The following is a 57,671-nucleotide window of genomic DNA, read 5'->3' on the forward strand; positions in this document are numbered from 1 at the left end:
TTACATGGTCGCCGACGCCTCCGGCGGCACCTCGGTCGAAGCGCACAAATGCGCCATGGACCGCATGGTCCAGGCCGGCATCGTCCCGATGACCTGGCAGCAGGTGTTGCTGGAGTGGCAGCGCGACTGGGCGCGCAAGGAAACCTACGACGCCGTCATCAAGATCGTCCAGGAGCACTCCGGCGCCTACGGTATGGGCGTGGATTACGCCTACACGATGGTCCACAAGGCGCCGGAACGCGTGCAGCACGGCGGGCGCATCGGCCCTAACCCGGCCAGCTAAGCCCATCGTGATGGGAGCCGTCGTCCGTACGCCGGGCGGTGGCTCCACTCGGTCAGCGAGGTGAAGCATGAAACTCTATGCCTGGTCCCTAGGCGCCGGCCTGCTGGTCGGCGTCGTCTACAGCCTGCTCAACGTGCGTTCCCCGGCGCCGCCTTTGGTGGCCCTGGTCGGGCTGCTCGGCATCCTGGTCGGCGAGCAAATCATCCCGGTCGGCAAGCAATTGCTCGCCGGCACGGCATTCAGCACCGCCTGCGACAAGACCCACGCCGTCAGCCACCTGTTCGGTCAGTTGCCCGGTCGGCATGTCCGACAGCAGGCGGAGGACAGCGATCGAACCTGAGCATGGCCTGGCGCTCGCCCGCCAACCAACTAAAGGCGGACACCCGACGAATCCCGGCTATGAGGGCAACAACCCATGACCTCGCGCCGCAGGTTCCTTGGCGCCGCCACGACGCTTGCGCTGGGTAGCGTACTGGGACGCAACGCCGTCGCCGAAAGCCTCAGAACAGGAGAATTCACCGTGACCGATTCCGTCCCCGAGATCATTTTCCACAACGGTCAGATCACCACGCTCGATCGCGCCAATCCGGTGGCCGACGCCGTCGCGATCAAGGACGGCAAATTCCTGGCCGTAGGCTCGGACCAAGAGATCATGGCCCTGGCGGGCTCTGCCACGCGCATCGTCGACCTGAAGCGGCGCGGCGTGCTGCCCGGCTTGTTCGACAACCACACCCATGTTGTCCGCGGCGGCCTCAACTACAACCTGGAGCTGCGCTGGGACGGCGTGCGTTCGCTGGCCGACGCCATGGACATGCTCAGGCGTCAGGTCGCCATCACGCCCGCACCGCAGTGGGTCCGCGTGGTCGGCGGCTTCACCGAGCACCAGTTCGCCGAGAAGCGCCTGCCGACCCTCGCCGAGATCAACGCCGTCGCGCCCGATACGCCGGTGTTCCTGCTGCACCTCTATGATCGCGCGCTGCTCAACGGCGCCGCCCTGCGCGCGGTCGGTTATACCAAGGACACGCCCGAGCCCCCGGGCGGCGAGATCATCCGCGACGCCAACGGCAACCCCACCGGCCTGCTGCTGGCCAAGCCCAACGCGATGATTCTCTACGCCACGCTGGCCAAGGGGCCGAAGCTGCCGCTGGAATACCAGATCAACTCCACCCGCCACTTCATGCGCGAACTCAACCGCCTGGGCGTGACCGGCGTTATCGACGCCGGCGGCGGCTATCAGAACTACCCCGAGGACTACGAGGTGATCCAGAAGCTGGCCGACGAAGGCCAGATCACCGTGCGCCTGGCCTACAACCTGTTCACTCAGAAGCCCAAGGAGGAAAAGGAAGACTTCCTCAAATGGACCTCCAGCGTGACGTACAAACAGGGCGACGACTATTTCCGTCACAACGGCGCAGGCGAAATGTTGGTCTACTCGGCCGCCGACTTCGAGGACTTCCGCGTCGAGCGCCCGGAGATGCCGCCGCAGATGGAAGGCGAGCTCGAGGAAGTGGTACGCATCCTCGCGCAGAACCGCTGGCCCTGGCGGCTGCACGCCACCTACGACGAAACCATCACGCGCGCCCTGGACGTGTTCGAGAAGGTTAATGAGGACATCCCGCTCCACGGCCTCAACTGGTTCTTCGACCACGCCGAAACCATCTCGGAAAAATCCATCGACCGTATCGCCGCGCTCGGCGGCGGCATCGCCGTGCAGCACCGCATGGCCTATCAGGGCGAATACTTCGTCGAGCGCTACGGCGCCCGCGCCGCCGAGGCCACCCCGCCGGTGGCGCGCATGCTGGAGAAAGGCGTGAAGGTTTCGGCCGGCACCGATGCCACGCGGGTAGCGTCCTACAACCCCTGGGTATCGCTGGCCTGGATGGTCACCGGCAAGACGTTGGGCGGGCTCGCCCTGTATCCGCGGCGCAACCTGCTCGACCGCGAGACGGCTCTGCGCATGTGGACCGAGAACGTCGCCTGGTTCTCCAACGAGGAAGGCAAGCGCGGCCGCATCCAGGCCGGCCAGTTCGCCGACCTGATCGTGCCGAGCAAGGACTACTTCACGGTCGCCGAGGATGAACTCTCCTTCCTCACCTCCGACCTGACCGTGGTCGGCGGGCGCGTGGTCTACGGCGCGGGGGACTTCGCACCGCTCGACGACAATCCGCTGCCACCGGCCATGCCCGACTGGTCGCCGACGCGCACCTTCAAGGGCTATGGCGCCTGGGGCGAGCCCGACGGCGCCGGGCGAAACTCGCTGGCACCGTTGCAGGCCCGCGCTGCGGCTACCTGCGGCTGCGCCAGTGCCTGTGGCCTGCATGGTCACGACCACGCGCGCGCCTGGGCTTCCAGCGCGCCGGTGTCGGACTACCGGAGTTTTTTCGGTGCGCTCGGCTGTTCCTGCTGGGCCGTGTAGCGGAGGTAGCCCATGCCGACAGTTAATCGTTCGTTAGCACGGTCGCTACCTAGCCGGTTTCGAGTCGGTTGGCGGACCATGAATACGCGAGGACGCCATGAGCACTGAGCCCCCCCAAACGCTTTCCGCGTCGGAGGGCAGTTTCGCGCCACTGCGACAGAGGCTTTTCACGGTCCTGTGGGTGGCGACGATCATCGGCAACACCGGCAGCTTCATTCGCGACGTCGCCAGTGCCTGGATCATGACCGACCTGTCGCCATCGCCGGCGGCCGTCGCGCTGGTGCAGGCGGCCGCCACGCTGCCGATCTTCCTGTTGGCGATTCCCGCCGGCGTGCTCTCCGACATTCTCGACCGACGCAAATTTCTCATCGCCATCCAGCTCCTGCTGGCCAGCGTCAGCATCTGCCTGATGCTGCTGTCGGCCACCGGGCTGCAATCGGTCATCACCCTGGTGGGCCTGACCTTTCTCGGCGGGGTCGGCGCGGCGCTGATGGGGCCGACCTGGCAGGCCATCGTCCCCGAACTGGTGGAGCGCAAGGACCTCAAGAGCGCGGTGGCGCTCAACTCGCTGGGCATCAACATCGCCCGCGCCATCGGGCCGGCGGTGGGCGGGCTGATCCTCGCCAGCCTGGGGGCTGCGTTCACCTATGGCGTCGATGTCATCACCTACGTCTTCGTGATCTCCGCGCTGCTGTGGTGGCGCCGGCCGGCCGCCGCGCAGGACGTGCTCTCGGAGCGCTTCGTCGGCGCCTTCCGCGCGGGGTTGCGCTACGCCCGCGCGAGCCGCGAGCTGCATGTGGTGCTGGTGCGCGCCTTCGTATTCTTCGCCCTCGCCAGTTCGGTCTGGGCGTTGTTGCCGCTGGTCGCGCGCGGCCTGCTCGGTGGCGGAGCGGGCTTTTACGGCATCCTGCTCGGTGCGGTCGGGCTGGGCGCGATCGCAGGGGCCGTGGTCATGCCGAAACTGCGCGGACACCTGAGCGCCGACGGCTTGCTGTTGCTGGCGGCACTGGTAACGGCGGCGGTCATGGCCTTTCTCTCGTTCGCACCACCGCAATGGGCGGCGGTGGCGGCCCTGCTGTTGCTGGGCGCGGCCTGGATCACCGCGCTGACCACGCTCAACGGCGTGGCGCAGGCCATCCTGCCCAACTGGGTGCGCGGCCGCTCGCTGGCCGTGTATCTCACCGTATTCAATGGCGCCATGACCGTCGGCAGCCTGAGCTGGGGCGCGATCGCCCAGCTGACCGGCGTGCCGTTCACGCTGCTGGCCGGTGCGGTCGGGCTGGTCGTGGCGGGCGTTGCGGCCCATCGCCTGAAGCTGCCCAAGGGCGATGCCGACCTGATGCCCTCCCGACACTGGCCCGAGCCGCTGACGGCGGCGCCGGTCGAGCACGACCGGGGGCCGGTGCTGATCCAGATCGAGTACCGCATCGCGCCAGAGGACCGCACCGACTTTCTACAGGCGCTTGCCCGGCTATCGGCCGAGCGACGCCGCGATGGCGCCTACGCCTGGGGCATAACCGAGGATGCGGCCGATCCGACGCTGATGCTCGAATGGTTCCAGGTCGAATCCTGGGCCGAACATCTGCGCCAGCATCAGCGGGTGTCCAAGGCGGACGCCGATATCCAGGCAGAGGTACTGCGCTTCCATCGAGGTGAAGGTCGGCCGGTAGTGCGGCATTTCCTGGCGTTCAACCATCCGGGCGAAGGGCGGGCATAAACAGGTCTGTCGAGACTCCCCCGCACGCGGGCGCCTTCGCGACGAGGCAGTGCGGTGTAGGCGGTGCACGGGGCGCACCCGATGTTGGGGCCGGAGTATCGGAAGCCATTTCGCTTCACGGCTACGCCCCCGCTGGGCTTGGCGAAATCTCAGCAGCCTCGAGTATCCGTCGCCGCTTCATTCGCGGCCGCCGGTGCCTCGCGGCGGCTTCACCTAACGTTCAGGCAGCCTTTTCACCTGCTCCAGCAATGGCCCGCACTGGTCCGCCTGCCCGCCGCTGGGCGCGACCAGGGCCAGCAGGCCGGCGGCCGGGCCGACGGTGGCACCCAGTACGATCATGCCCGCACCGCGCAGCGCCAGCGGGCCGGCATGCACGCCCGGACGGGGATCCTTCAGAGTGCCCCGGACGTACAGCGGCGAGCGCAGCGAGATGATGCGGATGCCCTTGGAACGCGGCACGATGTCCAGGTTGATGTTTTCGTTCTGGAAATTGACCTGACCGGTGACGTTGATCACCGCGTTCTCGGTGTCCAGCACGAACAGCCGGGGCTCGGCCAGGCCGTTCTTCATCCCCAGGTCGACCACCGCACAATTGATCTGCACGTCCTCGTCGCCGAACAGACGGCCGACCAGATAGTTGCCGACGTTCAGGCCGGCCAGTTCCATCAGGCTACGGCTGACGGTGCCGTCGTTCATCAGCAGGCGCAGCTCGCCGTTGGCGCTGCCGAGCAGCGCAGCCACCGAATTGCCGGTGCCCTGGATGTCGGCGTTGCCATTGAGCTCGCCCAGGCTCTTCTGCATGGTCTCGACCGAGGGAAACAGCCGCCGCAATTTGAGCGAACTGGCCTCCAGCCGCACCCGCCCGGCCAGGGGCGTGCGCTGGCCATCCAGGCGCAGGTTGGTTTCCAGACGCCCGCCGGCCAGGCCGAAGCTCAGTGGCTGCAGGGTCAATACGCCGTCGGCGAGCACCACGTGGGCGTTCAGGTCCTGAATAGGCAAGGCCTCATCGTGGACGATGTGCCGGCCGACGAAACGCACATCGGCGTCCATGTCGCGCCAGCGGTCGGTACGAAACTCCTCCATCGGCAGCGCCCTGCCCGCCGGTTGCTTGCCGGTCGCGCCGCGCGCCTGCCTGGACTGCTCCGAATCGGCGCCGATCAACGGTGCCAGGTCGGCGAAACGCAGCTGGTTGGAGGTCAGCTCACCGGTCAGCTTGGGGCGCGGTTCGAGGGCGACATAGGCGAGATCGCCACTGATATCGCTGCCGCCGATACGACCGTTGAAACCCTCGTAGAGAAACGAGGCGCCGCCCGGGTCCTGCAGGTCGGCACGCAGGCGGCCATCGGTGGAATAGGCACCGGTATCGGGCAGGGTCACGCCGATCAATGGGTAGAGGTTGCCCAGGCTGTCGCCGGACAGACGCAGACGCAGATCCAGCACGCCGAGGTTACGCGGATCGCTCAGCGTGCCCTCCACCGTTACCCGGGTCTTGCCGGCGCGCAGGTCGACCTGCAGCGGGAACGGCTGCGCCGCGTCCTGCAGCGCCAGCAGGCCGCCCACCCTACCCTCGCCGGACACCGGCTGGCCGCCGTAGCGGCCCTCGGCATTCCAGGCGAAGGCGTAGTCCTGGGTCGCCGCAGCTTGCGCCTGCCCCTCTTCCGTTCCCTCACCCTGGGCCGCCGCCAGAATCTGGCTGTAGGGCACCGGCTCGCCCAGCGGGGTGACGTTCAATTGCACCTGCGCGCGCAGAACCTGATCGTCGAGGCCGACACTGCCCTTGTCGAAGCCGATGGTGCCGATGTCCAGCACCCAAGCGGAGGGCTTCTCGTCTTCGGCCTCGTCGCTGGCGGCCAGTTTTTCGAAGGTCCAGTTGGCGCGGCCGTCGTCGAGCCGCTCGATGTGCGCGGAAGGTCCACCCAGAGTAATGGCCGGGATGCTGACGCGCTTGCCCAACAGCGCCAGCGGACGCAGTTCCGCCGCGACGCTGTCGAGGTGGACGAAATACGGCGCCTTGCCCCACTCGGCGTTGCCCAGGGTGATGTCTTCGGCGGTCAGGGTCGGATGGGGGAACCAGGCGCGCCAGCCGGGCGCTTCGCGGTCGCGCTGCCAGCGCACATCGAGGTGGCCCTGGATGGCGAACGGCCGGCCGAGGGTGTCGGACACCCGCTCGTTGAGGGTGGGCTTGAGCCGGTTCCAGTCGTAGGTGGCTAGGAAGGCGATCAGCGCCACGACCAGCACCGCAAGAATGCCCAAGAACCATAGAAGGACGCCACGGGTTCGGCTCATCGCTCTCTCGCTGCTTGCACTGTGTGGGTAGATGCTCGTTTTTCGACTGGCGCAGGGCCCGATCGCTCCCCGGCAGTGGGCTTTTCCGGGCGGCAAAGGTGACAGCCGGTTCGCGTCACAGCTTAAGCTGCCGGCCGGGGACGAGGTGATGCTCATCGGTCCGGCCCGTGATAGAGGCCCCACCGCCCCGGCCCCGGCCCCGGCAGAACGGTGGGTACAGGCGGCGCCGGAAAGCCGCTACTCGCGAGCCGGATTGTTATGATATAACGTATGACTCAGCAACGTGCCGGCCACCGCCGCCCTGAACATTGGAGGAGTCGCTTATGAAACCGAGCATTCATCCCAACTATCGCCCCGTGCTGTTCCATGACACCGCCGCGGACGCCTATTTCCTGATCGGCTCGACCGTCGAGACCGACCGTACGCACCAGCACACCGACGGCAATACCTACCCTTACGTCGTGCTCGACGTGTCCAGCGCCTCGCATCCGGTCTACACCGGCAAACAGCGCCAAACCACGGCAGAAGGCCGCATCGCCGGCTTCAACAAGCGCTTCGCCGGATTCGCCACGACGAAGTGACCTTCTTTTCAACGACACCGAACGGTCCGCTCCGATAGCCGAGCGGATCGTTTTTTTTGCGCCAATCGCGCCTATCCAAGCCACGGAAGACGTTTCGATGTCCCGCAGTACCCGCCTAAGCACCGTCCGCACACCCGCCCGATTGCTGCCCACCCTTGCCCTGCTGCCCCTGACGGCCCTCGGCTTCGAAAAGGCGCTGGATCTCGAACCCACGGTCATCACAGCCACCTCTACAGCACGACAACTGAGCGACGCGCCGGCGAGCGTCACCGTCATCAGCCGCGAGGAACTGAGCATGCGGCCCGTTCAGGATCTGGAAGATGCACTGCGCGGAACGCCCGGGCTGCAGTTCACCGGGATCGGCATGACACGCCGTGGAGTCAGCATCCGCGGGATGGATAGCGAGCACACCCTGGTGCTGGTGAACGGGCAGCGCATCAACACGGCAGCAGGTGCCGTCGCGCACGCCGACTTCGATCTGGGCTGGGTGCCAGTGGAGGCCATCGAGCGCATCGAGGTGATTCGCGGCCCGATGTCTTCGCTTTACGGCTCCGAGGCGCTCGGCGGCGTGGTCAACGTCATCACGCGACGTGCGACGGACGCCTGGCATGGCGCGGCGCAGATCAACGGCGGCGTGCGGGAGGATGGTCGAGGCGGCCAGACCCATCAGCTGGGCGTCTACGCCGGCGGCCCGCTCGTGCCCGGCGTGCTCGGGCTTTCCTTGAGCGGCGAGACACGGCGGCGCCAGGAAACGCCGTTGCACGGCAACGCCACGCAATCGGAGATCGAGGGCCGCGACGCCGACAGTGGGGAGATGACCCTGAGCTGGACCCCCGATACGGCGCAGCGGGTCGACTTCAGTTACGCGAACGGCCTGGAAGATCGCTGGCGCAATACCCGCAGCGCAGGCGCGGCAGGGAGAGACTACGAGTCCAGTGACCGTATCGAGCGCGAGCGATTTTCCGTGGCTCACAGTGGCGACTGGTCCTGGGGCCGCAGCAGCCTGCGCGCCTACCGCAACACGCTGGAGCGCACCAACCGCTACACCAATGGCGTGGTCCCGACCTCGCCGCGTCAGGAACTTACCGACGACATCGTCGATGGCAGCCTCAGCGTGCCGCTGGCCGACGCGCATCTATTTACCTTCGGTGGTGAATGGCGCAAGGAGCAGTTGGAAGACGGCGGATTCACGACCGGTGAGGCCCAGATCATCCACCGCGCCCTGTTCCTGCAGGACGAAATCGAATTCGACCCCGCCTGGTCGCTGGTACTGGGCAACCGCTTCGACCGTCATGAGCAATTCGGCTGGCACAACAGCCCGCGCGCCTACCTGGTCCACCACGTGAACGATGCGCTGACGATCAAGGGCGGCGGGGGCCGCGGGTTCAAGGCAGCGACGCTCAAGCAGCTCTCGCCGGGCTATTCGGCCATCGGCGGCGGAGGGATGTTCACCATCTACGGCAACCCCGAACTCGAGCCGGAGATCAACACCACCTATGAGCTCAACGCGGACTACCAGGCCGACGGCTGGTCGCTTACTGCCGGGCTGTTCCAGAACAACGTGCGCGGCCTGATCCAGACGGTGTGCGTATCGAGCTGCGGTATTCGCGGCCGCGAAGTGCGCAACTACGAAAACGTCGACAAGGCGCGCATTCGCGGGCTGGAACTGGGCGGCGGCCTCGACCTGCCGGCCGACCTGCGCTGGGACCTGAACTACACCTACCTCGACGCCATCGACCGTAGCGCCGACCGGCGGCTGGGCGATCGCGCCCGCCACCTGGCCAACACCCGGCTGCAGTGGACACCCACCGCCGCGTTCACCGCCCAGGTACGGGGCGAATACGTCGGCAGCCAACTGACCTATTCCAGCAACACCGCCAACTCGGTGCCGGCCTACAGCCTGTGGCATCTGGAACTGACCCAGCGCATCACCGACAGCCTCAGCATCCGCGGCGGTATCGAAAACCTCACCGACGAGGATTTCAGCGATACCTCGGACAACTTCACATTCGCCGAGCCGGGGCGGACCTACCACCTTGGCGTGAGCCTGAGTTTCTGACATGCGCAAAGTGATTCGAGCCGGCCTGGCGCTCCTGGCGCTGGCCGGCTGGGGGACGGGTGCGTCCGCCGACTCGCCAGTCCCGGACGCGCTGCATGTACAAGTGCTGACCACCGACTTCGTCCTGCAAGGCAAGCTCGACCGCCTTGCGACCTGGGCGGCAGCATCCGGCGTCACGCTTTCGGCCACCCGGGGCTACACGACCGAAGCACGTCCGGACACCACCGTCCCCGGCCTTTTCATCCTGGATACACCGCGCCCGGCCGACCTGGCTGCCGTGCAGCAAACCTTCGGTGAGCTGATCGCGGCAGGCAACACGCCGTGGATCCGGATCGGGGGCGGTCCGCCTGCTTTCGGCAATCTGCCCGGTCCAGTGGCCAGGCGCCTGATCGCCTATTACGCCAACGGTGGTGAACGCAACCTGCGCCATCTGTTCGCCTATCTGCGGGCCTGGCACGACGGCACCTCCGCCGACGCGGTCCCCTTGCCCACCGAACTTGGCAAGATCGGCTTCTACCACCCCGCGGCGCAGAAGCCCTTCGATGACGTCGATGAGTATCTGGCCTGGGCCGCCGAGCGCTGGGCGCCGGACGCGCCCCGGGTAGCGTTCGCCATCCACCGGGGCGCCCTCGTCGATGACCAGCTACGGCTGATCGACGCGCTGATCACGCGTAGCGAAGCACTGGGGCAGGCGCCCATGGCGTTCTGGATGGATGATCGGGAGCCTGACGCGCTGACCAGGATCCTGACACCTGCGCGCAGCGACGTACTGGTCAACCTTCAGCATATGCAGAACGGCCCGGCACGACAGGCGGAATTCCTTGCGCTGAACATTCCGGTGCTGTCGACGCTGACCTTTCGCGAAGGCGATCGGGCGCAATGGCAGGCCTCATCCAGCGGCGTTTCTCCTCGCACCACCGCGACACTGCTGGCGGTCCCGGAAAGCTGGGGCATGACCGATCCGCTGGTGATCGCAGCCGTGGAAAACGGCGAGCCCATGCCGATTCCGGAACAGGTGGACGCGCTGCTGCACAAGGTCGCCAGCCTCGTCCGGCTGCGTCGGTTGGCACCCGCCGACAAGCACCTGGCGCTGATGTTCTGGAATCATCCGGACGGCGACAAGAACCTGGCTGCCTCGAACCTCAACGTCCCCCGCAGCCTCGCCCATCTCACGACCGCACTGCAGCAGGCCGGCTATGACGTACCGAAGAGGAATGAGCCGGAACTGATCGAGATCGCGCAGCGCCTGCTTGGCGGTTACTACCGGCCCGAATCGCTCGATAGCCTGCTCGAAGACGGCCTGGCGGTGACCCTGTCCCTCGCGGACTACGAGCGATGGCTGGATCAGTTGCCCGAGCCGAGTCGCCAGGCCCTGCTCGAGCGCTGGGGCGAGCCGGGCGACCATTGGGCCTTGCGCCAGGTCGATGGGCTGGCCCGGTTCGTCATCCCGGCCGCGCGCCTGGGCAAGCTGTTGCTGCTACCGCAACCGCCCCGTGCTGGCCGGCCTGGCGAGGGCTATCACGACAGCAAGGTCCCGCCGGATCACCTTTACCTGGCCGCCTATCAAGCGGTGCGCGAAGGTTTCGAGGCCAACGCGCTCATCCATTTCGGCACCCACGGCACCCAGGAATGGCTGCCGGGCAAGGACCGTGGCCTGGCCGCGAGCGATTACCCCTTCCTGGCGCTGGGCGACCTGCCGGTGTTCTACCCCTATATCCAAGACAACATCGGCGAGGCCATCCAGGCGCGCCGCCGTGGCCGTGCCGTCATCATCAGCCACCAGACCCCCCCCTTCGCCCCTGCCGGGCTGTATGACGAGCTGCGCGACCTGCACGCGCTCATCCATGAGTACCAACAGCTCGATGAAGGTGCAGTGCGGGAGAAGACCACCGAAAGCATTCGCCAGGCGGCCTTGCAGAGCGGACTGACCGGCGATCTGGGCTGGGACGAGGCGCGGATGCGGGCCGAACCCGAAGCCTTCCTGCAGGCATTGCACGACCACCTTCACGCCGTGGCCGAGGCCAACCTGCCGCTCGGCCTGCACACCTTTGGCGAACCGGCTTCGCCCGAACATCGCCTGGCCACGGTGCTGCAGCAGCTGGGCGAGCCCTATCGCGAGGCGTTGGGAATCGGTGACGACGAACCCCTGGCCGAGGATTTCGCCGGGCTCGAGGCGAGCCTTCCCTACCGCACCCTGCAGCGCTATTTGCGCGACGGGGAAAACCTGGAGTCGATCACCGATATCCCGCTGCGCGAGCAGATCGGACGGGCCCGCATGCTCGATGCATGGCTCGCCGACCCGGGCGAAATGGAAGCCCTGCTGGCGGGGCTGGCCGGCGGTTTCGTCGCACCCGGCCCCGGCGGCGATCCGGTACGCAATCCGGAGGTGCCCAGCGGCCGTAATCTCTACGCCTTCGAGGCGGACAAGCTGCCGACCCGCGCGGCCTACGAGGCAGGCGGCAAGGCGCTGGAACAGCTGATCGCCCGCTACCGCGACGAGCACGACGGCGCACGGCCGGAAAAGCTCGCGTTCAGCCTGTGGTCCTCCGAAGCCATGCGTCACCTGGGCATCCTCGAAAGCCAGGTGCTGCATGCGCTGGGCGTGCGGCCGGTCTGGGACGAAGGAGGACGGGTGCGTTCCCTGGAGATCGTCCCGGCGGCCGAACTCGGCAGACCCCGGATCGACGTCGTGATCCAGGTCACCAGCGTCTACCGCGACCAGTTCGACGGCTTCATGCGCCTGTTGGCCGACGCGGTGGAACGCCTGGCGGTACTCGACGAGCCAGGCAATGCGCTGGCTTCGAACAGCCGCGCGGTGGCCCGGCGGCTGCGAGATCAGGGTATCGGCGACGCCCGTGCCGAGCGCCTGTCACAGCTGCGGATATTCGGCAACGAGCCCGGCGATTACGGTACCGGCGTCTCCCAACTGACCCTCGATTCGACACGCTGGGACAGCGAGTCGGATCTGGCCGAGCAGTTTCTGTCACGCCTGCAGTACGGCTACGGCAGCGACAACTGGGGCGAGAAGATAGAGGGGCAGAACCTGTTCGCCGAACAGCTCAAAGGCGTCCAGGCTGCCGTCATGGCCCGCTCCAGCGAACTCAACGGCGTGCTGTCGACCGACCATCCGTTCGAGTTTCTCGGAGGGCTGTCGCTCGCGGTTCGCCACCTCGATGGCGCGAACCCGTCGCTCTACATCTCCGACCTGCGCAAGGCCGAACCCCGAACGGAGGGCGCCGCCAACTATCTCGCCGGCGAGCTGCGCAGCCGCTACCTGAACCCGCAGTGGATCGCTGCGATGCAGCAGGAGGGCTACGCGGGAACGCTGGAGGTGCTCAACGTCGCGAACAACCTCTGGGGCTGGCAGGCCGCCGATCGCAGCATGGTCCGCGCCGATCAATGGCAGGCCCTGCACGACACCTTCGTGATGGACCAGCGCGAGCTCGGCCTCGATGAGTGGTTCGAGGCGCACAACCCCACAGCACAGGCGCAGCTGATCGAGCGCATGGCCGAGGCGATTCGCAAGGGCTACTGGGACGCGTCGGACCAGACCCGCCGGGAACTGGCCGAACGCTGGCAGACGCTCACCGGTGAACACGGCGCGGACGGCGGCGAGCCGGTCACCCGCGAATTCATCGAACAGATGGCCGCCGGCTACGGCCTCGCGCCGGACACGACCCCGAATGCCGACACGCCCCCCTCCCCCGACGACAGCACCGCCGCAGCCGAGACGGTACGCGGCCAGGTGATGCAGCAAGTGGTCGATGAGCCAGACGAGGCGCCGAATCCCTGGCGGCTTCTGCTCGGCATCGCGGTCCTGGTGGCCTGCCTGCTGGCCGGCGCCCTGCGGCAGCTCCGGGCCAACCGGCGCGCCTGCCCAGCCTCCTGAAAAAAATGAACTTGAACAAGCGAACCGAGCCCCATGAACGTACTTGAAACCAGCCTTTACGAACTCACCCGCATCTTCCTCGTGCCCGTCCTGCTGCTGATCCTGGCGGCGCTGGCCTATGCCTTCATCGCCCTGGGCAGCTTCGCCATGGAAGCCTGGCAGCGCCGCAGCGGCCGCTACCGCTCGGTGCTCGCCGCCCACCAGGCAGCCAGCGGCGGCACCAGCGATGACCTCGAGCTCTGGATCATGCAACGCCTGGAATGGCTGCGGGTGACCTCGCGCAGCACGCCGATGCTCGGGCTGGTGGCCACCATGATTCCCATGGGCCCGGCACTGCTGGCATTGACCCAGAGCGACGCGAAAGGCATCGGCGAGAATCTGGTGGTCGCCTTTTCCTCCGTGATCCTCGCCCTCATCGCCTCGAGCATCACCTTCTTCGTCCTCACCGTGCGACGCCGCTGGCTGTTGCAGGAACTGCGGGCGATCGAGCGCGCCGGAGCGGTGCTCTGATGCGCTTTCTCGACCATGACGACGACGATGATCCACTTCTTTCGGTGGTCAACCTGATCGACCTGTTCCTGGTGGTGATCGGCATTCTGCTGATCGTCATCGTGCAGAACCCGCTCAACCCCTTCACCCAGGAACGCGTGATGGTGATCAAGAACCCGGGAGAGGCGAACATGCGGATGCTGGTCAAGGAAGGCCAGGAGCTCACCCAGTATGAGTCGAGCGGCGAGATCGGCGAGGGCCAGGGCGCCAAGGCCGGCATCACCTACCGCCTGAATGACGGGCGGATGATCTACGTACCGGAAGGGGTGACATCCACCCCGTAAGGGCTCTACAGCCGCCTGCTCTGCTGGCGCAGCTCCATGAAAAACTCGTCGGAGGAAATGTTGTAGCGGCTCAGGCTGTTCAGCTCACCCATCCTCGATGATCGTCACCGGCTTGCCTTCCATCCAGCCGGAGAGCCGAGCGCTGTGGCTCATGGCGAGGACGGCGGGTCGGTAAATTCGAACAGCGACAGCTGGCGGATACCTCGGCGACCGCTCACTTGCAGGAAACGTTGATGAACGTCAGGGATGAGACGGGCCGTCCCCTTCATGGGAGTCCGTTTCGTCTGCTTCATCGTTGAGACCGTGGAGCGCCAAATGGATGGATTCAAGCTGACTAAAAATTCACGATATTAATTTTGCATCATAACGAGATCACATACCGCGCAGAACAGGCCAGCGGCGGTTTGCGGGAATATCTCGAAGACAACCTGTAACGAGTCGACCGCATTCCCGACAGGCGGCATTGAAGCGCATCACGTTTCAGTCGATACGCCGCGCGACGCAAGCGAGCAGCGAAGCACGCCTGCCCTCCCTCCCTGCACCCAAGAGTGACTAATCGTGCTCAGGCAATACAAAATCGCATCCCGATCAGCTTTCAGCTTTTCAATAGTTGCACTGCTCGTCCTGGCACTGGGCGCTTTTGCGCTACTGCAGATGAAGAGCATCCGGATGGCCACGCTGGACATGACAGACAACCGCCTGCCGAGCTACGAAGCGCTTGCCGACATGAACGAAAACGTGCTCCGCATGCGTATCGTTTCGCTCCGGATACTGGTCGATCGCGACCCTGGAGTCCTTGCGCAGAGCGTGAGGCGTTCGAACGACTTGGCCCAGCAGCTCAAGGACGTGGTACTCCGCTATGAGGGTTTGATCTCCGATGATAGCGAGCGGGCACAGTACCGCGTGTTCGACAAAGCGCTGAACGATTACTTCCAGGTGAACCAGCAGCTCCTGTCGCTCTCCGAACAGGACCGTATCGGCGAAATCCAGACGCTGTTGGGCTCGAAGTACGCGACGCTCTCCGACCAGCTTGGCACTGAGCTCGACAAGCTCGTCGATATCAACAAAGCCGGTGCAGCTGACTCTGGAAAGAAATCGGCGGAGGCTTACGAGTTTTCCATCACCGTGGTCGTGGGTGTGCTCCTGGCCGCTGCGATGCTGACCGTGATCCTCGCGTACCTGCTGACCCGCAGCATCGTGCAGCCGCTTCGCCTCGCGGTATCCGTCGCGGAGACGGTCGCCTCGGGCGATCTGAGCAAGGAGATCGACATCGAAGGCCGTGACGAACCGGCCCTGCTGCTGACCGCACTCAAGACGATGCAGGCCAAGCTTCGTGAGACGCTGGAGCGAATTGCGCAGTCTTCGGATCAACTGGCGTCGGCCGCCGAAGAGCTGAACGTGATCACCGAGGATTCGGCACGCGGGCTCGAACAGCAGAACAACGAGCTGGAACAGGCCGCCACCGCGGTCAACGAAATGACCGCCGCGGTGGACGAGGTCGCGCGTAACGCGGTCAGTACGTCCGAAGCGTCGAAAGCTTCGGACACCAATGCGAAGAAGGGCCAGGAGCAGGTCAACGGGACGGTCAACTCGATTTCCCAGCTCGCCGGCGAAATAGGCGGTACCTCGGTGCAGGTCAAAGATCTGGCCGACAAGGTGCATGACATCAGCAAGGTGCTCGATGTCATCCGCTCGATCGCCGAGCAGACCAACCTGCTCGCCTTGAACGCCGCGATCGAAGCCGCGCGTGCGGGGGATGCCGGTCGGGGCTTTGCGGTCGTGGCCGACGAAGTCCGCGCCCTGGCTCACCGTACGCAGCAATCGACGCTGGAAATCGAGCAGATGATCGGCAATATCCGCACGGGGGCCGACCAGGCCAAGGCGTCGATGGATGCGAGCACCGAACGCGCCACCGCCACGCTCCGTATCGCGGAAGCGGCAGGCCAGGCACTGCAGGAAATCACCGAAGCCATCAGCCAGATCAGCGAACGCAACCTGGTGATCGCCAGCGCCTCGGAAGAACAGGCCCAGGTGGCACGCGAGGTCGACCGCAACCTGGTCAACATCCGCGATCTGGCCGCCCACAGCTCCGCCGGCGCGAGCCAGACCAATGCCGCCAGCCAGGACCTGTCGCGGCTGGCCGTTGAGCTTAACGACCTGTTGAATCGGTTCAAGTTCTAACCGCGAGGTCTGCGAGTCAGGCGCGCACCAAACGCACTCCCTTCAGGAAGGATCGTGGCCAGCGGATGGCCTTCGCCTCTTCGCCCCCAACGTTGCCACGCCAACATCTGCACGCTCCCCTCGCTCCCTCCGGGAGAGAACCAGGATAAAGAGCGTTTTACGCACGCCAGACGGCACCATCCCCTTCGAATCCCCGCCCCTCAGAAAAACTCAATCCAGAGACTTCTCCTGCCCGGCATCCGCTGGCGTGAGCACCAGATACAGCGCCGGCACGACGAACAGCGCCAGGACCGACACGGAGATCAGGCCGAAGATGATCACCAGGGTCAGCGGGCGATAGAACGCGCTGCTGATGGCCAGCGGTACCAACCCGACGACGGTGGTGATGGCGGTGGTCAGCAACGGCCGCAGTCGACGCGCTGAACCGGCCGCAGCCGCTGCGTTGATGCTCATCCCCTCCTTGAGGTAGCCGTTCATGGTGTCGACCATGATGATGCCGTTGTTGATGGCGATGCCGATCAGCGACACCAGGCCGATCATCGCGAAGAACGAAAAGGTGATGTCGAAGGCCCAGAAGCCCAACGCCGCGCCGACGATGGCCAGGGGCATGGTGGCGAAGATGATGAAGGCCTGGCGGAAGCTGCTGAGCACGATGACCAGCACGCCCACGATCAGCACCACCGCGATGAGCATGGCGATCAGCGCCGAGGTGAAGGTCTCCGCGGTGTCGGCGGACTCGCCGCCGACAATGGCACGGTAGCCGGCCGGCCACTCCTGCTGCAGTTCGATCAGCTGTGGCATGACTTCAGCCATGACTTCACCCACGGTGCGCCCTTCGTTCTTGGCCATGACCGTGAGCGCGCGCTCACCATTGCTGTGGGAGATGGCGATGGCCGCTTCGGATTGAACTGGCGTCAGCAGCTGGTTCAGCGCAATGGAGGTGCCGCTGTCGGTGAAAGCCCGTACGCGGGACAGCTCTTCGGTATTGCGCGGGCCGCCCGCCTCGCCGGGACGGCTCGGCCATTCGGTCCCCAGGCGGATGTCGATGTTGTCCATGCCGCTGGCGGTGATGAAGGTACCGATGATGTCGGAGCTGAAGGCGATACGAACCTGCGAGGCGAGGTCTTCCTGGGAGATGCCGAAGAAGTCGGCGGCTTCGCGGTTGGGCCGCAGGGCCATCTGTGGCTTGAGCATGCCGATGTTGTCGCGCACGTCGACCACGCCGTCGATACCGGACAGCAGCGCCTGCACCTGGCGGGAAAACACCTGCAACTGGTCCATGTCAGCGCCCAGCAGCTGGATCTCGATCGGATCGCCCGAGGTCGGCCCGCTGCCCTCGGGCACCACCAGCAATTGTGCGGCGGCCACGTGTTCCTGAAGGTAGGCGGACAGCTCCCGACGCAGTTCGTCGGCCAGGACATGGGAGTCCGCGTCACGCTCGTCGCGCGGACGGAAGATGGCCGAGAAGCCGATGAAGTTCTCTGCCTCGCTCGGCTGCAGCGCGGACGCCGTCGAGCCACCGGCGAAGGGGCTCTTCAGGCCAACCAGCTTCACGACGCTCTGGAAGTAGGGCTTGTCTTGCAGCAGTTCACCCACCTCGTCCGCCACCTGCTGCGAGGTGGCGAGCTGCGCGGTGGGTGGCAGTTCGATGTTGATGCCCAGGCGCTCGCCATCGCTGGGCGGAAACAGCTCTATCCGTGCCTGGGTGAAGGCCACCATCGCCAGCACGAACAGCCCGACGCCGCCCAATACCCACAGCCACGCCAGCTTGCGCGAGCGGACCACCCAACGGCCGTTCCAGCTTTCCAGCCCGTTCACGGCCCATTGCGTCACGCGGTCGGAGGCGCCCTGGTGCTTCGGATTGTCCGAGCGCCGCTGTTTGCCCAGCAGCGCCCGGGACAGCGGCAGCGAACACAGCATGGCCACGATGAACGATAGGACCAGGCAAATGACGATCGTGGTAGGCAGTACCCGGATGAACGCGCCGATCGTGCCGCCGATCGACATGAGCGGCGCCAGCGCCAGGATGGTGGTCAGCTGCGCGGCGAAGGCCGGCATCGCGTAACGCTTGACCGTGGCCAGCACGCCCTGGCCGAAAGTCTTGCCCTGGACGTAGATCTCGTCATGCAGGCCTTCCATGAGCAGGATGAACACGTCGATGATCATCACCAGCGCGATCACCATGCCGATGACCACCAGCTCGTTGAGCGAATAGCCCATCACCATGATGCACAGCAGCACCCCGGCGAAGGTGACCGGAACCGACAGGCCCGCCACGATCGCCTCGCGCCAGGCGATGGTCAGCAACAGGATGGCGAACACGATGCCCATGGTCTGCAGGGCGCTGACGAACACTTCCGACAGCGCCTCCCAGATCTGCGTCGCCTCGTCCTGCGTGACGGTGTATTCCAGGCCCGCCGGCCAGTCGCCCGCGCCCTCCATCTGCGCCAGGGTCGCGCGAAGCGCCTCCACCAGCGTGACCGTATCGGCCCCCGGCGACTTGCGCACGGACATTTCCAGCGATGGCTCGAAGTCGCCGCCCTGCTCGGCAAAGAAAGCGCGCGTCTTTTCCGTTTCCTGCATGCGATGCACCGACGCGATCTCGTCGAGCCGTATGGCGCGCCCCGGGCCGCTGCGGGTCACAGGCAGCGCGCGCAAATCGTCCACGTCACGAAAGCGTCCTTCCAGACGCACCACGGCGCCAATGCTGTCGCTGCGAATCTCGCCGAAGGGTTGCTCGATGTTGGCCTGCTGCACGGCGTTGCGTACGGCGGCCGGCGACAAGCCCAGCGCCAGCAGCCGCTCGGGGCGCAGCAGTATCTGCACGATCTCCTCGCGCTCGCCGCCGATGTTCACTTCGTTCACACCGGACACGCGTTCGAGCGTGTCGCGAATCCGCCGCGCCTGCTCGTTCATGACCGCCGACCCGGCGTCGCCATGCAGCGTGAAGGTGAAGATCGGCCGGTCGTCCACGGACGCCTGGGCGATGGCCGGACGCTCGACGTCGGCCGGCAGGTCGGCCTCGGCATCGGCGACCGCCGCGCGCAGCCGCGTCATGGCGTCCAGCGGGTCCGCGGAGGCGTCGAACTCGACGGAGATGATCGAAAAGGAATCGAACGAGGCACTCTCGACCCGTCGCACACCCTGCAGCGTCGTGACCTCGTCCTCGATGACGTCGGTGACCTGTTCCTCCATGGTCTGCGGGTCGGCGCCCGGCCAGGTGGTGGTGATGGTCGCCTGGGGGATGTTCAGGTCCGGCAGGGATTCCTTGACCAGCTGCGTGTAGGCCATCACGCCGCCCAAGGCCAGCGTGACCATCAGCAGGATGCCGAAAATGGGCTGCAGGAAGAAGAAGCGCGCCAGGGGATGGGCGTTGCGCACTTCATGGGAGCCGAGTCGCGCGGATTCGCTCACCGCGTCGGGCAAGGGCCGGCGCTGCTCGTCATCGTCTCTGCCCAGGCTCATGGCATGTTCTCGCCACGTTGCAGGATGCGCACCGGCTGCCCGTCGTGCAGGGCCGCGCGGCCATCGGTGACTACCAGCTCGCCCCCTTCCACGCCGGCGGTCACCGCACGGTAATCGCCCGACTGCCGGCCCAGCTCGACACGCCGTTCGGTGACCTTGTTGGTCTGCTCGTCGACGACGAACACGAAGGATTGATCGTTGCGAAAACGCAGCGCTTCCAGCGGCACGACCAGCGCATCCTCAACGGCCTGATCGGCGATCCATACCGCGACGAACTCCCCATCCTGCAGGCCGGGATCCTCGTCCTGGGTATGGATGATGACCTGGAATGTACGGGTCTCGGGGTCCAGCGAAGGGCTGATCGCATAGACCTGGCCTTCCACCACGCCGTCACGGCGCTCGGGATCGATGCTCTGCGCCGACACCGAGGCGTTTTCACCGATCAGCGCGCGGGCCTCGGTCTTGAGCTGGCGGTAGTCGTAGGACGGTATGTCCACTCTCACCTCGAAACGGCGCGGATCAATGACCATCGCCGGCACCGTGCGCAAGGCGTTCTGCTCGGTATCAGTCTGTACCGTACTGGGCATGAAATACCGGCCCTTCTCGATGTTGAGCCGGGCCAGAACGCCGTCCATGGGCGAGACCAGCCGCGACTCGTCCACGCTCAGCTGCGCTTGCGCAAGCTCGGCACGCGCGCTGTCGCGGGCAGCCTTGGCCTGTTCTACCTGCACGATCGCCTCGTCCAGTTCCTGCCGCGAGGCCGAGCGCTGTTCGAGCAGCCGCTCGTATCGCTGCTGGGTCACGTTGGCCAGGGTGAGGTTGGCCTGTGCTTCGGCCAGCGAAGCCCTGGCCGCCTGCAGGTCCGCCGTGACGCGCTCCGGTGCCTGATGCGCGATCAGCTGCCCGGCCTTCACGGGCATGCCGACGCGCAGGTGCTCATCGACGTGGGACACCACGCCTTGCTGCGTGAAGGTGAGGAATTCGCGCTGCCTCGAACGCGCCGTGCCCTGGCCATAGACCCAGCCCTGTATCCGCCGCCGCTCCACGGCTTCGACATTGACGCTGACCGGTGGCGTGCCACCTGCGGCGTTTTTCGATTGATCGGAGGGAGACGAACCGCCATTCCCCTCGGTAGGTTCGGACCTGTCGCCGCAACCCATCAGCCCCAACAGGATGACAACGCCAAAGGCCGTAATACGATGTTTGCTCATGGAGGGTCGTCTTTTATGGAGTGGTAGGCGAAGGCGATGACGCCGGGGTGGATTCGGCAGGTGGCAGGGTGGCCTCGAACCCGCCCCCCAGTGCCAGGTGCAGCGCGATGCGGTTCTCCAGGCGGGCATAGCGCGCGCTGATCTGCGCGCTGCGGCCGTCGAGCGCGCGTTGCTGGCTTTCCAGCACGTTGAGGAACGGATCGATGCCCTGCCGGTAGCGATTGAAGGAGACCGTCACCGCCTCCTCGGCCGAACTGGCCGAGGCCTCCAGCGCGGCCTCGCGGCGCGTCAGCAGCGTATCGACCGCCAGCGCGCTTTCGACTTCGGCCAGCGCGCCGAGCGCCGTTTCGGCATAGGCATGCAGCGCTTCGTCGCGCAGGCCTTCGGAAATGTCCACCTGGGCGACCAGCCGCCCGCCCTGGAAGACCGGCTGCAGGACTCGTCCGGCGATGGACCAGGCCAGGTTGGCGCTATTGAACAGGTCCGAGAATGCGCTGGCGCTGTAGCCCGCCGACCCGGTCAACGACAGCGACGGCAGGAACGAGCGCTGCGCCGCGCCCAGCTGGTAACCGGCGCTCAATAGTGTCAGCTCCGCCGCGCGTACGTCGGGGCGACGGGCCAGCAGATCGGCGGGGATACCGGCAGGCGGTGCGGGCGGCACGTCGGGCAGCGCCATCGCGGTGGGTACGCTGCCGGAGGGATAGTCGCCCATCAGCACCTGCAACTGCCGCAGGCTGCGCTCGAGGGTTTCCAGGCGCTGTTCGAGTCCGGCCCGAGCCGATTCCAGATTGGCGGTGGCGAGCATGCCGTCCGCCGGCGACGCGATTCCGACCGCCACGCGGTTGTTGATCTGTCGCGCCATCTCGTCCAGGGCGGCGACGGTACGCCGGGACAGGTCGACCTGGGCTTGCGCGTGCACGATGTCGAAATACAGCTGAACCGCCTGCGCGGCGACCGACTGCCGTACGCCGCGCAGCTGCTCGGTGCTGGCGAGATAGTCGGCCCGCGCCGATGCCGTGAGGGCCGAGAGCCGTCCCCACAGGTCCAGCTCCCAGCTCACGTCCAAGCCCGCATCGTAATTGTTGCCGATGACCGCGGCGTTCTGCCCCGTGAGGTCGGGCATGTTCTGCCGTTGCCGGGAGGCGCCGACGCCCAGGCCGATCTGCGGCAGCTGATCCCCCCGGCTCAGACGAACCTGGGCTTCGGCCATGCGTGAACGCGCCAACGCCTGAGCCAGCCCCGGATTTTTCTCCAGTGCGGTCTCCACGAACGCATCGAGCTGCGAATCGCCGAACGTCCGCCACCAGCCATCCACGGACGAATAGCCCGTGGAGGACGAGGCGATGAATTCGGGGGGCAACTGAAACGGGGTCTGTGCAGGCTCCGGCTGCACGCTCGCGCAGCCGCTCGCCAAGAGGGCCAAGACGGTCACGGTCGCGAGAGATGCAGGGAGACGGGAACGACAAGCGATCATCAAGCGCCTTTTGGGGTAAACAGAGTCAATAGCATCATGCGATGTGCCTCGCGGATCTCGGCGACTTCATCCTCGGCGGCCTGCCCGCCTACCAACAGCTGGGTGACCATCGCCAGCAGCGCCGGGGCCGAGGCGAGCGCGAACTTCCTGGAGATGACGTTTTCTGGCACCACGCCCTTGGCCACGCACTCGTCCAGCTCGCCTTGCCGACGTGAGGCATGGGGCTGGAAAAGCTGCTCATGCCAGTGACGCACGCGTTCGGGCGATCGACCGGACTCGGAAATCAGCAATCGAAAAATCGCCTGCGTCTGTGGGTTGCGGACGAATGAATAGACCGTATCCAGATATCGATCCACGGTCTCATCCAAAGAAGCCCCTTCGGACCATTGCCAGTGGCTGGGCAAGGAAGGCGAGAACATCCTGCTGGCCAACAGCTCATCGAAAATCGCGTCCTTGCTTTTGAAATGCGCGTACAGCCCCGCCTTGGTCAGCCCTACGCGCTGCGCGATCTTCTCGACCGTAGCGCCCTGGAAACCGACCGCACTGAATTCCGCCAGCGCCGCATCCAAAATCTGCTGGCGACGAACGTCCGGCGTGAGACGAGTGCGCTTCTTCGCCTGCGCGGGCGCTTTGCCGGATGCTTGGGGTGGCGCCGTCTTGCTCATATTCGCGATCGCCAATTGGCCAGGAATGGCATGAAGCGCGACCCTAACATACGAATGGTCGTTAGCCAGACGACCAATACGTGACCAATTCTTTCTGGCGCCAATCGGCCATGGGATACCAAGCGCGTCGCTCACTGCGCACCAGACGCGCGCCTCGATTTGGCTGCCGTCCGCCAGCGGCCAGGAGATAAACAGAACAGATATCCGGTTAACGATTTACCAGACGCATGATGGCGCCGATGCGCTTAGAGCCGGACGACCCGCAGCAGGCCGCCGGGCAACCGCACCGGCGCGGCACATCGACTTTAAGGGCTGACTACATCATTACGGGACCGAAGCGCGCGAAAGCACACCCCGAGCGACCGGCCAGCAAGCCCTGGCGAGAGAGCCGGGCCTAGCGCCTAGGCTCGCCCGGTACACCGACCAGCGCAGTGCCGACACCCGGACCACCATGGGAGCGCGCCATCGCGGCCAGCAGCGCCATCAGCAAACCTTTCAAGCCCCTCACCCAAGGCCGTAGAGGACGTTCCATTTCAACCTCCTATCCGTGCGGCGAGCCGGACCAGGCTCAGGTCCGATCCGGCCCTGGCCATCAGCGAGATCCCCAGCGGCGCACCATCCTTGATGGCAAGGGGCAGCGTCACCTGCGGTAGCCCGCAGAGCACGGCGATGCACAGCAGATAGTGCGAGAGCTGGCGCGTATGCTCGATTTCTTCGTCACGGGCACTGAGCAGCGGCGCCACGTCCGGCACGGTGGGCAGCACCAGCACCCGGTCGCCGAGCAGCTCGTCCATCTGCCGGCGCATCTGCTCGCGAAAGCCGATCGCCCAGGTGACGTCCTTGTCGCTCACCTGGCTCGACCAGAGAAAGCGCGCCGCCACGTCCGGCCCCAGCTGCAGGCCATGGCGCTCGATGGTCTCGCCTTGTGCCTGCCAGGCCTCGCGGCCCTGGATGTAACGGAACGCCCAATAGGCCTCGTCCAGCGACGGCAGCTCGGCCTCCACGCAGGCGAGCGCCCCGCAGCGCGCCTCGATACGCTGCAGCGCCGTTTCCAGCGCCGCCTGCGAGGCCTCGGGCAACAGCGCGAAAAGCGCCGGGATGCGTATCAGCTCGGGCGCATACAAGGGCCTGGCGTCCTCGCCCAGCAGGCACGCGCCGACCGCTTCGAACACCGCCGCGCTGCGGGTGAAATAGCCGCAGGTGTCCATGCTTTCACACAGCGCCTGGCAGTCTTCCAGCGACACCCGGCCGTGGGTCGGGCGAAGGCCGTAGAGCCCGCAATAGCTCGCCGGCGTGCGCACCGAACCGCCGGTGTCGGTGCCCAGGGCGAAATCGCAGAGGCCGTTGGACACCGCCGAGGCCGAGCCGGACGAGGAGCCGCCGGGAATCCGCTCGGGCGCGGCGCCGTTCACCGGCGTGCCGAAGTGGGCATTCTTGCCGCTCATGGAGAATGCCATCTCGTTGGTGTGGGCCTTGCCCACCATCCGCGCGCCGGCATCGAGCAGCCGCTGCACGGTCGGTGCGGTGCGGGTCTTGACCCCGGACATCGCGAGCAGGTGCGGGTTGCCGCCCGCGGTCGGGTAGCCGGCCACGTCGAACAGGTCCTTGACCGCAAAACTGAGCCCGGCGAGCGGGCCCTGCGGTGCGTGGTCGAGGGCCACGAAGGGATAGGGCATCAGTGCGAAGGGGTAGTCGGACATGGTGCGGCTCCCTGATCGGTGGTGGGTTCGAACAGGTGGCAACTGACGAAATGCTCGCTGCCGACCTGCACCCGCGCCGGCACGCCCGCCAGGCAGGCTTCCCCGGCATGCTTGCAGCGCGAGGCGAAGGCGCAGCCCGGCGGCAGTCGGCTCAGGTCCGGCGGCGAGCCGGCGATGGTCTCCAGCCGCTCGCCACGGCGCAGCCCGCCCTGCGGCCGGGCGTTGAGCAGCGCGACGCTGTAGGGGTGGCAGGGGTTGCGCAGGAGTTCGCCCAGGGGCGCCTCCTCGACGATACGCCCGCCGTACATAACCGCCACCCGGTCGGCCACTTCGACCGCTGCGCCGATGTCGTGGGTGACGAAGATGATCGACAGCCCGAGCTCGCGCTGCAGCTCGCGCAGGAGAATGAGGATCTGGATCTGCACCGTGGCATCCAGCGCGGTGGTCGGCTCGTCGGCGAGCAAGAGCTGCGGCTGACAGGCCAGCGCCAGGGCGATCATCGCCCTTTGGCGCATCCCGCCGGACATCTCGTGGGGGTAGGCGTCCAGGCGCTGCTCGGGGCTTGGAATGCGTACGCTGCGCAGCGACTCAAGGGCTACGTCGCGCGCCGCCTGGCGGGACAGACCGCGATGGCGGCGCACGCTCTCGATGATCTGCTGACCCACGGTATAGACCGGGTCGAAGGCCAGCAGCGGCTCCTGGAAGATCATCGACGTCACCGGCCCGCGAAAGGCGCTCAGGTCTTTCTTCGACAGCGCCATGACGTCGCGCCCGGCTATCTCGATGCGCCCGTCGATGCGGGTGCTGCGCTCCGGATGCAGGCGCATCAGCGAACGCAGGGTAACGCTCTTGCCCGATCCGGATTCCCCGATCAGCGCGACCACCTCCCCCTTCCCCACCTGGAGGCTTACGCCATTGACCGCCTCGATGACCTTGCCGCCACTGGAAAAGCGCACGTGCAAGTCGCTGACCGCGACCATGGGCTGCGGCGTTGCATGCTCTGCTGCGTTCATCAGGCCTCCTTGGCCAGCCGTTCGGCCGGCGGACTGCAGGAATGACCGCCGCCAGGCACCACCATCAGGCAGGCCGCGACATGCGCCTCGCCGGTCGGCTGCAACGGCGGCTTGCGCGTGCTGCAGACCGGCTCGGCATGCGGGCAGCGGGTATGGAAACGACAGCCGGCAGGCGGATCGATCGGGCTCGGCGGATCGCCGCTCAGGGGTGAAGATTCGGTGCGCCGGTCAGGGTCCATCGAAGGCATCGAGCTCAGCAGCGCCCGGGTATAGGGGTGGCAGGCGCCGGTGAACAGCGCTTCGGCCGGGCCGACTTCCACCACCTCGCCCAGGTACATCACCAGGATGCGGTCCGACAGGTAGCGCACCACGTGCAGGTCGTGGCTGATGAACACGTAGGTCAGGTCCAGGCTCTGCTTGAGGTCCAGCAGCAGATTGAGCACCTGGGCCTCGACCGACTTGTCCAGCGCCGACACCGCCTCGTCGAGGATCACCAGGCGCGGCTCGAGCGCTAGCGCCCGGGCAATATTGACCCGCTGGCGCTGGCCGCCGGAGAGTTCGTGGGGATAGCGCCCGGCGAAGCGCGAGGGTTCCAGGCCGACGCGCGCCAGCAGGTCGCGGGCGCGGGCCAGCGAGTCCTTGCCCGACACGCCGTGGACCTTCGGCCCGAAGGCCACCGACTGCTCGATGGTCAGGCGCGGGTTGAGCGAGGAATAGCTGTCCTGGAAGACCATCTGCACCTGCCGGCGGAATTCGCGCAGCGGCAGCTGATGTGAGCCGACCGCCGCGGCGTCGAAGATCAGCTCGCCGCTGTCCTGCTCGATCAACTGCATCAGCAGCCTCGCCGTGGTGGATTTGCCGCAGCCGGACTCACCGACCACGCCCAGCGTCTCGCCCTTGAGTACCTTGAAGCTGATGTTGTCGACGGCGCGTACCACCGCCTTGCGGCCCAGTGTTCCCTTGACCGGAAAATGCCTGACCAGCTCCTTGACGGTCAGCAGCGGCTGCGCCGGCCCGCCCAGGTCACGTTTGCTTTTCGCGTTGACGGTCATCGGTCAGCTCCGAATGGCCATGGCGGCCCGCAGGCGGTCGGCCAGGATGTTGAAGGAGATCGAGGTGATGAAGATCATCAACCCCGGCAGCGCCGCCACCCAGGGCTGGGTGTAGATCGCGGTGCGCAGGGTGTTGAGCATCAGCCCCCATTCCGGCTCCGGCGGCCGCACGCCGAGACCGAGGAACGAAAGCCCCGAGGCGAGGATCATCGACACCGAGATCAGCCCCGTGGCGAAGACGAAGATCGGCCCCAGCACGTTGCCCAGCACCTGGGTGCGGATGATGGTGAAGGCGCTGGCGCCCGAGGCCCGCGCCGCCTCGATGTAATCGCGGTTGCGCACCTGGGTGGTGACGCTTTCGGCGACCCGGGCGATCTGCGGGACGAACACCAGGGTCAGCGACAGCAACGCGTTGTCGATGCCCGCCCCCATCGCGCCGGACAACGCGATGGCCAGCAGCACCGACGGGAAGGCGTAGAACACGTCCACGGTGCGCATGATCAGGGTGTTGGTCAGCCCACCGGCGTAACCGGCGACGATGCCGATCGCACTGCCGATGACGAACGCCAGCAGCACCGGGGTGATACCCATGAACAGCGACAACCGCGCCCCGAGGATCAGCCGCGAGAGCATGTCGCGCCCCAGCTCGTCCGAACCCAGCGGATAGCCCGGCGTGCCGATCGCCTGCAGGCGCTTGAACATCGAGGTGGCATAAGGATCGGAAGGCGCCAGCCAACTGCCGAACAGCGCCATCGCCACCAACGCCAGGATCACCGCGCCGACCAGCAGCGCGATGGGGTCGCGGACGAGCCGTGCCCCCACCGATGTCCAGTAGCCGGGCGAGGTCTGGATCGGGGGCGCGACGTTATGGCCAAGATCTGCGGTCATCTTCATGCCCTCTTGATCCGTGGGTCGAGCAGGGTCTGGAGGATGTCCACCCCAAGATTGAGCAGCACGAAGAACAGCGCCAGCACCCAGATGGTCCCCTGCAGCAGCGGCAGATCGCGCTGGAAGATCGCCGAGTTCAGCAACAGCCCGGTACCGGGCCAGGCGAACACCGTCTCCACCAGGATCGAGCCGCCCATCAGGTAGCCGAGCTGCAGGCCCATCACCGCCAGGGCGGTGGGCGCGGCGTTCTTCACCACGTGCCAGAAGATCGCGTAGTCGGTCATGCCCTTGGCGCGCAGGCCGACGATGAACTCCTGGCCCAGGGTGTCGGCCACCAGCGCCCGCACCGTGCGCGCGATGATGCCGGTGGGAATCACCGACAGGGTGATCGCCGGGAGCACCATGAACTGCAGGTGATCCCAGTCCCAGGCCCAGCCTTCGGCACCCATCGGACCGCCGCCGGTGGCCGGCAACCAGTAGAGCTGCGAGGCGAAGACGATCACCAGCAGCATGCCCAGCCAGTAATGCGGCACGCTGACGCCGAACACCGAGAACGCCGAGGCCAGCTTGTCCACCCAGGTGTCCTGGAAGTAGCCGGCGACGAAGCCGAACAGGCAACCAAAGAAGAACCCGATCAGGGTCGCCAATGCCGCCAGACGCAACGAGTTGATCGCCGCGGTCATCACCTCGGTGAAGACCGGCCGGCTGGTGGCGATCGAGGTGCCCAGGTCGCCCTGCACCGCGTGCCACAGCCAGTGGAAGAATTGCACCGGCAGCGGTTTGTCGAAGCCGTAGGCGGCGATCATCTGCGCGCGCAATTCCTGGGAGGCGTCCGGTGGCAACACCGAGACCAGCGGATCACCCGGCGCCAGGTGCACGAGCATGAAGCACACCAGCGCGACGCCGAGCATGATGGGGATCGCCAGCAACAGCCGGCGTACGACATAGGCGCCCATTGGCTTTCCTCACTCCATCGACATGGTGGCCAGGTCGATGAACCAGCTCTGCGGCTGCACCACCCCTTTCACTTTCGGCGAAATCGCCCGCGGACCGACGTCATGCGCCACCCAGAGGAACGGCGTTTCGTCGACCAGGGTCGCGTGCAGTTCGGCCGCCGCGGCATCCATTTCGTCCGGATCGAAGGCGTTGCGAGCCTTCTCGATCAGCGCATCGAGCTTCGGATCGCTGAAGAAGCCCCAGTTGTTCGACACCGGCGGGAAAGCCTTGGAGCTGGCGAAACGCACCATGCCGAAGTACGGGTCCATCACCGCGGCGCTGACGTTGATCGCATTAGCGCCCTGGGCAGCCGGGTCCTTCGCGCCGAGGCGCCAGTTGGTGAACAGCGTGTTCCACTCGGTCACGTCGAGGGCCACGTCGAAATAGCACTCGCGCAGGCTCTGCTGGATGTACTCGTTCATCGGCAGCGGCTGCATCTGGCCGGAGCCCGAGGCTGAGGTCTGCACACGCACCTTGACCGGCTTGCTCTGGCTGAAACCCGCCTCGGTCATCAGCTTGCGTGCGGCATCGGGGTCGTACTTGATCTGGAAGCTGGGGTTGCCACGCCACGGAGAGCCCTCCTCATAGGTGCCGGTGGCCTCTTCCATGTAGCCGCCGAGAAACGCCTTGAGTTCGGACCGGTTCAGGCACAGGTTGGCGGCGTGGCGCACCTTCTTGTCCAGCCAGGGCGAGCCGGGCAGGAAGGAGAACTGCCAGGGCCAGAGGTGCGGCTGGGCGTTGGAATAGATAACGAAGCCGCGACTCTTGATCTGCTCGACGGCGTCGGGCGCCGGCGCCTCGATCCAGTCGACCTGGCCGGACAGCAGCGCCGCGGTGCGGGCGTTCGCCTCGGGCAGCGGCAACAGAACCACGTTGTCGATCTTCGGCACCCGTGCCGGGTTCCAGTAGTCCGGGTTCTTCGCCAGACGCAGTTGCTGGCGCGGCACCAGGCGTTCGAGCTTGAACGGGCCGCTGCCTACCGCGTGGGCAGCGAAGGCGGTCCAGGCTTGCTTGCTGCGCGCCGCCGGGTCGGTCACCGAGGCGGGCACCGCGTCGAAATCCTTCTGCCAGGCGCTGGGGGAGACCATGAACAGGTTGGTCAGGTTGTACGGCAGGAAGGCGTCGGGCTCGGAGGTGGTCAGTTCGACGGTGTGGTCGTCGATCTTGGTCGCGCTGCGCAGGGTCGGCATCCGCGACACGGTATTGCCGATCTGTGACGGGTCATAGTGGGGCGCTTCCTTGTCCAGCACCTTGCCGATGTTCCAGACCACCGCGTCGGCATTGAACGGCGTGCCGTCGTGGAAGGTCACGCCTTCGCGCAGGCTGAAGGTCCATTTGGTGTGATCGTCCGGGTTGACCTGCCACTCGGTGGCGAGCCCCGGCACCAGCGCGGCGGGCTTCTCGCCCTGGGACAGGTCCCACTGGACCAGCGAGTCGTAGATCGGAATACCGGTGAAACGATTACCCTCGTAGCCCTGGTCGGGCTGGCCATGGGTCAGGGGAATGTCCGCAGCAGTCATGCCGATGCGTAGCGTGGTCTGGGCCTGAGCGGGCAGCGCCGTTGCGGCTGCCAGCGCGGTTGCCAGGGAGAGGGGAAGGGTGAAGCGACCTACAAAGCGACTCGCGGCGTTGGGCATTGCGTACGTCCTCACAGGTTTGTGTGAAAGCGATAACGCAAAGGCCGTACCAGGCGCTTCCCAGACATTGGCGAATTCGCCGGTTTCTCTTTTTATATCAGCAGGTTGAAGAATCTGTATCCGCAGCAAACAGACCTTCTCCCCACCTCTGTGAGGCCGCTGCGCTCAGCGGCCGGGCACGAACGGACCGGTCGGTCCGCTTCGGTGCAGCCCGGGCGCACGCTGACGGGCACCACCGTTGGTCGGTGCCCAATCGTTGGGCAGCGCGCCGTCAGGCGCTGGTGCGCTGCGCCGCGTGGGCACCTTGAGCGGCGTGGAGCATGGCCCGTAGCAGCACCGCACAACCGGCAGCCAGATGCTCGGGCTCGGCGTTCTCGATCTCGTTGTGGCTGATGCCGCCTTCGCAGGGCACGAAGATCATGGCCGTGGGTGCCAGTTCGGCGAGAAAGATGGCGTCGTGACCCGCTCCGCTGACGATGTCCATGTGTTCCAGCCCGAGGGCCGCGGCACCCTGGCGTACGGCGTCGACACACTCGTCCGAGAAGTACAGGGGTGGGAAGTCCGCCGTCGGCGTCAGCCGGTAGCTCAGCCCGTGACGGGAACAGCTGGCTTCGATCACCGCTTTCACCTCCTCGATCATGCCGTCGAGGCGCGCCTGTTCGAGGTGGCGGAAATCCATGGTCAGGTGCACCTCTCCTGGAATCACATTGCGCGAGCCGGGCTTGAGCTCCAGACAGCCGACCGTCGCGCAGGCGTGCGGCTGGTAGGCATGACCGACGCGGTTGACCTCGCTCACCACCTGCGCCGCGCCCACCAGCGCGTCGCGGCGCAGGTGCATCGGGGTCGGACCGGCGTGGGCCTCCAGGCCCGTCAGGGTCAGGTCGAACCACTTCTGCCCGAGCGCGCCGAGCACGACGCCGATGGTCTTGCCTTGGTCCTCGAGAATCGGCCCCTGCTCGATGTGCGCCTCGAAATAGGCTCCCACCGGATGCCCGCTGGCCGGCCGATCGCCGTCGTAGCCGATGGCCTTGAGCGCATCGCCCACCGAAATCCCGGCGATGTCGGTCTTGGCCAGGGTGTCCCGCAGGCCGAACTTCTCGGCGAAGACCCCGGAACCCATCATGCACGGCGGGAAGCGCGAGCCCTCCTCGTTGGTCCAGACCACCACCTCCAGCGGCGCCTCGGTCTGCACGCCCAGGTCGTTGAGGGTACGCATCACTTCCAGCCCCGCCATCACCCCGAAGCAGCCGTCGAACTTGCCGCCGGTGGGCTGGGTATCGATGTGGCTGCCGGTCATCACGGGTGGCAAGTCGGGGTTGCGCCCGGCACGGCGGGCGAAAATGTTGCCGACCTGGTCGACCGTCACCGTGCAGCCGGCCTCCCGGCACCACTGGCAGAACAGGTCACGGGCCTGGCCGTCCAGCGCGGTCAATGCCAGGCGGCAGACGCCGCCCTTGGCGGTGGCACCGAGCTGGGCCAGATCCATCAGCGACTTCCACAGTCGCGGACCGTTGATGTGCAGGGCGCTGGTTGAGAGAACGTCTTCGACACTGTTCATGCTGCCTCCTGTGGCGTGGCGTGCATTGCCATGACGCACCCGAGGCGGCGCGCCAGGGTGATGCCTAGGTGTTGATCGAGCCGATGAACTGCGCGAGCTCGGCGGTTTGCGGATGAGCGAAGAGTGTTTGCGGATGGCCGGTCTCGTGGACCCGCCCCTGGTGCATGAACACCAGCTTATTGCCCACTTCGCGGGCGAAACGCATCTCGTGGGTGACCAGGATCAGCGTCATGCCCTCGACGGCGAGTTGCTTGACCACGGCGAGTACTTCGCTGACCAGCTCCGGGTCGAGCGCCGAGGTGATCTCGTCGCACAGCAGCACCCGGGGTGACATGGCCAGCGCCCGGGCAATCGCGACCCGCTGCTGCTGGCCGCCCGAAAGCTGCTCGGGATAGGCGTCGAACTTGTCCAGCAGGCCGACGCGCTCGAGCATCTGCCGCGCCAGCGCACGAGCCTCGTCACGACTGGTATTCTTCACCACCTGCGGCGCGAGCATCACGTTCTGCCCGACGCTCAGGTGCGGAAACAGGTTGAACTGCTGAAAGACCATGCCGACCTTCTGCCGCAGGCTGCGCAGATTGGCGCGGGCGGCGTCGAGGTACTCGCCGTCGACTTCGATCACCCCGTCGTCGATGGTCTCCAGGCCGTTGAGAGTACGCAGCAGCGTGCTCTTGCCCGAGCCACTGCGGCCGATGATCGCCACCACATCGCCGGGCTCGACGGTCAGGTCGATACCCTTGAGCACATGCAGGTCGCCGTAATACTTGTGCAGCGCGCTGATTCTAAGCAGTGACATTGAGCTTCCTTTCCAGATGGCCGGCGTAGAGCGACAGCGGATAACAGAGCAGGAAATAGCCGACCGCCACCAATCCGTAGACGAGGAAGGGCTCGAAGGTGGCGTTGGCCAGCATCGAGCCGGTCTTGGTCAGCTCGCTGAAGCCGATGATCGAGGTCACGGCGGTGCCCTTGACCACCTGCACCGAAAAGCCCACGGTCGGTGGCACGGCGATCCGCAGCGCCTGGGGCAGGATGACGTGGCGCAGCTGTTCGCCGCGGGTCAGCGCCAGGCTGGCCGACGCCTCCCATTGCCCGCGCGGAATCGCCTCCACGCAGCCGCGCCAGGTTTCGGCGAGAAAGGCGCTGGTGAACAGGGTCAGGGCCAGGGCCGCGGCGAACCAGGGCGAGATGTCCCACCCCACCAGCGAGACGCCGAAGAACACCAGAAACAGCTGCATCAACAGCGGCGTGCCCTGGAAGAGCTCGACGTATCCGCGTGCCAGGACGCGCAGGGGCTGCAGTGTAGAGGTCAACCCGACCAGCACCAGCAAGCCGCTGAGCGCGCCGAACAGCAGGGCGACCAGCGATAGCAGCAATGTCCACTGCAACCCGGTGAGCAGGTTGCGCACGATGTCCCAGAGGGTAAAGTCCATCAGCGGCGCGCCTCCACGACCGAGCGCCCGAACCAGGCGAGCAACTGACGGATGAGAATCGCCATGGTCAGGTACACCAGGGTCGTCAGCAGGTACGTTTCGAAGGCGCGGAAATTGCGCGACTGTATGAAATTGGCGGCGAAGGTCAGCTCTTCGGTGGAGATCTGCGAGCACACCGCCGAGCCGAGCATGACGATGACGATCTGGCTCGACAGCGCCGGCCACACCTTCGCCAGCGCCGGGCGCAGCACTACGTGGCGGAAGGTTTCGAAACGGCTGAGCGCCAGCGCGCCGGCCGCTTCGAGCTGCCCGTGGGGAATCGCCTGGATGCCGGCGCGGATGATCTCGGTGGAATAGGCACCCAGGTTGATCACCATCGCCAGCGCGGCGGCCTCGAGCTCGCTCAGGCGAACGCCCAGGGTGGGCAGGCCGAAAAAGATGAAGAACAGCTGCACCAGGAACGGCGTGTTGCGGATCAGCTCCACATACACCCCGAACAGCCGGTCGAAGGGCTTCAACCGCCAGGCGCGCACCACCGCGCCGAGAATGCCGATGCCGACCCCGAACAGCGTGCCGATTGCGGTCAGCGTCAGGGTCAGCAGCGCGCCTTCGAGCAGCAGATCGCCGTGGGCCAGGACCGCGGCGAAATCGAACTGGTAATTCATCGGGCCGGGCCGATCAGAGATCGGCCGACAGCGGCTGCTTGAGCCATTTCATCGAGATGTCGTTGAGGCTGCCGTTGCTCTTGGCCTCGCTCAGGATCGCGTTGACCTTCTGCTGCAGCGCCGGCTGGTTCTTCGCCAGGCCGATGTAGGTCGGCGAATCCTTCAGGTTGAGCTTGATCGCCGGCACGCGCTTGGGGTTGCGCTCGGCGATCGCCGCCATGACCACGTTGCCGCTGGCGATCAGTTCGACCTGGCTGGACAGGTAGGCCGCGATGGTCGAGTTGTTGTCCTCGAAGCGCTTGATGTTGGCCCCCTTGGGCGCCACCGCCGATAGCTCCATGTCCTCCACCGAGCCACGGGTCACGCTGATGGTCTTGCCGGCGAGGTCATCGAGGCTGGCGACCTGGCTGTCTTCGGGACCGAACACACCGAGGAAGAACGGCGCGTAGGCGTCGGAGAAGTCGATCACCTGCTCGCGCTCGGCGTTCTTGCCGAGGCTGGAGATCACCAGATCGACCTTGCCGGTGGTCAGGAACGGGATGCGGTTGGTGCTGGTGACGGGGGTCAGGGCCAGCTTCACGCCGAGTTGGTCGGCGATCAGTTGCGCCGTGTCGATATCCAGGCCGCGCGGCTTCATGTCCGGACCGATGGAGCCGAAGGGCGGGAAATCCTGCGGTACGGCGACACGTAGCTCACCGCGCTGGGTGATGTTCTCGAGCAGATCGGCCCGGGCCACCCCGGCGAAGAACACGAGGCTGGCGAGCAGGAGGGTGAACAGCGGTCGACGGCGTAGGGACATAGCGGGGAATCCGATGGGGTAGAGACCGAGCCGTTGCATTCCCCATGCCACTGAAACTCCTGCGGCCCTGCCTGGGTGCGGTCCGCGCCTGCCCGATGCCCGCATCTGCCGCCTTCGAGCTTGTCCCGGCCGCGCAAGCGCCGCGGCAAGGCGGCCACCGACGCACCAGCGTTGCCCGGACCGCCCTCCAACGGGGCGCCCTCGAGCCCTGGACTGGTGCAACGAATGACCAGCGATGCCTGATCGTCGCCCTACTCGTCCAGCTCCACTTCCGGGTCGATCCGCCGACAGGGCGTTGATTCGTCGTCGCCCTCCAGTTGCAGGAACAGACCGGCCGCCAGCATCGCCAGGCCGCCGACGCAGAGAAAGGTCAGGTGGAAGGCACGCAGCACCGCTTCGCTGCCGGCCCCGGGCGCGGTGAAACCGCCAAGCAGCGCACCGGCCGAAGCCACGCCCAGGCCCATCGACAGTTGCACCACCACCGAGAGCAGGCTGTTGCCGCTACTGGCATCCTCGTCGCGCAGGTCGATGAGGGTCACGGTGTTCATCGCGGTGAACTGCATCGAATTGACCATGCCGATCAATCCCAGGTGAATCAGCAGCCAGGCCCCGGGCGTGCCGGGTGTGATCAGGGCAAGGCTGGCGATCAGGCCACCGAGCAGCAGGGTGTTGCCGGTCAGGATGCGGCGGTAACCAAGGCGATCGATCAGCGGCTTGGCCAGCGGCTTGATCGCCATCGCACCGAGGGCCAGGGGAATCATGGTCATCCCGGCCTGGGCCGGCGAGTAGCCGAGCGCCACCTGCAGCAGCAAGGGCGTCAGGAACGGCAGCGCCCCGCTACCCAGCCGGGCGAAGAGGTTGCCGATGATGCCCACCGCGAAACTGCGTGTCCGGAACAGCGCCGGGCTGAACAGCGGACGCTCGATTCGCCCGGCCCTGAGCCAGTAAACCGCCAGGCAGGCGACGCCGCCAAACAGCAGGAGCGTCACCCGGGCATGGGGCATATGCAATTCGCCGAGCCCTTCCAGGGCGATGGTGATCAGTACCATCGCCCCACCGAACAGCACGAAACCCAAGGTATCGAAGCGGCTGCGCTCGACACCGCGCAGATCCGGCATGAAGCGCAGTGCGGCGAAACAGCCGAGCGCGCCGACCGGAATGTTGATCAGGAAGATCCAGTGCCAGGAGGCGTACTCCACCAACCAGCCGCCGAGCGTCGGCCCCAGCAGCGGACCGACCAGCCCCGGCAGCGCGATGAAGGTCATCACCCGTACGAACTCGCTGCGCGGGTAGGCCCGCAGCACCACCAGCCGCCCCACCGGCAGCATCAGCGCGCCGCCCATGGCCTGGATCACGCGGGCCACGATCAACTGGTTGAAGCTGCTCGACAGCGCGCAGAACAGCGAGCCCAGGGTGAACAGCAAGATGGCCGAGAAGAATATCCGGCGGGTGCCGAAGCGGTCGGCGATCCAGCCGGAGGCCGGAATCAGGAGCGCGACGGTGAGCATGTAGCTGATCACCACGCCCTGCATGCGCAGCGGGTTTTCGGCAAGGTCCTGGGCCATCGACGGCAGCGCCGTGTTCAGGATGGTCCCGTCGAGGGTCTGCATGAAAAAGGCGATGGCGACCAGCCAGGGCAGTATCCGGGCGGTCTGCGGGTCGAGTGAAGCCGACTGAGGCATGGGCGTTTCCAGTGAAGATGATCAAGCCAGGGCCCGCCCTGGGTGCGGACCCTGGCTTTTACGGTAGGAAAGAACGTACGGCGGTCCGCCGTCAATCAGACGAGGCAGTGAAGCATACCGGGCTCCGAGGCGCCGGGCGTACGCGCTGCCCTCGTGCGCCCGTTCGGACCCAGGCGGTGACGGCTCGCTCAGATGCCCTCGTCGCCCTCGTATTCCTCGGTGGCCCTGGCCACCATCCTGCGCCACTCGCCGGACTCGCCCGCCAGCAGGCGCATGGCCTCGAGACTTGACTCGAACGCGGCGCGGTAATGCTGCGGATCGTTTTCACTGACGGCGCGGTCGGCATGCGCCCGCGCCTGGTCGAGCAGCGCATCGAATGCATCGTGGTCCAGTGCCATGGGGGTGGTCCTCACTCGGGTGGTTATCCCGTGTAGACCGCGCTGTCGCCCATCGATTCATCAGGCGCGCAAATGACCGACGGGCCGAGCGCAAACCATGACCGAGGACAATATGCCACGTAGGATGCGGGTTAAATTTAGTCTCCGAGCGGGCTCGATGCGGCAATAATCGGGTCCAACGTGAGCGGGGGTCGCCCCGTCCATTAGCCTTGAGGAAGTAGATATGAAGAGAATTCTGGTGTCTTTGCTCGCCCTTGGCGGCGCATTGAGCCTGCAACCCGTCATCGCCGCCGACGGCGAAGCGCTGTTCAAAAGCAAACCCTGCGTGGCCTGCCACAAGGTCGACGCCAAGCTGGTAGGCCCTGCCCTGCAGGATGTCGCCGAGAAGAACGCCGGCGTCGACGGAGCTGCCGATACTTTGGCCGCCCACATCAAGAACGGCAGCCAGGGCGTCTGGGGGCCGATCCCGATGCCGCCGAACCAGGTCACCGAGGAAGAAGCCAAGGTCCTCGCCGAGTGGGTCCTGACCCTCAAGAAATGACCTGCCAACGCCAGCCACCTGCCTCGGCTGGCGTTCCCCATGATTCCGCCTCACCCCACTACCCCTCACCCCCTCTCCCAAATGGGATAAGTCCAGCCCACGCGGCCTTGATCGTTCCGTCCAACGCACCTGACGGCAGAGCGAACTGGTCAGTGCAGGCCGGGGAGGAAGCGGAAACCAGCTCAGTGCACGCCGCGCGACGGACACCCGGGCGACTCGGTCGTCCCCTCGCCCTGCGGGGAGCGGGCTGACTACTCGAATCCACCGAAGCTTTCTGCATCGGCCCATGCAGTGGACTTACTGCGACTCGACGACACCTCGAACGAACCCAGCGCTTTCAGCGGATCACAGGCCGATCCTCCTGGAACCACCGCCGAGACGCTGTGGCACCAAGCGCCGGTCTCATGGCGCCGAGCGATGTGCACAGACGAAAACGCCGCACGCCCTTGTCGGGGGTGCGGCGCTTTTCAACGCAATCGGGGATCAGCGGCGGCGGTTGACCGTCTGCGCGGCGCGAATCACGTCGGCACCGATCTCGCCTTCGAACGACTTCCAGACCGGCATCATTCGGTCGCGCCAAGCCTGGCGCTCTTCTGGCGTCAAGGCGATGAGCTTGCTGGTACCGGCGGCGATGATGCGTTCGCGGTCGCGCTGGTTGAGCGCTTCGGCTTCCTTGTTCACCGCCTGGGTGACTTCGTCGATGATGCCTTCGAGCTGCGAACGCACGGCGAACGGGATGCTGATCCAGAACCTGGAATTGGTGATCAGCATGTAGTTCAGGACACCATGGTTACTCTCGGTGATGAACGGCTGAACGGTGTGCATGTTCTGGCTGACGATGTTCGACCAGGGGTTTTCGGTGCCCTGCACCATACCGGACTGCAGCGCCTTGTACGCCTCGGCGAACGGCAGCCGCACCGGCGTGGCGTTGACCGCCTTGAACTGGGCATCCAGCACCGTCGAGGCCTGGATACGGAAGGACAGGCCGGCGGCATCTTCGGGCTTTTGCAGCGCACGGGTGGCCGACAATTGCTTGAGGCCATTGCTCCAGTAGGCCAGGCCGTAGATGCCATGGTCGGCCATCGAGCGCAGCAATTCGCGGCTCATGTCGCGGTTCTGGAAGCGCTTGACCGCCTCGGCGTCGTCGAACAGGAACGGCAGATCGAATACCTGGAGTTTCTTGGTGTACTTGTCGAATTTCGACAGGGACGGCGCGAGCAGCTGGACCTCGTTGTCGAGCAGCGCCTGGAGCTCGTCAGCGTCGCCGACGAGGCTGGAGTTCGGGTAGACCTCGACCTTCACCTTGCCGGCAAGGCGCTCCTCGACGAGCTTCTTGAATAGCAGGGCGCCCTTGCCCTTGGGCGTGTCGTCGGCGACCACGTGGGCGAACTTGATGACGATCGGATCGCCTTCGGCCGCCTGGGTCGGCGTGGAGAGAAGAACCAACGCACTCATCGCTGCAGCGATACAAGACTTGAACATCAAAGCCCCCAAAATCATAAAAGCATGGAGCCGCCCTCATGATGGCGACTCCCGTTCGATATCGAATTACCGCGCTCTTGGGCGTTCGGCTTTCTTTCGATGTGGCTGCCATGCACCTCGCTGGCGCGACGGTTCGGCAACCTTATAAAGGCATGCATGCTTCGCTCGGCAGATCATCCCTTCTGGCGAAACAAGGTGGAAGTTTTCGGCATCCCTACACAATGCACAAGCAGCAAGAACTCCAACCAGCTCTCACTTCCAAGAAATTAGCGCCGCGCACCCGACGTAACGCCGTCCTGATGGGCCATTCAAGCAAGCAAGTGGACCGTTGCCCCCAGCGCAGCACTGACGCAAAGCACTTCGATCACCCCGCGCTTGTAACGGAACAGCGCAACGGCCGCAGCCGCAGCGATGAGCGCCGATATCCAGTCGAAGCGACCGGAGAAGCCCTCCGGCCAGAACACGTGGTAGCCGAAGAAAAACGCCAGGTTGACGATCACCCCCACCACCGCCGCCGTGATGGCAGTCAGCGGCGCGGTGAACTTGAGTTCGCCATGGGTGGATTCCACCAGCGGACCGCCGGCCAGGATGAACAGGAAGGACGGCAGAAAGGTGAACCAGGTGACCAGTGCCGCCGCCAGCGCGCCGCCGAGAAACGCCTGATCCGCCCCGAAGACCTGCTGCACGTAGGCACCGACGAAAGCGACGAACGCCACCACCATGATCAGCGGCCCCGGCGTGGTCTCGCCCAGCGCCAGGCCGTCGATCATCTGCGTCGGCGTCAGCCAGCCGTAATGACCGATCGCGCCCTGGTAGACGTAAGGCAGCACCGCATAGGCGCCGCCAAAGGTGAGCAGCGCCGCCTTGGTGAAGAACCAACTCATCTGCGTCAACGTGCCTTCCCAGCCGAAGGCCAGTGTCAGCAGCCCCATCGGCAGGAGCCACAGCAACGCACCGACGAGCAGGATCATCGCCAGTCGCGCCGTGGAGAAGCGTGCATGGGGCGGCGTCGGGGTGTCGTCGTCGATCAGCGCCGGGCCGAACGACTTTGCCGTCGCGCCGTGCCCTCCGCCGGGGCTGAACGATGCGGGGCTCAGGCGCCCGCCCAGATAGCCGATCAGCCCGGCGCCAAGCACGATCAGCGGAAACGGCACATCGAAGGCGAATATCGCGACGAAGGAGGCCAGCGCGATCGCCAGCAACCCGCTGTTCTTCAGCGCCCGCGAACCGATGCGCCAAGCCGCCTGGGCAACGATCGCGGTCACCGCCGGCTTGATGCCGTAGAAGATTCCGGCCACCAGCGGCACGTTGCCGTAGGCGATATAGACCCAGGACAGCGCAACGAGGATGAACAGCGAAGGCAGGACGAACAGCACACCGGCCAGCAGCCCGCCGCGGGTTCGGTGCAGCAACCAGCCTATGTAGGTGGCCAGCTGCTGCGCCTCGGGGCCGGGCAGCAGCATGCAGTAATTGAGGGCATGCAGAAAACGCCGCTCCGACAGCCAGCGTCGGCGCTCCACCAGCTCCTGGTGCATGATCGAGATCTGCCCCGCCGGGCCGCCGAAACTGATGAAGCCGAGCTTCAGCCAGAACCAGAACGCCTCCGACAGCCTGATCTCCGGTGGTCGTTCGGACGAATCGGGCAATGAACTCATGCTGTTCTCTATTCAATAGACCGGCGCACTATAACGATCAACGACGAACCCTATATGACCGTTTCGAGACAGTGAACACCGCGCTGAACCAACCGCGCATCCCCGGCTCGATACTCCGGTGCACCCCCAAGAGGAATCCGCGTGAGCAAGGCATTCGTAGACCATTTCAAGGACGTCTCGCAGGATTACGCCAGCAACCGCCCGACCTATCCGGCCGAGCTGTTCGACTGGCTGGCCGGCCAATGCCAGGACCGCCAGCGCGCCTGGGACTGCGCCACAGGCAGCGGCCAGGCAGCGGTGGATCTGGCGCGCCACTTCGACGAAGTGGCAGCAACCGATGCCAGCGCGTCGCAGATCGCCCAGGCCAGGCCCCATCCACGCGTGCGCTATGCGACCGCGCCTGCCGACGCTTCGGGACTGGACAGCGCCTCGGTTGATCTTGTGACGGTCGCGCAGGCGCTGCACTGGTTCGACATCGAGCGCTTTCATGCCGAGGTGCGCCGGGTGCTCAAGCCCGGCGGCGTGGTGGCCGTATGGTGTTATGGAGTGATGGCGGTGGACGACACCGAGGTCGACGCCCTGGTGCAGCATTTCTACCGGCACGAGGTCGGCGCCTACTGGCCACCGGAGCGGCGCCATGTGGAGACGGGGTACCGTGAGCTGCCCTTTCCGTTCGAGCCCATCGCCGCGCCGGATTTCGCCATGCAGGTCGGCTGGAGCCTGCCGCAGCTGCTCGGCTACCTGCGCAGCTGGTCTGCCACGGCGCGGCTGGCCAGCGAGCGCGGTAGCGATCCGGTCGAGCCGCTGGCCCAGCGGCTCGAGTCGCTCTGGACCGGCACCTGTCGGGTCAGTTGGCCGCTGTCGCTGTATGTCGGGCGCGTCTAGACCGCGCAACCGAATTGGCAAGGGACCTCCGCTACAGCGCAGCGCTGTCGAGTGGCGATCCCTTCGAATCGTTAGATCGGAACGGTCGAAATATATGAATGGTTCCGATCGATCGTTGTGCCAGATTGGTGGCTTCACGGCGCACCCCCAACTGCAAGGAGATTTCCATGGCTAAAGTGCTGGTTCTTTACTACTCGTCCTACGGGCACATCGAAACGATGGCCAATGCCGTCGCCGAAGGTGCACGCACGGCCGGTGCTCAGGTGGACGTCAAGCGCGTCCCGGAAACCGTGCCCGAGGAGATCGCTCGCGGTGCGCATTTCAAGCTGGACCAAGCCGCGCCGATTGCGACCGTCGCCGAGCTTGAACACTACGATGCGATCATCATCGGCACCGGCACCCGCTTCGGCCGCATCAGCAGCCAGATGGCCGCATTTCTCGACCAGGCCGGCGGCCTCTGGGCACGGGGCGCGCTCAACGGCAAGGTTGGCGGCGCATTCACCTCCACCGCCAGCCAGCACGGCGGGCAAGAGACCACGCTGTTCTCGATCATCACCAACCTGCTGCATTTCGGCATGACCGTGGTCGGCCTGCCCTATAGCCACCAAGGGCAGATGGGCGTCAAGGAAGTGGTCGGCGGCGCGCCCTATGGCGCCACCACCATCACCGACAGTGACGGCTCACGTCAGCCCAGCGCGACCGAGCTGGACGGCGCCCGCCATCAGGGCGAGCTGATCGCGAAGACAGCGGCCAAGCTGTTCGATTGATCCCCAATCGGCCCGCCCAACGGCGGGCCGATGTCCGCCGGCCCTAGCGATCACGCAGCGGCGTATTCCCCATCATCCGCACGACCAACGCGCCAACCGACGCCAGGGTCGCCAACACCACCACCCCCTGCCATCCCCACCCTGCCAGCGCGAGGCTGCCAAGCCCGGCACCCAGCGCCATGCCGATGAACACTCCGGTAAAGAGCACCGCATTCAGGCGGCTGCGAGCAGCCGGCTCGATCCCGTAGACCATCGTCTGATGGGCGACCAGCGTCGCCTGAATCCCGAAATCGAAACCGATCGCCGCGAGCACGATCAGCCCCAGTTGCGCCTCTGCAGGCAGCGCCTGCGCCAGCCCCATGACAGCGAACGACGCCGTGGCCAGGCCCGCGCCCAGACGGGTGACCCGGTCCGGACCACTGCGATCGGCCAGCCGGCCGGCCAACGGCGCCGCCAGGGCACCGGCCGCGCCGGCCAGACCAAAGGCGCCGGCCGCCGCGCTGCCAAGCCCGAAGCTGCCGTGCAGCATCACCGCCAGTGTCGACCAGAAGGCGCTGAACGCCACCGACAGCAGCCCTTGAGCAAAGGCCGCGCGACGCAACGCCGGATGGCGCGACCACAGCTGCAGCATCGAGCCTAGCAAGGCGCCGTAGCCCAGCGAAGTGGTCGGCGCGAAACGCGGCAGGCTGCGCCAGGCGCCGAGACAGACCAGCGCGATGGACACCGCCGCGAGCCCATACACCGCGCGCCAGCCGAACTGCTCGGCGACCAGCCCGCTCATCACCCGGGACAGCAGAATGCCCAGCAGCAGGCCTGTCATCACTGTTCCCACCACCTTGCCCCGCTGTGTTTCGGGCGCCAGGGTCGCGGCGGCGGGAACGATATCCTGCGCCACCGTCGCCGACAGGCCGATGACGAGGCTTGCGACAAGCAGCCAGCCCACACCCGGCGCGAAGCCGCTGAGCATCAGCGCGAGGGCCAGGACCATCGCCTTGAACAGGATGATCCGACGCCGGTCGTAACGATCGCCCAGCGGCGCCAGCAGCAGGATGCCCAGCGCATAGCCCAGCTGAGTCAGCATCGGCACCATGCCGATGGCCCCGTCGCTTGCATGAATGTCCGGCCCCAGCACGCCGAGCATCGGCTGGCTGTAATAAAGCGTGGCGACGCTGAGCCCGGCGCCGGTGGCCAGTAGCGCGACCATTCCGCGGGAAGGCCCTTCAGCCTGGTCGGACGCATACGTTTTCTGCATGGATGTCATGGTGAGGTCCGTTCTGTTGAGCCGTGACGCCATTGTCTTAGCGGGCGCCTTTGGCCTGTAGTAGGCTGCGTGACAAATCGGATATACGCCAGACGCATGACCAACACGACGCTCGATCGACTCGAACTGCTGCGCACCTTCGTCCGTATCGTCGAGGCCGGCAGTCTTTCGGCCGCCGCCGAGCAGCTCAAGACCACCCAACCGACCATCAGCCGCCGTCTGCAAGCGCTGGAGCGTTCGCTGGGCCTGCAACTGCTGCAGCGCTCCACCCACAGCATGCAGCTGACCGGCGATGGCGAACGCTGCTACGGCTACGGCAAGGCGCTGCTGGAGAACTGGCAGGAAATGGAGGCCGAACTACTGGGCGCCCGGGACGAGCCGCGCGGCACGCTGCGGGTTCAGGTGCCCCACGCTTTCGGTCAGGACCAGTTGATCGCGCCGCTCAGCGAGTACCTGACCCGCCACGCCAAAGTCTCCGTCGAATGGCTGCTCCACGATCGGCGCCCGGACTTCGTCGCCGAAGCCGTCGATTGCGCGATACAGATCGGTGTGGTGAACGACCCCGCGGTCGTCGCCATTCCCCTGGGCGAAGTGCCCCGGATCGTCGTCGCCTCGCCCACTCTGCTCGGCGACCGGCCGCTGCCGGCATCGTCCGAAGAACTGGCGCGACTGCCCTGGCTGGCCCTGCGCACCTACTATCAGGACGAGGTCGCGCTGACCTGCCTGGCGGATGGCCGCAGCCATCGTTTCACCATTCAGCCCCGCCTGAGCACCGACAGCCTCTATGCGCTACGCAACTCGGCGCTGGCCGGGCTCGGCGCCTGCATCTGCTCGGCCTGGGTCGTCGCCCAGGACCTAGCAGAAGGCCGCCTGGTACAGCTGATGCCGCAGTGGCAGGCCGCGCCGCTGCCGGTCTATCTGATCTACCCGTATGCGCGTCGTTATCCGGCGAAGCTGCTCGTGTTCGCCGAGCTGATACGCCAGCGCATGCCGCAGATCACCGGCATGCAGCCGCCACGGGCGCCCGAAAGCGCCGGCAGCTAGCTCTGGCCGCCTTTGGTCGCCAGTAGACCAAGCCTTGAAGGCCTCGCTTGAAAGGCCGATGCCGTGGCGCTATATAGCGTCTCAGTTTCGACCTCGTCACTTCAGAGCCCTTCCCATGACAACCCTGCAGATCGTCCTGTTCTCCGTTCTCAGCCTGAGCGTCGTCAGCGCTGGCGCCTACCTCGACATCCGCGCTTCGGAACGCGACCGGGCGGCACGAACCACCAATTTCAGCGACCCCAACACCCTGCACACTGGCCGCACGCAGCAACGCGAAGCCTCCGAAGCCAAGACCAAAAAGCAGGCCTGACCCCATCACAGGCCCAGGTCGGAAAGGCCCGGATGATCGTCCGGGCGCCGTCCCAGCGGCCAATGGAACTTGCGCTCGCCAGCCTGGATCGGCAGATCGTTGATCGACGCATAACGCAGCGCCATCAAGCCGTTGGCGTCGAACTGCCAGTTCTCGTTGCCGTAGGAACGGAACCAGTTGCCCGAATCGTCATGCCACTCGTAGGCATAACGCACCGCGATCCGGTCACCGGCAAAGGCCCATAGCTCCTTGATCAGCCGATAGTCGAGCTCCTTCGCCCACTTGCGCTGCAGGAAGGCGCGCGCCTCTTCCCGATTGCTGACGAACTCGGCGCGGTTACGCCAACGGGTGTCCGGGGTATAGGCCAGCGATACCCGCTCCGGGTCTCGACTGTTCCAGCCATCCTCGGCCAGACGCACCTTCAAGGTGGCGGACCCCAGATCGAATGGCGGCAACGGTGGGCGGGCATTGGACATGATGTCTCTCCTGGCGATGGTGAAGGCGTCGTTAACCATAGCCTTCCCGAGTCAGCCCGGACGGGGCAATGACAAGCTTCCCTCGGATCGTGCCAATGGACCTGAGCTCGCCTTTGCGACCATGTAAGCGGACCGGCGCCGCGTAACCGACCCTCGTCGAGCCTGATTTCCGAACTGGACCGATTGGCGGCGATGGGTATCCTTGGGCGACGCGTCTCCAGGTGGATACCCATGACACTGCATATCGAAACGCCCCTCGTCGAATCCCGTCCGTTGAGCCTGGCAGCGAACCGCTCCGTATGGATCAAGCTGGATGCACTGCAACCGCCAGGGTCATTCAAGATTCGGGGCATCGGCGCCGCTTGCGAATTGCACGCACGCCGAGGCAAGCGGCGCTTCCTGTCTTCATCCGGTGGAAACGCCGGCATTGCGGTCGCCTACGCCGGCCGCCGTCTGGGTATCCCCGTCACGGTGGTGGTGCCTCAGACCACGACCGAGCGCGCCTGCCAGCTCATTCGCCAGGAGAACGCCGAGGTGATCGTGCATGGCGAAACCTGGCACGAAGCCAACCAGCTGGCGGTTTCGATGCTTGGCGAAGACGACGCCTTTCTCCATCCGTTCGACGATCAGCTGCTGTGGACCGGGCACGCCTCGCTCATCGATGAAGCGGCACGTCAGGGAAACAAGCCGGACGCCGTGGTGCTGTCGGTTGGCGGCGGCGGGCTGTTGTGCGGCGTCATCGAAGGCTTACGTCGCAATGGCTGGGACGACGTGCCTGTTATCGCGGTCGAGACCGAAGGCGCCGACGCACTGGCTCGCTCGCTCGCCCAGGGCTCGCGCATCGAACTGGCGCGCATCGAGAGCATCGCCACCTCCCTTGGCGCCCGACAGGTCTGTCAGCGCGCGTTCGAACTCGCGCAGCAGCATCCCGTGCATAGCCGCGTGGTGAGCGATCGCGAAGCCTTGGCGGCTTGCGAGCGCTTCCTCGACGACCACCGCATCCTTGTCGAACCTGCATGCGGTGCAAGCCTGGCCCTCCCCTATTTCGCCGCGGACTCGCTCGCGGGCGAACGGGTACTGGTGGTGGTATGCGGAGGCGTGACCGCTACGCTCGATCAGCAGCGCCTCTGGCGTGACGCACTGCGTGCGTGAAGCCGCCCGCCTCGATTTCGCAGGCCTTGGTGCGAGCTGCCGGCGCCATGCCCTCGTTGTCGGACGAATTGAACTCGCTGCGCTTTACGCTGTCTCTGAGCTGGCGAACCGCAGGGATGGCGTATTGGCAGGAGCCTTCCCGGCCAACGCATCGCGTGCCCACGCCACCTTCGTCGCAGCAGTCCTCATCTACGCCCGCCGCCTCGCTCGGCGGCGCTTTACCTGACTGCCACGCCCTCGTCGCCGGCTCGAACATCGGGGCCTTTTTCTTTTTCCTTCAGTGAAGATCGCCATGCCCACACCTCGTCACCTTTTCGCATCGCTGTCACCCCGTCTACCCCGCGCCACCCTTTATGCCGGTCTGCTGACTGGCCTGCTCGGCGCCTTCGGCAACGCCCACGCACAGGACGCCGCTAGCAATCAGCGCTGGGTCAGCGACAGTCTCGACACCTATGTGCGTAGCGGCCCCACCGACGGCTATCGCATCGTCGGCACCCTCACTTCCGGCCAGCGTGTCGAATTGATCAGCACCCAGGGCGATTACAGCCAGGTCCGCAGCGAAAGCGGCAGCACCGTCTGGATTCGCAGCAGCGACCTGCAGGAGATGCCCGGGCAGGCCGAGCGCCTGCCCCAGCTCGAACAGCAGGTGGCGGAACTGACCGACCAGCTGGAAACCATCGACGAGACCTGGAAGACCCGCGTGCAGGGCATGCAGGAGACCCTCGATTCGCGCAAGGCACTGATCGATGAGCTGGAAGCGACACGCTCCCGGCTCGATGCGCAACTCAGCGAAACCCAGTCCGAGCTGCGCGAGACTCAGGCGCGCCTGGGCGATGAGAACAACCAGGTGCTGATGCGCTACATGGTCTACGGCGGCAGCATCGCCGGGGCCGGCCTGCTGGCCGGGCTGATCCTTCCGGCCATGACCCGCGGCCGCAAGCGCAACGACCGCTGGTTCTGACCGCCGTTCGCCGGAGCCGTTGTCCGGCGAACGGCGGGTGATCAGCTCGCCTGCGCGTCGCGTCGCACCGGTGATTCGCAGCGTGTGCGCGGATCGTTGGGGCGTTGGGCGGTGCGCAAACCCTGGATCGGGCTGGCCAGGCGGATCTTCAGGAATTCCGACGCATCGGCCGCCGGAGTACGGCCCCCGCCGCCGGGGAAGTTGTTGTCGTTGGTCACCAGCAGCGTCCAGGCATCGAGGGGCAACACGCTTTCGATGGTCACGTAGGGGAAGGTGAACAGCCGCGAGCCGTCGCCGTTGAGATCGTGCGGATCGGCGATGCGCATCAGGTCCACCAGCTCGGTCTTTCTGACTTCGCCGCCATTGGCCACGCGCCGGGTATCGATCAGGTATATCTTCTTGAACGGCACGCCGTTGGTGGCGGTGTCGTTGTTGCGCTCGATCACCAGGAAGCGGGTGTCGTCGATGGCGGTCATGTCGCCGATGGCGTGGCTCGGGTCCTGCAGCCGGTAGACGTAGCGCACGCCGGTATAGCGCTCCTGATCGATATCGAACTCGTTGATCCGCAGGGTACCGGCCGGATCGCCGCTGACGGTTTTCTCCAGCAAGGTGAAGAGGCGGTCGCCGCGCGGGCTGATGGCCATGCCTTCGAAGCCGCCCGAACCGCCGAGGTTGGCAGCCGCACGGCCGGCGATCACGTCCTTGTGTTGCGGCGCATAGACGCCGGGCAGCGATATCTCGCTGCGCAGCACGGTGCCGGAGGCGTCCGTCTTGATCAGGTAGGGTCCGAACTCATCGCCAAACCAGAGCGCGCAGTTCTTGTCGCGGCGCACCGATTCGATGTCGAAATCAGCGCCGGTCAGCAGCCGGCCGAAGCGGATGGACTCGTCCACCGCAGGATTGGCGGGGTTGTCGTAGTAGTGGCTGTAATCGGCCTGCAAGGGGACTTCGAGCTTCTGGTTGATGTCGTTGAGCGTGAGGCGCGAGGGGTGCGTCGGTCTTGCCAGCGGCGTGCCCGCCAGATGGTCCGTGGCGCTCACCGTGCCGCTGCCGCCATTGGCGGTGCGAAAATCCGGGCGCAGGCTGTACAGCCGCAGCAGGGTATCGGCCGAGTTGGCCTGGTTGCCGAAGCCGTTGTCGGTCATGACCACGAAACTGTGCTCGTCCGCCCCCGGCAGAACGGCCGAGAAGCCCTGTACCGGCTGGCGATCGGCATAGGGCGGCAGGTGGGTCCCGTAGGGGTTGGCGCTGACGAACTGGCCCGATGTGGGCCCGTCGGAAAAGCTGTCGGGCGGCAGCACGGCCCAGCCCACCAGCGTGTTTTCGGCAGCAAGCGCACAGGTGGAAAACGCGGCGGCCATGGCCACGCACAACGGCTTCGGAATTCGCATTCGGAGGTCTCCAGTCCGGCAGGGAAGGCGCTGCGCTCGTCGCTACGCAGCGTCACTGACCTTAGGATGCGACTGTGTCAGCATTATGGCGGCGAACCAATCAAGCGACGGTTATCCGTCAACCGGCCTGGCGCCGCAAGCGGAACTGCCGAAAGGCTCAATGCCTCGAACATCAGGCGCCCGCCGTCGCGAGCACATGCCCCGCTTGATCCGACAGGAGTTCCCGTGCTCTACCGCTCCGCCCTTTCCTCATGGCGATCCCTTTCCGGCCTCGGCATCCTGCTCGGCACGCTGTTCTTCTGCGCCGCCCTGACACCGACCCTGGTGCCGCGCTCGGCCGTGGCGCAGGGGGTCCTGTCGGGCTGCGCCTTCGCCGCCGGCTATGGCCTGGGCGTGCTCTGGCGCTGGCTTTGGCGCTACCTGGAGATTCCCGAACCGTCGCAACAGACCCGCATACCGGTGAATCTGGTGATCGAGCTGGTCTGCCTCGCGCTGGCGCTGTTCTGCCTCAGCCAGGCGGCGGGCTGGCAGAACTCCATCCGCGCGCTGATGGACATGGAGCCGGTGACCAGCACGCACCCGCTCCAGGTCTGTCTGGTTGCGCTACTGAGCTTCGTCGTCCTGCTCGCGCTGGCGCGCCTGTACCGCGCCCTCTCGCGCTGGATTTCCAGGCGCAGCGACCGCTTTCTGCCGCGCCGCGTGGCCAACGTCATCGGCGTCGCCCTGGCACTGCTGCTGTTCTGGTCGGTGGCAACGGATCTGCTGGGGCGCCTGGCCTTCCGGGCGCTGGATGCCTCCTTCGCACAATACGACGCCCTGCTGGAGCCCGAGGCCGAGCAGCCGACCTCGCCGCTGAAGACCGGTAGCAGCGCCTCCCTGTTGCGCTGGGACGAGCTCGGACGGACCGGCCGCGAATACATCGGCTCGGCGCCCACGGCTGAAGACATCGCCACGATTTCAGGCCGCGAGGCGCTCGAGCCGATCCGCGTCTACGTCGGCCTGCGTGCGGCCGACACGCCCGAGGAACGCGCCGCGCTGGCGCTGCGCGAGCTGATCCGCGTCGATGCCTTCGAACGCTCGGTACTGGTACTCGTGACCCCGACCGGCACCGGTTGGATCGATCCGGCGGCAATGAACAGCGTCGAATACCTGCACCACGGCGACATCGCCAGCGTCGCCCTGCAGTACTCCTACCTCAACAGCCCCCTCTCGCTGCTGGTCGAATCCGACTACGGCACGGACGTGGCGCGGGCGCTGTTCTCCACGGTCTACGACTACTGGTCCAGCTTGCCGAAAGACCGGCGGCCGAGGCTCTACCTGCATGGCCTGAGCCTCGGCGCGATGCACTCGGAGCGTTCGGCCGAGCTCTACCAGATGATCGGCGATCCCGTCGATGGCGCACTCTGGAGTGGCCCGCCCTTCGAAAGCCGTGGCTGGCGCGCCATCACCGAGGCACGCAACCTGGGCTCGCCGCAGTGGCTGCCGGAGTTTCGCGACGGCGCCTTCGTACGCTTCATGAACCAGCACGGGCTGGCCTCGCCTCCCGGCGCCGAATGGGGCCCCATGCGCCTGGTGTACCTGCAGTACGCCAGCGACCCGATCGTCTTTTTCGACTACCGCACCTTCTACCGCCGCCCCGACTGGACCCGATCGCCGCGCGGTCCGGACGTCTCGCCCGAGCTGCGCTGGTTCCCGGTCGTCACCATGTTGCAGCTGGCGCTGGACATGATCGTCACCACGCCGCCTCCGCCTGGCCACGGCCACGTCTACGCGCCGCGCGACTACATCGAGGCCTGGGTCGCGGTGACGGACGTGCAGGATTGGCCGAGCGAGTCGATCGAACGGGTCAAGGACCACCTCACTCAGGAAATGGCGGCCGCCTCCGCCGCACCGAGCGAAGAGGCGGCCTACGAAAACCGGGGAGGTTGAAGGGCGCGACCGGTCATCCGCCAGATGAGCGGCGTGTTGCCATGGGAATATTCTGCGCTACTATCTTGACGCACTAGGCGATTAGCGACACTTTTTTGACCATCACGACTTGCACCCAGCCAACGCAACTCATCCATGGAGCGGAGAATCATGCGGTACGGCAAAACACTCGCAGCGGCAACGGCAGGGCTGGCCTTGCTTTCCAGCGACAGCGGCTCCCTCTCGGTGGAGTCCGGGGAGCGCCTGGTAGCGCGCCAGCTGGGCACCATCGAGAACATGCCATCACTCCAAGTCTCGGCGCGCCATACCGCTCCGGTGCAGCTGCTGTCTCGTCAGCCAGCACGTTTCATTTTCTAGCCGTCCCGCCTTCGCCCTTGCAGCGTCTGCACGCATTGCAGCTGGCTGCGCGGCGGCAAAGGATGTCTAGCGAGCCTCCAGCACAGCAGCGAAAGCACTGTATATCCATACAGAAAAACATTGCCTGATCGCAGCGTGCGCGCCATGCTTGGCCGGTCGTCACGCCAATCCCAGTGCCCATGCGCCTTCTCCTCTGCGAAAAACCCTCCCAAGCCAAAGATATCGCCCAAGTGCTCGGTGCCCGGCGGCGTGGCGACGGTTGCTGGGTTGGCGACGGGGTGACGGTGACCTGGTGCATCGGCCATCTGCTCGAGACCGCGCCGCCCGATGCCTACGACGCGCGCTACAAGCGCTGGGCGCTGGCCGACCTGCCCATCGTCCCCGAGCGCTGGAGGATGCAGGTCAAGCCCAAGACCGCCGGCCAGTACAAGGCGGTCAAGCGCCTGCTGGGCGAGGCCCGCGAGCTGGTGATCGCCACCGACGCCGACCGCGAGGGCGAGATGATCGCCCGCGAGTTGGTCGAGCATTGCCGCTACCGCGGGCCGATCCAGCGGTTGTGGCTGTCGGCGCTCGATGACGCCTCGATCCGCAAGGCGCTCGCCGCGCTCAAGCCCGGCGCCGACACCTTCAACCTCTACCACGCCGCGCTCGGCCGCTCGCGCGCCGACTGGCTGATCGGCATGAACATGAGCCGACTGTTCACCCTGCTCGGCCGACAGTCCGGCTACCAAGGCGTGCTCTCGGTGGGCCGGGTACAGACACCGACCCTGCGGCTGGTGGTTGACCGCGACCGCGCGATCGCCGACTTCGTGCCCGCGCCCTACTGGACCATCGAAGTGCAGCTGCTCGCCGGAGGCACCCCCTTCGTCGCGCAGTGGCGCGCGCCTGAAGATACCTGCGACGAGCAGAACCGCTGTCTGAACCAGGCGCTTGCGCAGCAGGCCGCCGAGGCCATGCGCGCCGTCGGGGAAGCGCAACTGGTGCAGCTCAAGACAGAGCGCATGCGCGAGGCCGCGCCGCTGCCCTTCGACCTCGGCACGCTGCAGGAGGTGTGCTCGAAGAAGCTCGGCCTCGGCGCGCAGGAGACGCTGGACATCGCCCAGGCGCTCTACGAGACCTACAAGCTGATCACCTACCCACGCAGCGACTGCGGTTACCTGCCACTGAGCCAGCATGGCGAGGCGCCGGCAATTCTCAACGCGCTCGAGCGCGCCGACCCGGCGCTATCGATCCTGCGACCGCATCTCTCGCCGAGCCGCAAGTCTCGCGCCTGGAACGACGCCAAGGTCGGTGCCCACCACGGCATCATTCCCACCGCCGCGACACAGGCCTTCGAACGACTGAGCGGCAAGCACCGCGCCGTCTATACGCTGATCCGCGCGCGCTACCTGGCGCAGTTCCTGCCGACCCACGAGTACGACCGCACCCAGGCCGACTTCGAATGTGGCGGCCAAGCCCTGCGCGCGGTGGGCAAGCAGATCGTCGAACCCGGCTGGAAGCGTGCGCTGCCGGAAGCGCTGGCCCCGGCCAAGGGCCGTGATGCATCTACTGCGCAGACACTCCCGGCCCTGCATCAGGGACAGCGCTACGACGTCGAGCAGGTGAATCTGAAGGATCTGTTCACCCAGCCGCCCAAGCCCTTTACCGAAGGCGACCTGATCAAGGCGATGAAGAACGTCGCCAAGCTGGTCGAGGACCCGCGCCTGAAGCAGAAGCTCAAGGACACCACCGGCATCGGCACCGAGGCCACCCGCGCGAGCATCATCCAGGGGCTGCTCGACCGCGGCTACCTGACCAAGCAGGGCAAGGCGCTGGCCGCCACGCCAGCGGCCTTCAGCCTGATCGACGCCGTACCCCGCCCGATCGCCGACCCGGGCACCACGGCGATCTGGGAACAGGCACTGGACATGGTGCAGAGCGGCGAGATGCCGCTGGAGGAATTCGTCGCCAAGCAGTCGGCGTGGATGGGCAAGCTGGTCGAGCGCTGCGCCGGATTGCGGCTCAGCATCACCGGCCCGGCGCTGACCGGCCCCAAAGGCGCCAAGCCCTGGAAGCGCAAGCGCAGCGGCAAGAGTGCCACCAAGGCCGCGACCAAACGGCCGAGCCGCAAAACGGCCGGCTGATTACAGGACCTGGCTCAGGCCATCGGCATGCCGGCGAAACCTTCCGCCGTACCGACCAACAAGTGACCAGCAGGAGCCGCCTGCTGGTCCGCCTCGGTGGGGTAAGGAAATGCTGGGATCATCGCGGCCAAGACTGGGCGTCCCCGACCGCTCCCACGAGTTATCGAGGACGTCATTGTGCGCCCTGCCTCTGGATCACCGGCGCCAGACATTCGTGCTCGTCGGGCTTGAGATCGACGGCGGCGCGCGCACCGAAATGGCACCACCAAGGTGCAGCAAAGACCGGCAATGCACCACAAGCTGGCAACGCAGCCATCTCCACGAGCGCTCAGCGCCAGCAAAAAGCCCGTTGCCAGGGGCATACACAGCGTTGGCACGCCGTTCGCTAGGGCTTCCTTGTGCAGGAGCTGCCCAGCAGTGCGGGTCCGCGGCACCACAATTTGCCAATAGTCGACTAGGGTTCCGGCTCGCCAACGCGAGTGGCTGGTCCGAGAGTCGACGACCTCCAGTGAGGTTACACGGCGGGATAAAAGCCCGGGAGACAACGCGAATAGCCGCGTGACTCCTGCCTGTCCCTAACCGAACTGGAGATATTCCATGCGCAAGCCCCGTCTGCTCACCCTTCTCGCCGCCACGCTGGCCACCAGTCTGAGCCTTGGTGCCCAGGCGGCCCAGAAGGACAGCTTCAGCGTCTGCTGGACCATCTATGCCGGCTGGATGCCGTGGGAGTACGGCGCGGCGCAAGGCATCGTCGACAAGTGGGCGAAGAAGTACGACATCGCCATCGACGTCGTGCAGATCAACGATTACGTCGAGTCGATCAACCAGTACACCGCAGGCGGGTTCGACGGCTGCACCATGACCAACATGGATGCCCTGACCATCCCGGCGGCCGGCGGTGTGGACTCCACAGCCCTGATCGTGGGCGACTTCTCCAACGGCAACGACGGCATCGTCCTCAAGGGCGAAGGCAAGACCCTGGCCGACCTCAAGGGCCAGCCGATCAACCTCGTCGAGTTGTCCGTCTCCCATTACCTGCTGGCACGCGGGCTCGAAAGCGTCGGCCTCACCGAGCGCGACACGCAGGTGGTGAACACCTCCGACGCCGATCTGGTAGCCGCCTTCGCCACCCGCGGCGTCCAGGCCGTGGCGACCTGGAACCCCTTGCTCGCCGAGGTCGTGGCGCAGCCCGGCACCACTAAGGTGTTCGATTCGACGCAGATCCCCGGCGAGATAATCGACCTGATGGTGGTCAACAGCGAAACCCTGCAGGACAACCCGGACTTCGGCAAGGCGCTGACCGGCGCCTGGTACGAGATCATGGCCACCATGTCCGCCGACACCCCTGAAGGCGAGGCTGCCCGCGAGCACATGGCCGAGGCTTCCGGTACCGACCTGGCGGGCTACGAGGCCCAACTCGCGGCGACTCGCATGTTCTATGACGCCAAGGAGGCGGTTGCCTTCACCACCAGCGCAGAACTGCCGGACACCATGCGCAAGGTGGCCGCGTTTTCCTTCGAGCACGGCCTGCTGGGTCAGGGCGCACCGGATGCCGACGTGATCGGCATGAGCTTCGCCAACGAGCAGACGGTAGGCGACAGCGCGAACATCCAGCTGCGCTTCGACCCTCGCTTCATGCAGATGGCCGCCGACGGCGAGCTCTGAGCCTGTCCCCGTTGCAAGGCGCCGCCCGCGGCGCCGACACCGAGACCCGACCATGCGCCTGATCAATCGCCATCCGGACCGTACCAACCGGGCACTGCTGATGCTGCTGCCCTTCGCGCTGCTGCTCCTGGCTTATTTCATGGGTTCCTCCAGCCGCCTGGCCGAGAACCCCAACGACAAGCTGCTGCCCAGCGCGACACAGATGGTCGCAGCGGTCGACCGCATGGCGTTCACCGAGGACAAGCGCACCGGTGCCTACTTGTTCTGGCAGGACAGCGCCGCAAGCCTCAAGCGCCTCGGCATGGGGTTGGGCATCGCGGCGGTGGTGGGGCTGTGCCTCGGCATCGCGGCCGGCACCCTGCCGCTGCTCGGCGCGCCGCTGTCGCCGCTGCTCACCGTGCTGTCGATGGTGCCGCCGCTGGCGATCCTGCCGATCCTGTTCATCGTCTTCGGCCTCGGCGAGCTGGCCAAGGTGATGCTGATCGTCATCGGCATCACGCCGGTGCTGGCGCGCGATCTTGAGCAGCAGGCCCGGCAGATTCCGGCGGAGTTGCTGATCAAGGCGCAGACCCTGGGCGCCAACACCTGGACGCTGATCCTGCGGGTGGTACTGCCGCAACTCATGCCGCGCCTGTTGATCGCCCTGCGCCTGGTGCTCGGCTCGGCCTGGCTGTTTCTCATCGCGGCCGAGGCCATCGCCTCCACCGACGGTCTGGGCTACCGGATCTTCCTGGTACGCCGGTATCTGGCGATGGACGTGATTCTGCCTTACGTGGCCTGGATCACTCTGCTGGCCTGGAGCATGGACTTCGCCCTGCGCAAGCTCGCCCAGCGGGCCTTCCCCTGGTACGAAGGAGCCAAGGCATGAGCGCGCCCCTCTCTACCCAGCGCCCGGCTGCCAGGTCGTTCATCGAGGTCGACAACGTCTGGCAGGAATACGGCGACCAGGTCGTTCTGGAACGGCTGCAACTGACCGTCCAGGAAGGTGAGTTCTGCACCCTGGTGGGCGCTTCCGGCTGCGGCAAGTCGACCTTCCTGCGGCTGCTGCTGGGCCAGGAGCGCCCGAGCCGAGGCCAGATCCTGCTCGACGGCGCCCCCATCGGCGGCGAACCGGACGCCAGCCGCGGCGTGGTGTTCCAGCGTTATTCGGTCTTTCCTCACCTGACGGTACTGGACAACGTCGCGCTCGGTCTGGAGCTGCCGAAATCGCCGCTACTGGGCCGCCTGTTCGGACATGCCAAGCGTGGCGCACGCGAACAGGCCGAGGCCATCCTGCGCAAGGTCGGCCTCGGCGCCTCGCTGGACAAATTCCCGGCTCAGCTCTCCGGGGGCATGCAGCAGCGTCTGGCGATCGCCCAGGCACTGATCATGAAGCCGCGCGTGCTGCTGCTCGACGAACCCTTCGGCGCGCTCGACCCGGGCATCCGCAAGGACATGCACGCCCTGCTGCTGGAACTGTGGCACGAGACCCGACTGACCGTGTTCATGGTCACCCACGACCTCGCCGAGGGCTTCACCCTGGGCACCCGCATCCTGGTGTTCGACAAGCCCCGGCACGACCCGCACGCCCCGGGCGCCTTCGGCGCGCGCATCACCTACGACATCCCGCTCAACGAAGACCGCCGCGCCACCCGCGCCGCCGTCGCAACCCTGCCGGCGCACCTCGCCGGCGTCCTGAACAGCGCACATCAAGGAGCCTGACCATGAGTGCATCCCTCGCCCTTGCCCCCTCGCTCTACGAGGAAACCGTCCCCGGCGGCGGGCATACCTCGTTCGTACTCAAGCGCGGCCAGCTGCTGCGCGTCACCGACCTCGAAGGCGGCGCCAACGTCAGCCTGCTGATGTTCAACGCCCAGGAGAAGAGCGAACGGCTGAACCTGCCTGACACCCTCAAGGGCCAGCACACCGCCAAGCTCACCGAAGGCCATTGCCTGTACTCGGACATGGGCCGCGTCCTGGCCTGCATCACAGCCGACACCTGCGGCTGGCACGACAGCTTCGGCGGCGTGCTGTCGGCCGACGAGGTGAAGGAGAAGTACGGCGAAGGCCGCTACCAGGAACTGCGCAACGGCTTCTTCCGCAACGGCGTGGACAACCTGCTGGTGGAAATGGGCAAGTGGGAGCTGAACCTGCAGGACCTGCTGATGACCCTCAACCTGTTCAGCAAGGTGAGTGTGGACGCCGACGGAGGCTTCGTCTTCCAGCCCGGCAACAGCAAGGCCGGCGACTACATCGAGCTCTATGCGCCGATGGACACTCTGGTGGTGCTCACCGCCCTGCAGCACCCGATGGACCCGAACCCGGCCTACGCGCCCAAGCCGGTGCAGCTCTCCTGGAAGAAAGTCGAGAGCGACGGCGTCACCGTGCTCTGCCGCACCTCGCGTCCGGAGAACGGACGCGGCTTCCACAACACCGAACGGCTTTACATCTGAGGAAGGGTGCCGACATGACCATCCACGAAAGCAACCTGCATCCCGAAACCGCCGTCTTCCGCCACGAGATTCCGGCCGGCGAGCCCTATCTGTTCGAGGTCAAGGCCGGCCAGACCCTGCGTCTGCTCGACCAGGAAGGCAACCAGGCGATCGACACCCTGTTCTTCGCCGCGAAGAACCCGCGCGAGCGCTTCGATCCGCAGCGCACCCTGCGCAAGCAGAACAAGGTCTACCTCACCACCGGCACGGTGCTCTACTCCAACCTCGGCAACCCGCTGCTGACCATCGTCGCCGACACCTGTGGCCGCCACGACACGCTCGGTGGCGCCTGCGCGCAGGAAAGCAACGTGGTCCGCTATGCG

49 protein-coding genes, 1 pseudogene and 1 riboswitch (2 of these 51 running past the window's edge) are annotated in these 57,671 nt (G+C 66.0%); of the genes and pseudogenes, 25 read left to right on the forward strand and 25 right to left on the reverse strand.

Going from position 1 to position 57,671, the window contains the following annotated elements; translation table 11 throughout:
• From G7026_RS18445 to G7026_RS18460, 4 genes are all read left to right on the forward strand, one after another.
• Window positions 1-283, forward strand: partial view of a hydrolase gene (locus tag G7026_RS18445; protein ID WP_181072372.1) — the final stretch only. Its footprint begins 398 nt before the window's first position; the window shows 283 of its 681 coding nt (coding positions 399-681); its start codon lies off the left edge, out of view; it ends in the stop codon at window positions 281-283.
• 67 nt (window positions 284-350) lie between these two features.
• The gene (locus G7026_RS18450) at window positions 351-623 is read left to right on the forward strand and encodes a XapX domain-containing protein (RefSeq protein WP_181072373.1); all 273 of its coding nucleotides are present in this window, start codon (window positions 351-353) and stop codon (window positions 621-623) included.
• A 75-nt stretch (window positions 624-698) separates the two neighbouring features.
• Entirely contained in the window at window positions 699-2,699 is a 2,001-nt protein-coding gene (locus G7026_RS18455; protein ID WP_181072374.1) for an amidohydrolase, read from the forward strand.
• A gap of 97 nt (window positions 2,700-2,796) precedes the next feature.
• Window positions 2,797-4,416, forward strand: a complete 1,620-nt coding sequence (locus G7026_RS18460) for an MFS transporter (RefSeq protein ID WP_181072375.1) — start codon at window positions 2,797-2,799, stop codon at window positions 4,414-4,416.
• A 213-nt stretch (window positions 4,417-4,629) separates the two neighbouring features.
• Here the strand turns inward: G7026_RS18460 and G7026_RS18465 are convergent, their stop codons facing one another.
• Window positions 4,630-6,702: an AsmA family protein gene (locus G7026_RS18465; protein ID WP_181072376.1), complete on the reverse strand. Its 2,073-nt coding sequence runs from the start codon at window positions 6,700-6,702 to the stop codon at window positions 4,630-4,632.
• Window positions 6,703-7,025: 323 nt separating this feature from the next.
• Between G7026_RS18465 and G7026_RS18470 the strand changes: the two genes are divergently transcribed.
• From G7026_RS18470 to G7026_RS18490, 5 genes are all read left to right on the forward strand, one after another.
• A complete protein-coding gene (locus G7026_RS18470; RefSeq protein WP_181072377.1) occupies window positions 7,026-7,283 on the forward strand; it encodes a type B 50S ribosomal protein L31 in 258 nt (85 codons plus the stop codon).
• Window positions 7,284-7,380: 97 nt separating this feature from the next.
• The gene (locus G7026_RS18475) at window positions 7,381-9,342 is read left to right on the forward strand and encodes a TonB-dependent receptor domain-containing protein (protein WP_181072378.1); all 1,962 of its coding nucleotides are present in this window, start codon (window positions 7,381-7,383) and stop codon (window positions 9,340-9,342) included.
• A 1-nt stretch (window position 9,343) separates the two neighbouring features.
• Window positions 9,344-13,231 (forward strand): cobaltochelatase subunit CobN, encoded by a 3,888-nt coding sequence (gene cobN / locus G7026_RS18480; protein WP_181072379.1) that lies wholly within the window; start codon window positions 9,344-9,346, stop codon window positions 13,229-13,231.
• Between the two features lie 33 nt (window positions 13,232-13,264).
• Window positions 13,265-13,741, forward strand: a complete 477-nt coding sequence (locus tag G7026_RS18485) for a MotA/TolQ/ExbB proton channel family protein (RefSeq protein ID WP_181072380.1) — start codon at window positions 13,265-13,267, stop codon at window positions 13,739-13,741.
• Window positions 13,741-14,064, forward strand: a complete 324-nt coding sequence (locus tag G7026_RS18490; protein WP_181072381.1) for a DUF2149 domain-containing protein — start codon at window positions 13,741-13,743, stop codon at window positions 14,062-14,064. Before G7026_RS18485 ends, G7026_RS18490 begins: the two co-directional genes overlap by 1 nt.
• A 20-nt stretch (window positions 14,065-14,084) precedes the next feature.
• Here G7026_RS18490 and G7026_RS22680 read toward each other — a convergent pair.
• Window positions 14,085-14,291 (reverse strand): annotated as a pseudogene (locus tag G7026_RS22680) (DUF421 domain-containing protein); the annotation flags it as partial.
• A 328-nt stretch (window positions 14,292-14,619) separates the two neighbouring features.
• Between G7026_RS22680 and G7026_RS18495 the strand changes: the two are divergent.
• The gene (locus G7026_RS18495) at window positions 14,620-16,245 is read left to right on the forward strand and encodes a methyl-accepting chemotaxis protein (protein WP_375138216.1); all 1,626 of its coding nucleotides are present in this window, start codon (window positions 14,620-14,622) and stop codon (window positions 16,243-16,245) included.
• Between the two features lie 210 nt (window positions 16,246-16,455).
• On the opposite strand, the gene G7026_RS18500 is transcribed toward G7026_RS18495, so the two are convergent.
• From G7026_RS18500 to G7026_RS18585, 18 genes are all read right to left on the reverse strand, one after another.
• Complete coding sequence (locus tag G7026_RS18500; RefSeq protein WP_181072383.1) at window positions 16,456-19,710, reverse strand: efflux RND transporter permease subunit; 3,255 nt, start codon at window positions 19,708-19,710, stop codon at window positions 16,456-16,458.
• Window positions 19,707-20,921 carry an efflux RND transporter periplasmic adaptor subunit gene (locus G7026_RS18505; protein ID WP_181072384.1) on the reverse strand — a complete coding sequence of 405 codons (1,215 nt, stop codon included), beginning with the start codon at window positions 20,919-20,921 and terminating at the stop codon, window positions 19,707-19,709. Before G7026_RS18505 ends, G7026_RS18500 begins: the two co-directional genes overlap by 4 nt.
• Window positions 20,922-20,934: 13 nt before the next feature.
• Complete coding sequence (locus G7026_RS18510) at window positions 20,935-22,344, reverse strand: efflux transporter outer membrane subunit (protein WP_181072385.1); 1,410 nt, start codon at window positions 22,342-22,344, stop codon at window positions 20,935-20,937.
• Window positions 22,345-22,394: 50 nt separating this feature from the next.
• Entirely contained in the window at window positions 22,395-23,060 is a 666-nt protein-coding gene (locus tag G7026_RS18515) for a TetR/AcrR family transcriptional regulator (RefSeq protein WP_181072386.1), read from the reverse strand.
• 394 nt (window positions 23,061-23,454) lie between these two features.
• On the reverse strand, window positions 23,455-23,592 hold the full coding sequence (locus G7026_RS18520) for a hypothetical protein (RefSeq protein ID WP_181072387.1): 138 nt from the start codon (window positions 23,590-23,592) through the stop codon (window positions 23,455-23,457).
• A 1-nt stretch (window position 23,593) separates the two neighbouring features.
• A complete protein-coding gene (locus G7026_RS18525) occupies window positions 23,594-24,760 on the reverse strand; it encodes an amidase (protein ID WP_181072388.1) in 1,167 nt (388 codons plus the stop codon).
• A complete protein-coding gene (locus G7026_RS18530) occupies window positions 24,736-25,773 on the reverse strand; it encodes an ABC transporter ATP-binding protein (RefSeq protein WP_219858500.1) in 1,038 nt (345 codons plus the stop codon). The genes G7026_RS18525 and G7026_RS18530 overlap by 25 nt, the downstream gene beginning before the upstream one ends.
• Window positions 25,773-26,825 (reverse strand): ABC transporter ATP-binding protein, encoded by a 1,053-nt coding sequence (locus G7026_RS18535; protein ID WP_181072389.1) that lies wholly within the window; start codon window positions 26,823-26,825, stop codon window positions 25,773-25,775. The genes G7026_RS18530 and G7026_RS18535 overlap by 1 nt, the downstream gene beginning before the upstream one ends.
• Window positions 26,826-26,828: 3 nt before the next feature.
• The gene (locus tag G7026_RS18540; RefSeq protein ID WP_181072390.1) at window positions 26,829-27,719 is read right to left on the reverse strand and encodes an ABC transporter permease; all 891 of its coding nucleotides are present in this window, start codon (window positions 27,717-27,719) and stop codon (window positions 26,829-26,831) included.
• Window positions 27,716-28,669 carry an ABC transporter permease gene (locus G7026_RS18545; protein WP_181072391.1) on the reverse strand — a complete coding sequence of 318 codons (954 nt, stop codon included), beginning with the start codon at window positions 28,667-28,669 and terminating at the stop codon, window positions 27,716-27,718. The genes G7026_RS18540 and G7026_RS18545 overlap by 4 nt, the downstream gene beginning before the upstream one ends.
• A gap of 9 nt (window positions 28,670-28,678) precedes the next feature.
• Window positions 28,679-30,346, reverse strand: a complete 1,668-nt coding sequence (locus tag G7026_RS18550; RefSeq protein ID WP_181072392.1) for an ABC transporter substrate-binding protein — start codon at window positions 30,344-30,346, stop codon at window positions 28,679-28,681.
• Window positions 30,347-30,617: 271 nt separating this feature from the next.
• Window positions 30,618-31,904 carry a Zn-dependent hydrolase gene (locus tag G7026_RS18555; protein ID WP_181072393.1) on the reverse strand — a complete coding sequence of 429 codons (1,287 nt, stop codon included), beginning with the start codon at window positions 31,902-31,904 and terminating at the stop codon, window positions 30,618-30,620.
• 64 nt (window positions 31,905-31,968) lie between these two features.
• Window positions 31,969-32,700: an amino acid ABC transporter ATP-binding protein gene (locus G7026_RS18560; RefSeq protein WP_181072394.1), complete on the reverse strand. Its 732-nt coding sequence runs from the start codon at window positions 32,698-32,700 to the stop codon at window positions 31,969-31,971.
• Window positions 32,687-33,337 carry an amino acid ABC transporter permease gene (locus G7026_RS18565; RefSeq protein WP_181072484.1) on the reverse strand — a complete coding sequence of 217 codons (651 nt, stop codon included), beginning with the start codon at window positions 33,335-33,337 and terminating at the stop codon, window positions 32,687-32,689. Before G7026_RS18565 ends, G7026_RS18560 begins: the two co-directional genes overlap by 14 nt.
• Window positions 33,334-33,999, reverse strand: a complete 666-nt coding sequence (locus G7026_RS18570) for an amino acid ABC transporter permease (protein WP_181072395.1) — start codon at window positions 33,997-33,999, stop codon at window positions 33,334-33,336. Before G7026_RS18570 ends, G7026_RS18565 begins: the two co-directional genes overlap by 4 nt.
• A gap of 13 nt (window positions 34,000-34,012) precedes the next feature.
• Window positions 34,013-34,798, reverse strand: a complete 786-nt coding sequence (locus G7026_RS18575) for a transporter substrate-binding domain-containing protein (protein WP_181072396.1) — start codon at window positions 34,796-34,798, stop codon at window positions 34,013-34,015.
• Between the two features lie 251 nt (window positions 34,799-35,049).
• On the reverse strand, window positions 35,050-36,480 hold the full coding sequence (mdtD, locus tag G7026_RS18580) for a multidrug transporter subunit MdtD (RefSeq protein WP_181072397.1): 1,431 nt from the start codon (window positions 36,478-36,480) through the stop codon (window positions 35,050-35,052).
• Between the two features lie 188 nt (window positions 36,481-36,668).
• Window positions 36,669-36,878 carry a hypothetical protein gene (locus G7026_RS18585; RefSeq protein ID WP_181072398.1) on the reverse strand — a complete coding sequence of 70 codons (210 nt, stop codon included), beginning with the start codon at window positions 36,876-36,878 and terminating at the stop codon, window positions 36,669-36,671.
• A gap of 223 nt (window positions 36,879-37,101) precedes the next feature.
• On the opposite strand from G7026_RS18585, the gene G7026_RS18590 reads away from it, so the two are divergent.
• Complete coding sequence (locus tag G7026_RS18590; protein ID WP_181072399.1) at window positions 37,102-37,419, forward strand: c-type cytochrome; 318 nt, start codon at window positions 37,102-37,104, stop codon at window positions 37,417-37,419.
• A 483-nt stretch (window positions 37,420-37,902) separates the two neighbouring features.
• On the opposite strand, the gene G7026_RS18595 is transcribed toward G7026_RS18590, so the two are convergent.
• Window positions 37,903-38,901: a TRAP transporter substrate-binding protein gene (locus tag G7026_RS18595; RefSeq protein WP_181072400.1), complete on the reverse strand. Its 999-nt coding sequence runs from the start codon at window positions 38,899-38,901 to the stop codon at window positions 37,903-37,905.
• 308 nt (window positions 38,902-39,209) lie between these two features.
• Window positions 39,210-40,556 (reverse strand): chromate efflux transporter, encoded by a 1,347-nt coding sequence (gene chrA / locus G7026_RS18600; RefSeq protein ID WP_181072401.1) that lies wholly within the window; start codon window positions 40,554-40,556, stop codon window positions 39,210-39,212.
• A 135-nt stretch (window positions 40,557-40,691) separates the two neighbouring features.
• Between chrA and G7026_RS18605 the strand changes: the two genes are divergently transcribed.
• Both G7026_RS18605 and wrbA read left to right on the forward strand, forming a co-directional pair.
• Window positions 40,692-41,441 carry a class I SAM-dependent methyltransferase gene (locus G7026_RS18605; protein WP_375138217.1) on the forward strand — a complete coding sequence of 250 codons (750 nt, stop codon included), beginning with the start codon at window positions 40,692-40,694 and terminating at the stop codon, window positions 41,439-41,441.
• A gap of 167 nt (window positions 41,442-41,608) precedes the next feature.
• On the forward strand, window positions 41,609-42,208 hold the full coding sequence (gene wrbA / locus G7026_RS18610) for an NAD(P)H:quinone oxidoreductase (protein ID WP_181072403.1): 600 nt from the start codon (window positions 41,609-41,611) through the stop codon (window positions 42,206-42,208).
• Between the two features lie 43 nt (window positions 42,209-42,251).
• On the opposite strand, the gene G7026_RS18615 is transcribed toward wrbA, so the two are convergent.
• The gene (locus G7026_RS18615) at window positions 42,252-43,469 is read right to left on the reverse strand and encodes an MFS transporter (protein WP_181072404.1); all 1,218 of its coding nucleotides are present in this window, start codon (window positions 43,467-43,469) and stop codon (window positions 42,252-42,254) included.
• Between the two features lie 96 nt (window positions 43,470-43,565).
• Between G7026_RS18615 and G7026_RS18620 the strand changes: the two genes are divergently transcribed.
• Together G7026_RS18620 and G7026_RS18625 are read left to right on the forward strand one after the other, a co-directional pair.
• Window positions 43,566-44,513, forward strand: a complete 948-nt coding sequence (locus G7026_RS18620) for a LysR family transcriptional regulator (protein WP_181072405.1) — start codon at window positions 43,566-43,568, stop codon at window positions 44,511-44,513.
• A 115-nt stretch (window positions 44,514-44,628) separates the two neighbouring features.
• Window positions 44,629-44,823, forward strand: a complete 195-nt coding sequence (locus tag G7026_RS18625) for a hypothetical protein (protein ID WP_181072406.1) — start codon at window positions 44,629-44,631, stop codon at window positions 44,821-44,823.
• 5 nt (window positions 44,824-44,828) lie between these two features.
• Here G7026_RS18625 and G7026_RS18630 read toward each other — a convergent pair whose 3' ends face one another.
• A complete protein-coding gene (locus G7026_RS18630) occupies window positions 44,829-45,299 on the reverse strand; it encodes a nuclear transport factor 2 family protein (protein WP_181072407.1) in 471 nt (156 codons plus the stop codon).
• A 231-nt stretch (window positions 45,300-45,530) separates the two neighbouring features.
• On the opposite strand from G7026_RS18630, the gene G7026_RS18635 reads away from it, so the two are divergent.
• Entirely contained in the window at window positions 45,531-46,451 is a 921-nt protein-coding gene (locus G7026_RS18635) for a pyridoxal-phosphate dependent enzyme (protein ID WP_181072408.1), read from the forward strand.
• 292 nt (window positions 46,452-46,743) lie between these two features.
• Window positions 46,744-47,412 carry a TIGR04211 family SH3 domain-containing protein gene (locus G7026_RS18640; protein ID WP_181072409.1) on the forward strand — a complete coding sequence of 223 codons (669 nt, stop codon included), beginning with the start codon at window positions 46,744-46,746 and terminating at the stop codon, window positions 47,410-47,412.
• 41 nt (window positions 47,413-47,453) lie between these two features.
• On the opposite strand, the gene G7026_RS18645 is transcribed toward G7026_RS18640, so the two are convergent.
• Window positions 47,454-48,803: an esterase-like activity of phytase family protein gene (locus tag G7026_RS18645; RefSeq protein WP_181072410.1), complete on the reverse strand. Its 1,350-nt coding sequence runs from the start codon at window positions 48,801-48,803 to the stop codon at window positions 47,454-47,456.
• A 225-nt stretch (window positions 48,804-49,028) separates the two neighbouring features.
• Here G7026_RS18645 and G7026_RS18650 point away from each other — a divergent pair, with 225 nt between their 5' ends.
• The 8 genes from G7026_RS18650 to G7026_RS18685 form a co-directional block, all read left to right on the forward strand.
• The gene (locus tag G7026_RS18650; RefSeq protein ID WP_308811816.1) at window positions 49,029-50,732 is read left to right on the forward strand and encodes an alpha/beta hydrolase; all 1,704 of its coding nucleotides are present in this window, start codon (window positions 49,029-49,031) and stop codon (window positions 50,730-50,732) included.
• A gap of 150 nt (window positions 50,733-50,882) precedes the next feature.
• A complete protein-coding gene (locus tag G7026_RS18655; protein ID WP_181072412.1) occupies window positions 50,883-51,089 on the forward strand; it encodes a hypothetical protein in 207 nt (68 codons plus the stop codon).
• A 179-nt stretch (window positions 51,090-51,268) separates the two neighbouring features.
• Window positions 51,269-53,212 carry a DNA topoisomerase III gene (locus G7026_RS18660; protein WP_181072413.1) on the forward strand — a complete coding sequence of 648 codons (1,944 nt, stop codon included), beginning with the start codon at window positions 51,269-51,271 and terminating at the stop codon, window positions 53,210-53,212.
• Between the two features lie 443 nt (window positions 53,213-53,655).
• Window positions 53,656-53,755, forward strand: a riboswitch (guanidine-I (ykkC/yxkD leader).
• A 54-nt stretch (window positions 53,756-53,809) separates the two neighbouring features.
• Window positions 53,810-54,877, forward strand: a complete 1,068-nt coding sequence (locus tag G7026_RS18665) for a putative urea ABC transporter substrate-binding protein (RefSeq protein ID WP_181072414.1) — start codon at window positions 53,810-53,812, stop codon at window positions 54,875-54,877.
• Between the two features lie 52 nt (window positions 54,878-54,929).
• A complete protein-coding gene (locus tag G7026_RS18670; RefSeq protein WP_181072415.1) occupies window positions 54,930-55,745 on the forward strand; it encodes an ABC transporter permease in 816 nt (271 codons plus the stop codon).
• A complete protein-coding gene (locus tag G7026_RS18675; protein ID WP_181072416.1) occupies window positions 55,742-56,578 on the forward strand; it encodes an ABC transporter ATP-binding protein in 837 nt (278 codons plus the stop codon). Before G7026_RS18670 ends, G7026_RS18675 begins: the two co-directional genes overlap by 4 nt.
• Before the next feature lie 2 nt (window positions 56,579-56,580).
• The gene (locus G7026_RS18680) at window positions 56,581-57,309 is read left to right on the forward strand and encodes an urea amidolyase associated protein UAAP1 (protein WP_181072417.1); all 729 of its coding nucleotides are present in this window, start codon (window positions 56,581-56,583) and stop codon (window positions 57,307-57,309) included.
• Between the two features lie 14 nt (window positions 57,310-57,323).
• Window positions 57,324-57,671, forward strand: the 5' portion of a protein-coding gene (locus G7026_RS18685) for an urea amidolyase associated protein UAAP2 (RefSeq protein WP_181072418.1). Its footprint extends 288 nt past the window's final position; only the first 348 of its 636 coding nucleotides appear in the window; it begins with the start codon at window positions 57,324-57,326; its stop codon lies beyond the right edge, outside the window.

It is taken from the genome of Stutzerimonas azotifigens (assembly GCF_013522725.1).
Lineage (GTDB): Bacteria > Pseudomonadota > Gammaproteobacteria > Pseudomonadales > Pseudomonadaceae > Stutzerimonas > Stutzerimonas azotifigens_A.

Excerpts from the sequence above, each read along its gene's own strand:
- G7026_RS18655 (WP_181072412.1), top strand. The coding sequence starts at position 50,883 with ATGCGGTACGGCAAAACACTCGCAGCGGCAACGGCAGGGCTGGCCTTG.
- G7026_RS18470 (WP_181072377.1), top strand. The coding sequence starts at position 7,026 with ATGAAACCGAGCATTCATCCCAACTATCGCCCCGTGCTGTTCCATGAC.
- chrA (WP_181072401.1), bottom strand. The coding sequence starts at position 40,556 with ATGAGTTCATTGCCCGATTCGTCCGAACGACCACCGGAGATCAGGCTG.
- G7026_RS18575 (WP_181072396.1), bottom strand. The coding sequence starts at position 34,798 with ATGTCCCTACGCCGTCGACCGCTGTTCACCCTCCTGCTCGCCAGCCTC.
- G7026_RS18500 (WP_181072383.1), bottom strand. The coding sequence starts at position 19,710 with ATGAGCCTGGGCAGAGACGATGACGAGCAGCGCCGGCCCTTGCCCGAC.
- G7026_RS18545 (WP_181072391.1), bottom strand. The coding sequence starts at position 28,669 with ATGGGCGCCTATGTCGTACGCCGGCTGTTGCTGGCGATCCCCATCATG.
- G7026_RS18680 (WP_181072417.1), top strand. The coding sequence starts at position 56,581 with ATGAGTGCATCCCTCGCCCTTGCCCCCTCGCTCTACGAGGAAACCGTC.
- G7026_RS18550 (WP_181072392.1), bottom strand. The coding sequence starts at position 30,346 with ATGCCCAACGCCGCGAGTCGCTTTGTAGGTCGCTTCACCCTTCCCCTC.
- G7026_RS18660 (WP_181072413.1), top strand. The coding sequence starts at position 51,269 with ATGCGCCTTCTCCTCTGCGAAAAACCCTCCCAAGCCAAAGATATCGCC.
- G7026_RS18515 (WP_181072386.1), bottom strand. The coding sequence starts at position 23,060 with ATGAGCAAGACGGCGCCACCCCAAGCATCCGGCAAAGCGCCCGCGCAG.
- G7026_RS18560 (WP_181072394.1), bottom strand. The coding sequence starts at position 32,700 with ATGTCACTGCTTAGAATCAGCGCGCTGCACAAGTATTACGGCGACCTG.
- G7026_RS18645 (WP_181072410.1), bottom strand. The coding sequence starts at position 48,803 with ATGCGAATTCCGAAGCCGTTGTGCGTGGCCATGGCCGCCGCGTTTTCC.
- G7026_RS18460 (WP_181072375.1), top strand. The coding sequence starts at position 2,797 with ATGAGCACTGAGCCCCCCCAAACGCTTTCCGCGTCGGAGGGCAGTTTC.
- cobN (WP_181072379.1), top strand. The coding sequence starts at position 9,344 with ATGCGCAAAGTGATTCGAGCCGGCCTGGCGCTCCTGGCGCTGGCCGGC.
- G7026_RS18520 (WP_181072387.1), bottom strand. The coding sequence starts at position 23,592 with ATGGAACGTCCTCTACGGCCTTGGGTGAGGGGCTTGAAAGGTTTGCTG.
- G7026_RS18625 (WP_181072406.1), top strand. The coding sequence starts at position 44,629 with ATGACAACCCTGCAGATCGTCCTGTTCTCCGTTCTCAGCCTGAGCGTC.
- G7026_RS18665 (WP_181072414.1), top strand. The coding sequence starts at position 53,810 with ATGCGCAAGCCCCGTCTGCTCACCCTTCTCGCCGCCACGCTGGCCACC.
- mdtD (WP_181072397.1), bottom strand. The coding sequence starts at position 36,480 with ATGCCTCAGTCGGCTTCACTCGACCCGCAGACCGCCCGGATACTGCCC.
- G7026_RS18555 (WP_181072393.1), bottom strand. The coding sequence starts at position 31,904 with ATGAACAGTGTCGAAGACGTTCTCTCAACCAGCGCCCTGCACATCAAC.
- G7026_RS18540 (WP_181072390.1), bottom strand. The coding sequence starts at position 27,719 with ATGAAGATGACCGCAGATCTTGGCCATAACGTCGCGCCCCCGATCCAG.
- G7026_RS18475 (WP_181072378.1), top strand. The coding sequence starts at position 7,381 with ATGTCCCGCAGTACCCGCCTAAGCACCGTCCGCACACCCGCCCGATTG.
- G7026_RS18615 (WP_181072404.1), bottom strand. The coding sequence starts at position 43,469 with ATGACATCCATGCAGAAAACGTATGCGTCCGACCAGGCTGAAGGGCCT.
- G7026_RS18635 (WP_181072408.1), top strand. The coding sequence starts at position 45,531 with ATGACACTGCATATCGAAACGCCCCTCGTCGAATCCCGTCCGTTGAGC.
- G7026_RS18450 (WP_181072373.1), top strand. The coding sequence starts at position 351 with ATGAAACTCTATGCCTGGTCCCTAGGCGCCGGCCTGCTGGTCGGCGTC.
- G7026_RS18675 (WP_181072416.1), top strand. The coding sequence starts at position 55,742 with ATGAGCGCGCCCCTCTCTACCCAGCGCCCGGCTGCCAGGTCGTTCATC.
- G7026_RS18640 (WP_181072409.1), top strand. The coding sequence starts at position 46,744 with ATGCCCACACCTCGTCACCTTTTCGCATCGCTGTCACCCCGTCTACCC.
- G7026_RS18590 (WP_181072399.1), top strand. The coding sequence starts at position 37,102 with ATGAAGAGAATTCTGGTGTCTTTGCTCGCCCTTGGCGGCGCATTGAGC.
- G7026_RS18455 (WP_181072374.1), top strand. The coding sequence starts at position 699 with ATGACCTCGCGCCGCAGGTTCCTTGGCGCCGCCACGACGCTTGCGCTG.
- G7026_RS18530 (WP_219858500.1), bottom strand. The coding sequence starts at position 25,773 with ATGAACGCAGCAGAGCATGCAACGCCGCAGCCCATGGTCGCGGTCAGC.
- G7026_RS18465 (WP_181072376.1), bottom strand. The coding sequence starts at position 6,702 with ATGAGCCGAACCCGTGGCGTCCTTCTATGGTTCTTGGGCATTCTTGCG.
- G7026_RS18585 (WP_181072398.1), bottom strand. The coding sequence starts at position 36,878 with ATGGCACTGGACCACGATGCATTCGATGCGCTGCTCGACCAGGCGCGG.
- G7026_RS18670 (WP_181072415.1), top strand. The coding sequence starts at position 54,930 with ATGCGCCTGATCAATCGCCATCCGGACCGTACCAACCGGGCACTGCTG.
- G7026_RS18505 (WP_181072384.1), bottom strand. The coding sequence starts at position 20,921 with ATGAGCAAACATCGTATTACGGCCTTTGGCGTTGTCATCCTGTTGGGG.
- G7026_RS18525 (WP_181072388.1), bottom strand. The coding sequence starts at position 24,760 with ATGTCCGACTACCCCTTCGCACTGATGCCCTATCCCTTCGTGGCCCTC.
- G7026_RS18620 (WP_181072405.1), top strand. The coding sequence starts at position 43,566 with ATGACCAACACGACGCTCGATCGACTCGAACTGCTGCGCACCTTCGTC.
- G7026_RS18535 (WP_181072389.1), bottom strand. The coding sequence starts at position 26,825 with ATGACCGTCAACGCGAAAAGCAAACGTGACCTGGGCGGGCCGGCGCAG.
- wrbA (WP_181072403.1), top strand. The coding sequence starts at position 41,609 with ATGGCTAAAGTGCTGGTTCTTTACTACTCGTCCTACGGGCACATCGAA.
- G7026_RS18570 (WP_181072395.1), bottom strand. The coding sequence starts at position 33,999 with ATGAATTACCAGTTCGATTTCGCCGCGGTCCTGGCCCACGGCGATCTG.
- G7026_RS18630 (WP_181072407.1), bottom strand. The coding sequence starts at position 45,299 with ATGTCCAATGCCCGCCCACCGTTGCCGCCATTCGATCTGGGGTCCGCC.
- G7026_RS18595 (WP_181072400.1), bottom strand. The coding sequence starts at position 38,901 with ATGTTCAAGTCTTGTATCGCTGCAGCGATGAGTGCGTTGGTTCTTCTC.
- G7026_RS18485 (WP_181072380.1), top strand. The coding sequence starts at position 13,265 with ATGAACGTACTTGAAACCAGCCTTTACGAACTCACCCGCATCTTCCTC.
- G7026_RS18490 (WP_181072381.1), top strand. The coding sequence starts at position 13,741 with ATGCGCTTTCTCGACCATGACGACGACGATGATCCACTTCTTTCGGTG.